Raw genomic sequence first — 51867 nt, 5'->3', positions numbered from 1 at the left:
GGTAGGTCTCAGCCGGATCCGCCTCGGCCGCTCCGGACGTGCGTACCGAGAGCCCGGCCGCCGGGGGCGGTCCGCGTCCCGGTGCCGAGCGGACCGAGGTGAGGGACCCGGCGTCCGGCCCGGCCGACCGGGACGGTGCGCGGGCTGATCACGGCCCGGCGTCCGACCGGCCCTCCCCGGCGCAGCACCGCGCGGCGCATGACGGGGACCGGACGCCGTCGCAGGCCCACGACGGCGTCGGCGGCCCCGACGATCCGCCCTCTCCCGCCCCCCACACGGGCGACGGTGGACCCGACACGGTCGTCCACACCGGCGCCGCCGGACGTGACGAGCCGTACGTGTTCCACGGCGACGACCCGGCCCGCGCCCAGCGGTGGGGGGAGGAGCAGCAGCGGCTGGTCGACGCGCACCGGGGCCGGTTCGAGGAGGAGCAGGACCGGTTCCGGCAGCAGCAGGAGGCCGACCGCCGGGTCGAGGAGGCGTTCGCCGGGCGGCTGGCGGATCCCGACCCCGTCTTCCGGGGGCCCGACGACATCGACGCGATCCGCCTGCGGATCACCGAGGCCGAACACCTGAGTGCGGTCGAGGAGCGCACGGCGCTCACGCAGGACGCCGGCGGCGGCACGGCGCGCAGCGAGCCCGGTGCCGGAGCGGAAGGCCCCGGACGGGGCGAGGTCACGCCGGAACTCGTGGAGCAGGTCCGCCACGAGTGGCTGCAGGAGGTGAAGTCCCGGTTCGACGAGCGCTGGCAGGAGTCCTACGCCGAGTACCGGCGGGGTGAGATCTCCCGCTCGGAGTTCGCCGAGAGGTTCGACCGGCTCTCCGCGGGCCTGCACGACGAGATCGAACTGTCCGCGGCCGCCCATGTGGCCCGGCGGTCGGCGCTGGAGGTGTTCGACCGCGAGTCCGGTCCGGGGCGGCATGTGCTGTCGCCGGAGGATCTGCTGCGGGTCCGTGAGGAGTTCGCCGCCGCCGCCGTCGGCGAGGTGCACCGCGCGGCCGAGGGCCTGTGGCAGGACGGCGAGCGCGTCGACGGCTTCGACTGGTCACACCTGTACCGCGCTTACGACAGCGGGTTGCGGGACCTGACCCAGGGCCTGCGCACGCGGCTGGAACTGGCGGCCGCGGCCGCCGACATGTTCGACGGCTTCGGCTTCCCGGACAGGAGTGCGGACGCGGGCACGGACGCGCCGTGGCTGGCCGGGACCCGTGCGGACTTCCACAGCGAGTTCGAGGCGGCGACCCGGACGCTGCCCGGTGGGGACGGCACGCCGACCCGCCTGATGGACCACGACCAGTGGCTGGCCCAGCGCCGCTCGCTGGAGGGCCCGTTGGAGGCGTTCCGTGACCGGTGGGAGGCACGGCTGCGGGCGCGGGCCGTCGAGGAGCAGCTGAAGGCGGACACCGGGCGCCAGGTGGAGGCCCTGCGTGCGCAGTGGCAGCGGTCCACCCGGCACGACCTGGCAGATGCGGCCGCGGTCGACACCGAGGCGGTGATCGCCTCGCACCGCGCCGATCTGGCGGCCGAGGGGGAGAGGTTCCTGGCGGGACGGCAGCCGGGGACGCTGACCCGTGCGCAGTGGGAGGACCACGCCGCCCGGCTGCGGACCGCGCAGGAGGGACTGGCCGGTGAGCTGCCGGCGCGACTGGAGTACCAGGTCGGGCTGGACCGTGCCCGGGCCGAGGCCGACCTGCTGTTCGACCGGCTCCAAGCGGAGGGGCCCGGCGCCCAGCGGGCCCGCGAAGGGCTCCGGGAGGACGTCACCCGGATCTTCGAAGGCCTCGCGGGCCGGACGGAGGACGGTGACTGGGGGCTGGACCGGGTCGCGGCGGGCCAGGACCGCTTCTTCCGCGAACACCTGCCGGTGCTGGAGCAGTCCCTGCCGGACCGGCTGCGGTTCGAGTGGGGCATGGAAGGCGCGCTGCGCGACGGCGGCGTGGCCTTCCACCGGCTGTCCGGGCCCCGGCTGGACGAGCTGACCGAGCGGCCGGAGCGCTCCTACACGGTCACCGAGGAGACCTTCGACCGGCTGGCGGACGACTTCCGAGGTGACTGGGCCGGCCGCTACCACGACATCTACGGCCCCTCCGACCGGGACCTGCGCGGCTGGCTGGAGAGGGAGAAGGAGCGCGGCGACGCGTTCGGCAGCACCGTGCGCGCGGAGTGGGAGGCCGACAGGGCCGAACTCCAGGCGCCGCGGGACGCCGCCACGCGCGAGCGCGCGCGGGCGCGGAGCGAGCAGTGGCGGCAGCAGGTGGCCGCCAACTTCCACGGCATGCTGGGCAAGGGCGCGGTCCTGGAGAACCTGACCCGCGACGTGCAGATCCCCCAGGGCGAGATCCGTTCGGCGGGGGTGTCAGGCGACTACCAGCGGGAGCTGTCGAACCTGCGGTCCTGGTTCTCCCAGGAGTGGGACGCCGCCGCCCGCACCCCCTCACCGGACGGCGAGACGGCGGTGCGCGCCGCGCTGACGGACGAGGCACGACAGCGCTGGCAGGAGCTGAGCGAGCGGACCCGGGCGCAGGACGAGGCGGTCCGGGCCTGGCAGCGAGACCCGCGGTGGACGCTCGACCTGGCCCGGATGGAGGTCACCCGGGCCGGCCACGAGCCCTTCGAGTCCGCGCTTTCGGACGGCGCGGTCCGGGCGGCCGGGGACGGCACGGGCGGCGGACAGCTCCAGGTCCAGCAGCTCATCGCCCGCGAGGAGACGCAGGCCCCGACCACCGCGTCCGCCACTCCCCGGCCGGCGGTCCCGCGCACCGAGGGACTCCCGAACCGGCCGTCCGCTCTCGAGGGCCTGACCGGGCTGCGGGAGAGCGCGCAAGCGCGGGACCGGGCGTACGGGGAGTTCGAGGCCCGGCTGGCCGAGTTCCCCGAACTGCGCGATGAGCAGGCGATGGGACGGGTCGCCGCCACGCGTGAGGCGTTCGCCGATGCCTGGACCGGGGACCGTACCGCCACGGGTCCCGGTGCACTGACCGCCGCACGCAGCACGGCCCTGGCGGACCTGACCGCGAACCTGACGTCCGTCCGCGAGCGGCTGGCCGCCGGGGCGCAGGCGGCGGAGGTCTTCCGCCGGGACGTCGTCTCGACGCTCGCGGGTACCCGGGACGGCGCGGTGTTCGCCGCCTCGCCGCAGGCGGCCGCGCTGGCGGAGGAGTTCGAGCGGACGGCCGCCGAGGACCCGTCGGTCGCCCCGGCCGCCCTGGCGCAGGAGTTCGGGCAGCGGTACGCCGAGGCGCACGCCGCGTGGACCGCCGAGCAGCAGTCCCGCACCGCCTTCGACGCCGCCCTCGCCGGCCGCGGGGACGGGCGTGCCGACCTGAGCGACGGCCCGGCACAGTGGACCGGCCCGGCCCGCCGCTGGTACGCCGGACAACTGGCCCTGCTGCGGCAGGGTTACGTCACCGACCGCGCTGAGGCCCTGACCGTCGCGGACGGCACCGAGCGCCAGGAGCGGCTGCGGCGGCTGGACGAGGACATGCGTGAGGCCGCGCGGTTCCACCAGCGGCGGGCCCTGTCGGCGGTGGCCGCCAACTCCCGACTCGCCGAGCACACCGCCCGGTTCACGGCCGAGAGGGCCTGGGACCACGACCTGACGGCCTGGTACGAGGAACGGCGGCGGGCACTCGCCGCGCCCCTGACCGACCGGCTCGACCTGGCCGCCCCGCAGGCCCGCGACCGGGCCCTGGCCCGGTACGACGCCCAGGCCGCCGCGCTGCACGCGGTCGCCGAGACCCGCCACCGGGCCCGCCAGGACCTCGCCCGGCTGCTCGATGACTCCGTCCAGGACACGGTGACGCTGTCGCACGCCGCCACCGCCGACTGGGCCAGGCGCCGCATCGCCGAGCTGCGCGACGCCCACCTGGACACCACCCGGGCGGCCGGGGACACCGCCCTGCCGGCGGAACTCCTCGCCCCGCACCCGCAGCCCGCCGCCCAGGACGACTGGCGGGTCCCGGCCTGGGAGGAAGCCCAACGGGAACTGCACCGCCGCTACGCCGACCTGCTGGCGCAGGACCGCGCCGAGGACGCCGCGGCCGCCGCCGACGGCGAAGGACAGGCCGCCGCCGCGGCGCAGGAGCAGCAGCCGGACGCCTTCGACGAGGCGTTCCGCCAGTGGGCTCGGGAGCAGGCGCCCACGCTGTCCGAGGAGCGGCTCGCCACCGTCAGGGAGCGGGTCCGGGAGAGCACCGGGCGCTTCACCGAGGTCACCTCCCCCCTGACGCAGGACGGCCGGCTGCGGAACTCCTTCGCGCTGGAGGCGGCCCGCGAGGTGGCGCGCGTGCTCGGCGACGAGGCGTTCGACCGCGCCTTCCGGCAGTGGGGCACACGGCTGTCCGACGCCTGGCGCAACCGGCTGACCGAGGCCGCACCGGCGCCGTTCGAACTGGTGCTGGACCTGGCCGAGGCGGTGCACGAGCGGGCCGCCGCGGACTTCCGGGACCGCTGGGAGGCGGCGCTCGACACCCTCCTCGTCTCCGGCACCGACCTGCGCACCGGCATGAACGACGTGCTGCGGCAGTCGGAGCGGCAGCTGCGCGCACTCGTCGCCGGCCTCGACGGCACCTTCGACCGGCACGCCCTGCTCCACGGCCAGCTCGCCCGCCTGGACGCGGTGTTCGAGGACGTGGCCGGCTCCTTCCACGACCGGCTCGACCCCAGGGGCCGCGACCTGCTGGCGGCCCTGGACGCCGAGAACACCGAGGTGTCCGAACCCGGCCGGGCCCGGGTGCTCGACGACGCCCGCCGCATCCTGCGGGAGGCGTTCGAGGAGGTCTTCCCCACCACGGCCTCCGTGGCCGGGCTGACCACCGGTGCCGCCCTCCCGCAGGCGTGGCAGGACCGGGTGCGCGACCTGCTGGCCGCGCTGCCGGGCCGACTGGCCCTCCAGGCGGCCCGCGAGACGGAGATCCTGCGCTCCCAGCGGGACGTCGAGGCCGCCGTCGACTCCTGGGCCGAACAGGGGCCCGGCGCGGGCCGCACCTTCCTCGACCGCTTCCCGGTCTCCTTCGGCCAGGTGCGTCCGATGCTGCGCCGCACCCTGGACGTCTCAGTGGCCGCCGCCGTCGACGACCGCTTCGAGGAGGTCTTCGGACTCGACGCCGTCCCCGCCGGCCCGTACGACGTCCAGGACCGGCTGGAGCGCTGGCGCACCGGATACGGCGAGCTGACCGCCGACGGGCGGCTGCACACCTGGCTCACCGTCCGGCACGCCCGGGACACCGTGACCGCCACCTCCGGGCGCCTGTTCGAGGAACAGCTCGACCGCTGGCGCGCGGCCCACGGCCACCGGTCGCTCTCCGAGGCCGACACCGCCCGCGCCCGGGCCGGACTGGACGAACGGCTGCTCGCGGCCTTCGACGCCCTGTTCACCGGCCGCGTCTCCACGCCGGACGAGCTGTCCGGCGCCACCCGGCAGTGGGACACCGTGCTCGCCGAGGCTGCCCGCACCCTGCCCGCCCACCTCACCTTCGAGTCCTTCACCGACGCCGCCCTGTACGACGCCGCCCGCTCCTTCCACACCCTGCGCCCGGACGACGGGACTGCCCGCGGGCGGTGGGTGGAACTCGCCGAGGACTTCCGTACCGACTTCCTGGCCGCGTACGAACTGCTGTGGGCGCCCGAGGCCCTTTCCACGTCCTGGGCCGACCACGAGGCTGCGTACACCGACGCCTTCACCGCGGGCCTGGACGCCGCTTCCCTGACGGCCACCCGGCCCGACAAGGGCAAGGGCCGGGCCGCCGGTGAGAGGCCCGCCGAGGCGTTGCCGCCGGAGCTGCGCGGACTGGACACCGGGCGGCTCGCCGCGTTGATCGCCAGGGCCGGCCAGCTGCTGCCGTCGAGGCCGGAGATCGGGCGGCGGCCCGAGAACGAGGAGACGCGGGAAGCACACCGCCGCCGCGTGCTCGACGTCGCCGCCGTCCTGCACACCCGCGACGAGGACGCGGCGCGGCACCGGGCCGCGGAACTGGGCGCGGACCCGGCAGCCACGGGCATCCGTGCCGGCGCACCCACAGGCTCCCGGCACGGCCGCGCCGGGCAGGCGCAGGAAGCCGGACCCTCGTCGTCCTCCCGGGGAGAGCCGCGACAGCAGTCGGACGACGGACCCGGCGCGGTCGAGGAGGACCGGCCGGCCGGAGCAGCGCGCTCGGTGAGGCGTTACCTCACCTTCGAGCAGCAGTTGCAGGAGGCGCGTCAGTTCTACCTCCAGCACCAGCACCTCGAAGTCCATACCAAGGACGGCGACAAGACCATTGCCCTTGGTACCTACATCAACTATCTGCGCGCCAAGGACTTCGCGACCTTCGACCAGGAGAAGGTCGACGCGTGGAACTCGATCGGAATGCGCTGGGGCACCCCGACGGCCCTGCGGGCTGCCGAGGCGTATCTGGCGGGCCGTGGGATCACGGGACAGCAGCTTGACGCGCCGCCGCCCGGGGCGGACGTACGCGCGGTACGGGTGGAGGGATGGCCGGCCACCTTCGACCTGGAACACTGGGGCCGCGTACTGCCCCTCTTCTACAACATCTACGAAAGGGACCGTGAAAAGATCCGCGCGGTGCTCGGGCCGGTCTGGGCCGCGAGTGTCCTGTCCGGAGAGGCCGCGCCCGCCGAGGGCTGGGGACAGGTGTGGGGCCGTTCGGTGCCCTCCGGAGCATCGACCACCACCGCCCCGGACTCCTTGACGACCAGCGAACGGTCCACTCTTTTCCGGCGAGTGGGGGCGCTTGGGGGGAATCGCCCGTATCCCCTGGTGTTCAGGCATGTGAACGAGATCGCTCGCCGGTGGCTGGGAAGGCGCCTGAGCATCGAGTTGCTCACTCGACTGAGCGGCGAGTACGCCCAGGAGGGGGTGTCCCGCCCCGCTGAAGGGGCGGCACCGCCGTTCGTCTTCGTGGACGGCGCGGGCGCAGCGCTCCCCTCGAGCCCTCGGGCGACCGCCTCAGGCACGGGCACCTCGGAAGGCCGGACGGAACGCGACCAGCTGTCCGACGCGGTCGGTCAGCCCACGGCCGGTGCCGACCGGTCCGCGGCGGACAGGAGACAGGATGCGGATGCGCAGCATCTGACGACAGCCCTCCCTCAGGCCGGGGCCGACGCCGACACCGAGGAGCGGTCCCGGGCCGAAGCCGACGAGATGGAGGAGCTGTTCGGTCCCAGCCCCGAGCCGGAGAGCGAAGCGCTCACGCCGGGAGCCCCGGGAGCGCCCATCGACGTGGACGCGCGCGAGTGGTCCGCCGGAATGGAGGAGCAGCAGGCGTGGCGGTCAAGGCTGTGGCAGTCCGGACCGCAGCCCCAGCCCTTTGTCCGCCCCTACTGGCCGGAGTACCCGACGCGGGATGAGCGGGACTCGCTCTTCGCGGACCTGCGCCGATCGCAGCCGACGACGTTCGGAACCGTCGCCGACCGGGTGTTCGACATGTCGGGTGTGCACCTCGGTGAAGCACAGATGGCAAGGCTGCACTGGGAGTATCACTGGGTGGCGCTTCCTCCCGCCCCCGCGGCTCCCGCCGAGACGGGGCAGAACCGGAAGTCCGTGGTCATATCGGGGAACGCGGAAGAGCACTGGGACGCCGCCCGGCGGCACTACGAGGCACATCAGCACCTGGAAGTGAGCAGGACAGCGGACCCGACGCTGGCCTTCTACGTGGATGGGCTGCGTCGCCGGCCGGGGATCACGGGCCTGTCCCAGGACGTCGTGAACGCGTGGGAGTCGGTCGGCATGCGGTGGTCGACCCGCCACGTGCTCGACGCCGTCAGGGCCTACCTGGGGGGCCGGGTGCCCAGCGCGCCGCTGCCCGACACGGAGATCCAGGCGGTCCCGGTGCCCGGACGACAGGTCACTGTGAACGTCGCCCACTGGATCAGCACACTGGCGCATGTCAAGTCCAACGTCCTGACGCACAGGGACAGGCAGGAGATGGCCGAGGTGTTCGGCGCCGTATGGGCCGAACACATCCTGCGCAAGACGCCGAGGCTGAGGCCGAGTACGAGCACGAGGCAGAGGCAGAGAGGGCGGGGGGTCGCCGCCGCGCCCGGTTCCTCGCGCACGGCCGGACAGCAGGCGGAGACCAGCGCGGATGCCGGCCGTGCCGAAGCCTCGTCGAGTGGCGCCGCTGGGGTGCGGGATGCGCTTGCCGGGTTGCCACCGAGGCAGTCACCAGGGCAAGCGGAGGAGTCGACGCAGCAGGGCCGGCCACCGCAACAGCCGCAGCCGGGGCCGTCCCAGGTGACGTCCCCTGGCGAGGTGACGTCTCCGGGCGTGGGCGAGGAAGTCGGAGTGGCCCCGGACGAGGACTTCACGTGGCTGGACGAGCCGTTGCGGGATGACGCCCTCGGCCTGACCGGCGAGGGTGCTCTCGGGCTGGAACCGCCGGGCGACGTCACGATGTCCGAGGCGCTCGGCGAAGCCGGGCTGCCCGATGACCTCCTTGCGCAGGCGCTGGGCGACTGGGACGCGGAGTACGGCTTCACGTACACGGAGCCGGACCTCTTCGGTCTCGAGCATGCGGGCGCAATGGACTGGGAGGCCGAACTGGCGGCGCTCGCCCAGTTCACGGCACCCGAACAGCAGCAGACCGCACTGCTCGGCGAGTCGTGGTGGTCGTCTTCCCCGAGCGGGCCGGACGCGTGGCAGTCCGCGGACCAGATCCCGTGGGACGACCCGCTGTGGGGCTTGGACGCCTCGTTCCCCGGTCTCCAGGACGGCGTGAACCAGGAAGGAACGGACGCCGGACCCTCCGTCCTGCCGCAAGCCGGGTGGCACCCGCAGGACTCGGGGTACAGCTACGACATACCCGGGGTGGCGACGGGCGACTCCGGGAGCTGGAACCCGTCTGAGCCGCTCGACGCCATGCAGCTCCGGCTGCGCGGGGAGTTCGGCGAGGACATCTTCGACGCCCTCGTGATCCAGGCGTCCGCCATCCTCCAGCCCGCCACGCTGATGGGGGGACACCCGTACGGCGACTTGCTGAGGGAGGCACAGCAGCGAGGGCTGCTGCTGATCGCGGAGACCCTCGGCCGGACGAACGACTTCGCCACGGCCATGGTGCTGGCCGACGAACTGGCGGCGCAGACGCCCGGGATCCGGATGGAGCCGCTGGACGCCGGTGCCTTCGGCGGGGCGCCTATGGAGCGGGAAGCCGACCCGTCGGCCCGCGAACTGCGGCGCCGTCTCGCCCTCGGCTTCGATGTCCGCCGGGGGCCGGGCCTGAACGGTGACCGGGACGCGGACGCGGTGGGGAGGATCCTCGGGCCGGACGTCTACGGGCAGCGGCAGGCCCCCCCGGCCCCCGCATTGCTGCACGGCTATGACTTCTCCCAGCTCAAGGCGGCCCAGCGCGCGGCGTTCTTCGCCGCCGTGGACCTGACCCGCCCGGCCCCGCGCGCCGAGGACGTGCGGCCCTCCGCGCTGCCGCGCCGGGCCGACTCCGTGGTCGAGTCGGCCCGGCGGTCGATGAGCCGCGCCACGCTCCCCGGCCTGCCGAAGGCCACCAGGATCGCCAAGCTCGTCCACGGCATCTGGCTCGGCGGACCGTTGCGGGACGAGGGTGCCACGGGCGGCTTCCGTGCGAACGTCGCCGCACTGGCCGCCGCGCAGCCCGACTTCACCGTCATCCTGTGGACCGACGTGCCGCGCGCCGACTTCGAGGCCGCCCGCGCCGCGGCGAAGCGGTCCGCGGACGCCTTGGACGCGGACCCCCGCCTCGGCGACGTGCTCGACATGCTGCACTGGGCCGCCGCCGCGCGGGTCGCCCTGGTCAACGTGGACGAGATCTTCTCCGCGGCCGCCCCCATGGAACTGGAGGGCATCTACAAGGCGGAGACCTCCCGGGGGACCGGCGCGGCGTACGCGGCCGCCAGCGACATCCTGCGCGTGGAGATCCTGGCCCGGTTCGGCGGTGTGTACAACGACCTGGACAACGTGGTCTCCGGCGACCTGGCCGGAGAGGTCCGGCGGGTCGCCGACTCCCCGCACGGCCTCGGCATCGTGCGGCACGGAGGCCGCCCGTCGAACGCGGCCCTGATCGCACCCGCCGGGCAGGCCTTCCTGGACCCCTACCGGGATGTTGTGCGCGGCAACTACACGCGGACCGCGGCCGAGAACGTGCTGCGTGCCATGCTGTTGCAGAACGAGGACGAGGCCCCGGACGACCGGTCCGCGCGGCGCCCGCTCGCCCCCGACGTGCTGAACCACACCCGGCAGACGGTGCGGGACGAGGTGCTGATGCGCACCGGTCCCAGCCCGACGGTCTGGCAGACGCTGGCCCGCCGCGTCGGGCTTCCGGACAGACTGGACGGGCTGGTCACCCTCTCGTCCGAGGTCTTCGCCCTCGAGTCCGCCCAGTCCTGGCTTCCGCCGCAGCCCGTGGCGGGCGGGACGGCCGTGACCGCGGTCACCGGGCCGCACGGCACGCCGGACGAACTCCAGGCCGCCCGCGGTGCGGTGGTCACCCTGATCCAGGGCCTGTACCGCCAGCCCGGCAACCTCAACCTGGCCCAGGTGGCGCCGGTGGTCCGCGCCCAGACCCGTCCCGACGCCCTGTGGGACGCGGTCGTCGGCCTCATCGCGGCCTCCCCGGAACTGCGCGAGCGGGTACGGTCGGTCACCTTCAGCATGCTGGGCGGAAACCCGCTCCAGCCGGTCGACACCGTCGTCCTGCCCGAGTGGTCGAGGAAGCTGGTGCTCACCCTGCCGGGCGCGCCCCGGGACGGTCTCGGCAGCCATGTGCTGCCCGCCAGGCTCCTCGATCCCGCCGAGGCCGGCCGTGACCTGCCCGAGGCCGTCGCGGAGGGACGAAGGAACCGTCCGGGGACGCTGGGCGGCGCGCCGACGCGTCAGGGGCGCGGGACGCGGCCCGACACCTCATCAGGGGCGGGACCGTCGAGCCGGCGGCCGACCGACGCCGGTGCGTCGACCGGCTCCCAGCAGGTTCCGAGTGGGCGGGGGCGGCTGTCCGACGTCGCCGAGTGGATACACGAGAACGGGGCCGGAGTTCCACTGACGGGCCGTCTGACGGCCCCCGACCCGTTCCCGACGTGGCTCGACCAGGCCGGACCGGTCCCCGACCTGGACGGCCGGCTGGCGTCGTTGGGGGCGGACGCCATCGCCGAGCAAACCGTGCCGTTGCCGCAGGCGCCGGCGACGGACCCCGGTGCGCACGTCCCGTCCGAGACGGTGGCGCAGGACGGCACCGCGGCCGAGACCGTCGAGGACATGGAACGGCGTCTCCGCCGCGAGTTCGGCGACGAACGCTTCCGGCACTTGTCGATCGCAGCGTCCGGGATGCTGGCCCCGGCCCTGCTGGTGGGCGAGGATCTCGTGACCGAGCGGATGAGAAACGCTCAGCGCCGGGCGTTGTTGCGGATCGTGGAGACGTACGGCCGGACGAGCAGCTACCCGTGGGCTGTGGCCCTGGCCGACGAACTGGCCCTGGAGACCCCGGGTATCAGGGCCTCCGTGCAGGCGGCCATGGGCGCGGCCCCGCCGGCCGCGGCCGGCGGGGCGCGCGCCGCCCAGCTTCCTGCGCGCACCCGCCGGCTGCTCGCGGACGTGGCCGGCCAGGTGTTGGAGGGCCGCGATGTCCCGGCGAACGCTCACGAGGTCCTGACCGGCCACCTGACGCGTGCGGCCACACGCTCCTGGCACGAGGACTGGCCGGCCGCGGACCTCGCCCGCATGATGCTCGAGGACAGGCTCTGGACGACGCCCGAGCACGCCCAGCTGGTGGATGCCCTGACGCACCCCGACCACCTGCACGTCGTCCGGGCGATCGTGGAGAACCCGCACCTGGGGCTGTTGGTCCGGGTGCGGCCGCAGCATCTGGGCGTCCTGTCCGCAAGCCCCAGGCTGCTGGCGGGGCTGGGAGGAATGTCCGCCGCGGAGCTCGACAGGTACGTCCGCACCCCGCGGTTCCTGGACGACCTGCTCGCGCCGTCCGAGGACGGTCACCGCGAGCTGCTCGAGGAGATCGAGGGCCGGCTGCCGGGCGACTTCCCGCTCCTGTACACCCCCGGGCTGCCGACCGTGCTCGGGGGCAAGGTCGCCCACACCATCGCGCTCACCGTGAAGGGACCGGCGGCGTCGGCCGTCGTCTCCGTCCCGGAACTCGCCGAGGCGCTGCGGGACGGGTCCGTCGACAGCGCACGGGCGTTCGCCCAGGAGTGGACACTGTCCCGTGTCCTCCACTTCAACACGTTGTCCAGCGTCCCCTTCCCGGTCGACTACACGGCCGTCCTGGGCAACCGCAAACTGCGGGCCGCCCTGCAACTCCACGCCGACCAGACGCCGCTCCTGGTCAGGGCGCCGAGGCTGCTGTCGGCGGTCACCTCGGACCTCGGCCTGCTCGAGACCCTCGGCCGCTCCCCGCGGCTCATCGACGTCCTCACGGACATCCCCTCGTTCGCCGACCGTCTCGCGGCGGACGTGCGGCTGCTCACGGAAGCCGTGCGGAACCCGGCCGTCGCCACCCGTCTCTCCCACGACCCGGCCCACTTCGACACCGTGCCGGACACCGCCCTGCTCGACGCCCTGCGGGAGGCCGTACCGCCCGAGCACACCGCCCCCACGGCAGCCGCCGGTGACGGGCCGCTGGCGAGACTGCGCGCGGGACTTCCCGGCCTGGACGCCGTCCTGGCGGCCGAACCGGAGCTCTCGGCCGTCCTGCAACACGACGGCGACCTCGTGCGGGTGCTGCTCGCCCACCCCGGCCTGCTGTCGGAGCCGCACGAGTACCGCCGGCTGCTGGGCCCGTCCGCGGGGAAACTGCGTCCGCTCGTCCGTGAGGGCTCACCGCTGCTCGCGCCGCACGTGCTGAGGGCGGCGCTGCGGTGGCAGACCCTGAACGTCTGGTTCGCCCGGCCCCCGCTCCTCGCGGAGGCGAGACCGACCGACGCACGCCGGCTGTTCGGGGCGGCCGCCATGGCAGACCCCCGCGTCGGGGAGGTGGCGTTCACCAACCCCGCTCTGAGCATCCTCCTCGAAGATCCGACCATCCCGCCCCTCGTGAACCAGCTCGTCCCCTTCTGGGAGATCCGGCGCACCGACGAACGGATCTTCTCGAACCTCTGGACTCCGGGCCTGAGGGATTCGCTGCGCCGCCCCGGGGACCGGCAGCGCCTGCTGGACGTGCTGTTCCAGGACGACGGTGCCCTCGTCCGAATGGCGGCCAAGGACCGCCTGGTCCTGGATGCCGTCGACGCGGAGGCCGTGGAGAATCTGCACGCCCATCCGGCCGTGGTGGCGGAACTCGCCTCCCGGCCCGACGTCCGGCTCGGCGGCCGACACTGGAAGCGGCTCTTCCACACTCCCGAGCTGCTCGCGGGGCTGGCCGGCGACCGTACCCTGCTCCGTCTGCTGGCGTCGGCGCCGGAGGCACTCCGGGAGGCGATCTCCCGCCCCGGCCTCGTCGCGGTGCTGAACGACCCGGACTTCCAGACCGAGGTGGCCCGCATCGCCGAGCTGCGGAAGGCCACCCGCGGGAAGAAGAAGAGCAGGACCTGGGCGAACAGGCTGCAGACCGCCGTCGCCGCGTACGGCGGCGACGCCGTGCTGTCGGCCGAGGGCCTGCCCCTGAGCCCGGCCGACTCCTTCTGGGGCGGCCTGTGGCACCGCCCGCAGGACCAGGCCGCGGACGCCCTCCGGGAGGCCGGATCACGCGCCGGGGCACCGGCGGACCTCGCCAGGCTCCTGGACATCGACGGCAGGGTTCGCGGCAACGCGCCTCTGCTGGCCGCGGCCCGGCGCAGCCCCGCCCTCGGATCGCGCCTCTTCCTGGACCCGGAACTCGCCGAGACCCTTCAGGCGCGGCCCAGGCTCCTGGAGCACGTCGAGCACGCCACGGCCTCCCTTCTGCCGGCCCTTGCGACGACCCCGGCTCTCACCAGGGCCCTGCGGACCGACGACTACCTCTACCGGTACGTCACGACCGTGCCGGAGGGCGGCACCGTCCTGGCATCGTTCCCGGAGTTCGCCCGGAACCTGACGCGCAGTCCGGAGCTGGTCCGCCTCTACTCGCTGCACCAGGAGCGGTTCGGCCATGCCCACACACAGCCGAAGCTCAGCTACCTGATGATCCGGTCGCGAGTGGTGGCAGGGGTGCTCGCGGACGGCGGACCGGTCGCCGACCTGCTGCTGACCAGCGCCGCTCTGCAGGACGCGCTGCTCGCCGCCGGTCCGGAGGAGGGCGCGGACACCACGATCGGCGCCGCGCTGAGCAGCCTCCCCGCGGCCTCGGCCACCGCGGGGAGCCCGGTGATCGTGCGGCTGCTGCGCGAGTTGCCCCATGTCGCCGCGGCGATCGGCGCCCACCCCGAGACGTTCACCAGCACAGAGTCCTTCGTGCGGTTCCTCACCCATGGGGGACTGATGAAGGCTCTCGCACGGCATCCGGGCCAGGCGGACCTGGTGCTGCGGTCGCCGGAACTGCTCGAGACGGCCATCCGCAACCCCGGGCTGGTGCCGGCCTCCGCGTCCGACGCCGGCCTGGCACCGCTGCTGGAGCGCCGTCCGCTGGGCGAGGTGCTGCACCGTCTCCTGCGTGAGCAGCCGGACCTGGCGGACGCGCTCACGGCGGCTGCGGACGGTGACGGCCACGCGTTGCGCACGGCGCTGGGCGCGGTACGCGGTCTGGCCGAGGGCATGGCGGACGACCCGCGGATCGGGCGGGACCTGCGGGGGGCCCCGTGGCTGGCCGCGGCGCTGCTGCGCAGCCACCGCCTGGCCGAGCACGCCGTCTCCGACAGCCCGCTGTGGCGGGCGGCGCGGGCCGCGAAACCCTTCGCCGACGCCCTGACGCCCCACGTGCTGCGCCGGGTGGCCCACCGCGAGGCGCTGCTGAACCGGTTCGCCGAGCGGCCCGCGGACCTGACGGGGATCGCGCCCCGGGAACTTCGCCGGCTGCTGGCCGACAGCGGCCTGACGCGGTTCCTGGAGGACGACGCGGCGTTCGCCGACCGGTTCCTCGCCACCCCCGCGTGGCGTGACCTCGCACTCCGTGTGCCGGGCTTCGCCGGCGAACTGCGCCGGCTCGCCCGCGACGGCGCAGCCTTCCGAGAGCTGGTCGGGGATCCCACCGGGGAACGCCTTCCGGCCGCCCTGGCCCCCGACGCCGCCGTCCGGGACACCGCTCACCCGCAGGACGGACCCGCCCGGCGCACCGCCGCGCAGGCCCCCGCCACCGAGCGCGCGACCGGGACGGCGGAGCCCGGCCCCGCCTCGGTGTGGGGCGAGGCGCTGGCCTCCGTCCCCGAGGCGGCGGAACTGCTGCTGAGCCCGGCGGCCGCCGAGCCGGCGGGTGAGCTCGGCCGCCATCCCGAGCTGCTGCCCCTGCTGCTGGGCGCGCCCGCGGTACTGGAGAACCTGGCCCGGGATCCCGCCGCCTGGCGGGACTACGTCTTCGACGGTTTCCTGGACTCGGCCGGGGACCGGCCCGGGGACTTCGAGACCGATTTCCACGCTTGGCTGGACCGGCTGGGCGCCGTCGTGGAGGGCGACCTCCACGGCCGGGTCCGCGACCTGGCGCGCACGGTGTGGGACCGGGCGCGCGCACGCCGGGAGGCACTGCGGGAGCAGGAGTCCGCGCGCACCGCGGAACGGCTGGCCGCGTTCCGTCCGCATCTGCCCGACACCTGGGAGTACAGCGGCCGGGTCGTGTACGCCCGGCATGTCCGCCAGGAGCGGCTGTCGCCCGCGCAACTGGAGGTCCTGCGCAGGGTCGCCGCCGCCGAACTGCGGCCGCGGGAGGCCGAGGTACGGGCCCACCAGGCGCTGCACGTCCACTTGGACGGCGGCGGCGGTGGCGCGTCGTTCACGCACGTCCTCGCCGAGGACGGCCGGGTGGACACGCTGGTGTACGCCATCAGCCCGGTGCGGCAGGGCAACAGGTACCTGTGGGACGGGCACGGCACCAACTACGTCGACGGTCCGCTGGACGTCGGCGCGGTGCGCAACGAGCCCGCCATGGCGGCGTCCCGGGAGCGGGTGAGCCGGCAGGCGGAGAGTCCCGCGACGGGCACGGCCGGGGAACGCGCCACGGAGAGCAGGGGCAGGGACAAGGGCAAGGCCAGAGGCACCACGGCCGCCCCGGCGTCCGGGACAGCCGACGAGCGGTCCGCGCGGCCGGCCGACCCCGGACTGGCCCGGCTCGCGGACGCGCTGTCCGCGTACCACGCGGCCCTGGCCGGACAGGACGCCGCGCGGGAGGTGCGCGACAAGCGGGCCCGGTCCCGGGGGCAGTCGAAGGAGCTGGGCGCCCTCAAGGCCGCCCGGGACGCGCTGCGGCGGCTGGGACTGGATCCCGAGGCGCGTGGTGACTTCGGCACCGCGGTGGAACTGGGCACGAGGCTGGGCGTCCCCACCGAGGCCGCCACACGGCTGCTGAGCAGGGCGAGCGCCTACCTGCGTGCCCCGATGGCGATGTCAGAGGCGGCACGGGAGCAGTACTACGAGCAGCTGGCCGAGGTCGCCGAAGTCCTGCACGGCGAGGGCGAGGCGGCGGCCGAGAGCGTGGCGAGGAGATTCGGCGGACCGGGCACGCGCCCCTTCCCGCCGGGTGCCGGCAGGACCGCCCCGACCGCGGAGACGACCGAGGCGGATCCGGCGGGGCAGGCCGGACCGAGTACCGCCCGGGCCGTGCCCGTCATCGTCCCCGCGGACGACACGGCGCCGCTCCGGCTGGACTCGGGGTTCCTCGGCTCGCGCCCCGAGGAACCCCGGAGCCTGGACGCCGTCATGGACGCAATCCTCGGCGGCCGGCCCGCGGACCCGCGGCCCGGGCAGCCGCAGGCGGCGCCCGCCCCGGAGCCGGAAGCACGGCCCGCCGTCGAGACCGCAGCCGGACCGGCCCCGCGGTCGGCGGAGTCGAGCGAGCGGGTCCGCGCCTACGGCCGGTCCTTCGACGGTGTCCAGGGCACCACCCACCTCGGCCCGGCCCGCGCGGCCGAGGACACCGGGCAGCCGGTACCGGAACCGGTGGACACCGTACGAGCGCAGGGGCCGCGTTCGGGAGCGACGGAGCAGGAGGAGCAGCCCGTGCGGGCGCCCGAAGCGACGCGGGCGGAGGACGCGGACCGCAGCCGGGGCGAGGACGCGGCCGAGGAGACGGCGCGGGAAGCGGAACCGGAGTCGGCGGCCGGGCTCGCGCGGACCGGCGCGTCGACGCGAGCACCCGGCACATCCCGGCCGGCGACGCCCGCTCAGGACCAGGAGCCGGCCCGGACACCGCAGACCCCGTCCGGCCGGTCCGGTCCCCGGCTTCCCTCGCCGCTGGACCTGGAACGGCGGTCCGAGGAGGAGGCACCGGCACCGGCCGGGGACCGCTGGATCCGGCTGGCCGGCGACGAACCCGGCGCGGCGGAGGGTGCGAAGGCGACCAGTGGCAAGTCCAAGCGGCGCAAGGGGCGGCAGGCTGGTGCCGAGCAGACCGCGCAGCAGAGCACGGCGGCCGCCTCCGCCGGGGAGACCTCCACCGCCGACCGTGCCACCGCGCCCGCACCGCTCACGGCGGAAGGCCGCAGGCGGCTGGAGGCGGCCGCCAGGGAGACCTCCGTACCCGATCACATCAGGCCCCTGCTGAGGTCGCGGCTGATCGCCGCGGCGCAGCGGTCGGGGTGGCACGAGGCGTGGCCGGTGCGTGCGATGGCCCGGCTGATCGCCGAGGACGACATGTGGGGCAGGGAAGAGCACTTCGCGGCCGTGACCCGGATGCTCCAGCCCGACGCCGTCCACCTGGTCGAACAGGCCGCGGACCACCCGTCGTTGACGCCGTTCCTCTTCGCGCACCCGGAGCTGCCGGAGGTGCTGGCGGTCTCGCCTGCCCTGCTCGACGAGCTGCGGACACTGCCGGACAGGCATCCGGTCAGCGCGGCGGATCTGGTCGACACGCCCGAATACCTCGACGCACTGCTGGCCAAGGCTCCGTCGGGCCGCAGGGAACTGGTCGAGGCGATCGAGAGCGGGGCCTCCTGGGTCGGCCCTCTCTTCCTGTATCCCGGGCTGGCCCACCATCTGAACGGGCAGCTGGATCTGCTGCGCGTCGTGCTCGAGTCGAAGCACAAGACGCTCGCCGCGGTCCTCGACGCGATCCCGGAGGCCGCTGAGGCGCTGCTCCGGATGGAACGCCCGGCCCAGCAGGCCATGTCCCTGTCGGAAGACGTGGCGCTGCTCGTCGGGCTCGCGGCGACCGTGCAGACGTCCTCCGCCGTCCGGATCGACTACCGCAGGGTCTTCTCCCACCGGGAGCTGCGCGCCGCCCTGCGCACCCACGCCGACCAGGCGTACGCCCTGTTCCAGGTGCCCGGGCTGCTCGACCTGGCGATGACCGACCCCTCGGTACTGGACACACTGGCCGCCGCCACGGAGCTCGTCGACGTACTGCCGGACGTCCCCGGATCCGGTGCCCGGATCGCCCGGTCGAGGGAACTGGTCGCCGCCGCGGCCGGCAACCCGGCGGTCGCGGAACTGCTCTCGTACGACCCGGGCGCGTTCGACGACGTGCCGGACGACCGGCTCGCCGCGGCGCTGCGGGCGGCGCGTCTCCCGGGGCCGGCGACGCGGACCCTGCCCGAGGAACCGCACACCTCAGCCCTGGACCGGTTGCGGGCGGCCGACGCGGCTCTGGACGCCGCGCTCACCCGGCCGGGGCCCGACGCGGCGGAGGAACCGCTGGAGGCGCTGGCGGCGGTCCTCGAGCGCCACCCGGGACTGCTGTCCCGTCCGCACCAGTACCGCAGGCTGCTGCTGCCGGAGAACGCCCCCGTCAGGGAGCGGCTGCTCAGGGACGACGGCGTCCTGCTCCTCCCTGGCGTGCTCCGGGCGGTCCTGCGCCACCCCGCGCTGCGGCGGGAGGTGAACGGGGACGACGGCGACGCCGTTCTGGCCCGGCTCCGGGAGGCCGCCGACGAGCAACCCTGGCTGCCGGACGTGCTGCACACCAATCCCGCCCTGGCCGAGTACGTGGCGACCGCCTCCAACGTGGTCGTCCTGGCCCGTGCCCTGTCGGGGCTCGAGTCCGGGCTGGCCACCGACGACCGCTTCATCGGCTTCCTCATGAGGGCGGTCGGGGCCCTTGGGCTCCTGCACCGGTTGAGCGGTACCGAGGGCCTTGGCCCCGCGTTGCTGGACGCGGACGGCGCGCTCCTCACGTTCCTGGGCAGGAATCCCGGAGCCATGGCCGCCCTCGGGCCCGGCCGGCTGGAGAACCTGCGCGACCACGGGGCCCTGGTGCGGGTACTCGCCGCACGGTTCGGCACGGCCGTCTCCGTCAACCACTGGGAGCGCCTGTTCGACGCACCCGAGCTGCTCGCCCTGCTGGCGCGTCCCGGTCACGCGGCGGTGGTCGACCTGCTGCTCGCCGCTCCCGAGGCGTTCGCCGAAGCCATCGCGCGTCCCGGCTTCGCCGAGGCGTTGGCGAGCGGAGATCTCGAAGCCGGTTTCGCCCGGGTGGCGGAGGCCCGCAAGGCGGGACGGAAGAGGAAGAGCCGGGCCTGGGTCACCGAGCTGCTGGCCCTCGTCCGCGGCACCGGCGACCCGGTGCTGTCACCCGAGGGGATCGAGTACCAGACCGGGGACACGTGGCTCGCACACAAGTTCGCCCTGTCCGAGGAAGAGGCGGCCGGCGAACTGGAGAGGTGGGCCGAGACGGTCGGCGCGGCGCCCGAGGTGCGCGCACATGTACTGCGGATCAACTCGGCCGTACGGACCGACCAGCGTCTGTTCGCCCTGGCACGTGAACGGGACGCGGTCGCCGTCGCTTTCCACCGCAACCGCGAACTGTTCGACACGCTCCAGGCGCGCCCCGCGCTGACCGGGTTGCTCGCGGACCCCTCCGAGAACGTTCTGCCGCTGGTCTACAGCGACCCGGAACTCACCCGGGCCCTGCGCACCAACGACTACCTGTACCGGCTCTTCCTCATCAACCCCGACACGCGCACCTGGCTCCTCAACACGCCGGAGGCCGTCACCCATTACGTGAACAACCCCCAGCTCAGCCGCCTCATCCTGTTCGCGCAGGAGCTGTACTTCCAGCTGCTCGGCGAGAGAGACCACTGGCTCGTCAGGCTGAGCGAGGACTTCACGCGCGTCATCGCCGACAGGGGACCGATCAGCGCCGCACTGCTGGCCGACAGCGCGCTGCGAGCCGAGCTGTCGGAACAACTGCGCCGGGAGAGGGGACCGGCGGTCGTACGCGCCGCGGTCAGCAGCCTGCCGCTCGTGCGGGCGCTGGCGCAGCGGTCCGAACTGCTGCCGGTGATACGCAGCGTGCCCGGGCTGGCCGAGGCCCTCGCCGAGCACGCCGATCTGTTCACCGACGCGGAGGACTACCTGAAGCTGCTCGGCGCCGAACCGCTGCGGCGCGCCCTCTCGGCCCACACCGAGCAGCTACCGGTGGTACTGGCGGACGCCGAGCTGGCGAGGACCGCGGTGGCCGCTCCGGGGGTGGTGGCCGCCCTGGCCGCGGACGAGGGGGTGGTGCAGCTCCTCGCGCGGCGCCCCGCCGTGCACGGACTCCTGCGCCGGCAGCCGGAGGTTGCCGGGGACCTCGCGCGCGACGGGCACCGGCTGCGGCTGGCGCTCACGGCGGTACGCGGTCTGGCGGAGGCGATGACCGACCAGCCGCGGATCGCGGTGGAGCTGCGCCAGGCACCGTGGCTGGTGGACGCGCTGCTGCGCGGCCACGGCCTGCTGGAGCCGGCGCGCGCGGACGGACCGCTGTGGCGCGCGGCGCGCTCCGGGCAGGCGTTCGCCGAGGCGCTCACGCCTCAGGTGACGCGCAGGCTGGCCGGCCGCGAGGCCCTGCTGGCGGTGCTGGCCGACCGGGCGTCCGCCCTGCCGATGCCCGCGGCGGACCTGCGGCGGCTGTTGTCGAACGCGGACCTCACCCACTTCCTGAACGAGTACCCCTCGTTCGCCGGGCGCTTCCTGGACACGGAACAGTGGTACGGGCAGGCGCTGCGGACGGCCGACTTCACCACCGCGCTGCGCACGCTGGCCCGCGACGCGGGGCGCTTCCGCGAGCTGACCGGACACACCTCGCCCGGGCCGCTCCTGGACGCGGTGTCCCCACTCGCCACCCCCGCACCGGCACCGGTCGCTCAGGGACACACGGCCACGGACGCCCGCCGTGACCGTCCGGCGCGTCCCGGCCCCGCCGCCCGGCAGCAGGCGGCGAGGCCCGCACCCGTGTCGGTCTGGGCGCAGGCGCTCGGCTCGGTGCCCGAAGCCGCGGAGCTGCTGCTCGCTGCCGAGGGCCGCGAGCCGGCCACGGCCCTGAGCGGCAATCCCGAGCTGCTGCCGCTGCTGCTGGCCGCGCCGACCGTCGTCGAGGACCTCGCGAGGCGGCCGTCCCTGTGGCCCGAGTACGCGTTCGGCACCTTCCTGCGCTCCGGTGAGGCCGGGCTGAACCACTTCGAGACGGACTTCCAGGCCTGGCTGGACCGGTCGGGGCTGGTGCTGGAAGGCGGCTTCCACGACCGGGTCGCCGGGGTGGCGCGGGCCACGTGGGCACGAGCGCGCGCGGAGCGCGAGACGCGGCAGGCGGAGGAGAACGCCCGGGTCGCGGGCCGGCTGGCCGCGTTCGCCGCCCACCGTCCCGACACCTGGGAGCACAGCGGACGGCTCGCGTACGCCGGTCACGTACGACCGCACCAGCTGACCGAGGAGCAGCTGCGGGTGTTGCGGCGGGTGGCCGACGGCGAGCTGCGGCCCCGTGAGACCCAGGTGGGGGCCAACCGGGCCCTGCACGTGCACCTGGACGGCGGCAGCGGCGGTGCCTCGTTCGCGTACGTGCTGGCGCCCGACGGCCAGGTGGACGTGCTGGTGTACGCGGTCAGCTCGGCGCGCCAGGGCAACCGGTACAAGTGGGAGGGGCACAGCAGCCAGTACGTCGATGGTCCGCTGGACATCGACGCGGTGCGCAACGATCCGGTGCTGGCCGCCTCGGTGACCCTGGTGCGCGAGGCCGCACAACGGGCCGAGGAGGCGGCACCGCGGGCCACCACCGGGCAGAGCAAGGGCAAGGGCAAGGCCAAGGTCAAGGAGCAGCAGCCGACTCCTGCCGCACGGGCCGCGCAGCCCGCGTTCGCGGTGGACCCGGCGCTGACCCGGCTGACCGAGGCGCTGGTGAGCTACCACACCGCGCTGGCCGAGGAGAACTCCGTCCAGCGGGCCGACAACGTCCGCGCCCTGCCCCGGACCCGGGCCCGGCTGGAGGAGACCCGGCGGGCACTGCGTGACCTGGGCCTCGACCCCGACGCCCATGGCCAGGGGGCCGTGGTGACCCTGAGCCCGGCCGGTCCGGCCACCCCCTGGTCGGACCGGGAGGCCGACGAACCGGCGTCCCCGATGCCGTACGAGGGCGGCTCCACCTCGTCGCTGTACGCAGACGGCGAGCGGCGGCCGGCCCTGGACGCCCGGCCGCTGTACGACACCGCCGGCAACATCGCCGGTCTGGACCTGGCCGGCGGCGCCCGCACGGACGGCGGCAGCGGGGCGCTTGCGCTGACCCCGCTGGACGGCTTCGTCCTGCGGTTCGACTACGACCCCGGCGTGCCCCCCGCCGCCCCCACCGTCGTGGGCTACGAGGACGGCGAGCCGGTACGGCTGTCGCTCGGCGCCTTCGCCGAACTCGCCGCCCACAACCGCGTCGGCGACCGCCCGCTGTGGCTGGTGACCGACGACGGGGCCAGGTACGGGCTCGACCTCGCCAGGGCGGTGGCGGACCGGGCCGGCGTCACGGTGTGGACGCACAGCGGCCGGGTCGACCTGGTCGGCAACGCCTTCGGGGTGCTGGAGGTCCGTACCGTCCGGGACGCGGACGGCAACGAACCCGAGGGCCACTGGATGCGGGTCGACCCTGAGGAGGCGTCACCGTCCGGCGCCGCACCGGAGGACGGCGCGGGCACGTCCGACTACGTCCGGTCCGTGACCGGGGAGCGGTTCCACTTCCGCCAACTGGTGATGACGCCGTTCGCCGACCGGACCACCGGCCGTGTCATCGGGCACATGTCGCTCAGCGCGCAGGAGCGGGCCGGGATCGAGCGCGTGTTCCGTGCTCTCCCCGGCACCGCGTCCTTCCGCGTGGGGCGGGGCCCGGGCCCTGACACGGGCCTCACCGGTGTCAACCCGTGGGGGAACGGAGCGCCGAGGTACTACCTGGTCGCCCATGGACCGCTGGGCTCGGCCACCGTCCGGCTGCACACGCGCGACGGGCGCTCGGTGGAGTTCACCGGCGAACAGACGGGTGCCCTGCTGCGCCGCCGGGCCAGCTTCGAGGCGTTCCGGCGTGGTGCGGCGCACCGACAGGACAGCGCCGTGGTGACCGCCATCTGTTACGCGGGACGCCCGGGTTCGCTCAACGAGACGCCGTATATCCGCGACCTGGCGAACAGGCTGGGGATGGCGGTGACCGGGCCGACCGGAACACTCGGCGTCGGGACGGGCACGGTGTACGTCGAGCCTTTCGGGAACCGGGCGGGCTGGCTCACCGCGCTGCCCGGCGTGGCGGGCACGATGGTCCGGGGCGACGAGGCCGTCGACGTTCCCGACGGGGCGGACACGGAATCCGGCCCGGGTACGGACGTCGGGGTGGCGGTGCGGCTGGCCGCCACCCCCGGTACCCCGGAGGCGGAACGGATGGCACGCGCCGTGCTGGAGCCGCGCCCGGAGGCCGTGCCCAGCATGGACGCACTGCTGTCCACCGTCGGCACCGCGCCGGACACGGCCGCACCACCGGCACCGCTCGCGGAGGCGGCCGCCACCACCGCACCGGCATCCGCCGCCGCGCCATCCGCCGAAACCCCCGGCCGGGCCCGCGACCGCCGCGACGCGGACCTGCTCTTCGCGCCGCCCGCGCACGCCGTGTCCCCGGACTTCCGGCACGGCGTCGGCACCGGGACGTTCGGGTTCGCCGACGACCGGCTGCCGGCCGCGATCCGCGACGGCGTCCTGGCGCTGCTGCCGGAGCGGTCGCGGGAGCGGGCCGGCACCGCCCTGGCGGAGTACTTCGACACCGCCGACGTGGACAGCACCCTGCGCCAGGCGGTCGCCGACCGGATCTCCCTGGTCCTCCCGCTGGACGGTGGCTCGGTCGCCGTCACCGTACGGCTGCGGCTGGGCGACTGGACGCAGCTGACCGACCCGCGCGGGGAACCGCTCGCGGAGGGCGCCGTCGCGGCCCGGAGCGAGAACCGCGAACGGCGCACCCCCCAGATACAGGACTGGCGGGAGACGGCGTCGGCCCACCGCGCGGTCAACCACGGTCTCGACGCGGCGGTCACCCTGCCGTTCTCGCAGGCGCTGGCGCTCATCCCGCCGGTGGCCCAGGCGGGCGCCGCGCTGCGCGCGCTGATCACCGGGTCGGGCCGGACGACCGACTTCACGGTCACCTCCAGGCTCGGCAGCACGCGCATCGTGAATCCGTCGTCGGACCGGGCCGTGGAGTTCCGCCACGACGTGGGCGTCGACCTCGTGGTCCAGGAAGCCGGCCAGGCCCCGCGGCAGTGGCAGACGGTCGTCGAGCAGGCGCTGACGAGTCGTCATTCTCGGCATTACTTGCGAGAGTTGCCGCGTCCGGAGGGTGTGCGGCACGCCACATCCGGCCAGTGGCAGGAGTGGTCCGGCGCGGCGGAGGCCGGCACCGCCGCCCTGCGTCGCGCGCTGGACACCGCCCGGGACGGCCGTGCCCTGACGGCCGACGCGCACCACCACTGGGGCCGCCCGGCCGGCCGGGCGTCCCGCCCCGCCGTCGTCGGCGAACCGGTCGTGCTTCCTCCGATGTCATGGGTGGAATCAGTCACCGGAGCGGCGGACTACCGTGCCGCGGTGTTCGCCGCGGTGGACCCCTCCCTCGCCGACCCGTTCTCCCCGGCCTTCGAGCAGTTGGACGCCTTCGCCCGGGTGCGCACCCTGACGGCCGGTCTGCAGCAGGCCGCCGCCGGCGGGTACCGGTCGGCGCCGGTGTTCCCCGCCACCGACGGGGCCGACGCCGTACGCGTGCGCGCCTCCTTCCACAACCCGAGGGCGGTCGACGGCCTCGACGAGCTGACCCGGGTGGACGACGAGGACGTCCGTACCGTGACCGTGGGCGCGCCGTCCACTCAGCGGGACGGCGCCTCCGCCGGGGTGTCCGACGCCCTCTCACTGGCGTTGACCGCCTCCGGGATCCCGCTGCCGCTGCCCTCACTGTCGTACGCGCGGTCCGTGAGCTTCTCCCTCCCCGGGCGGCAGGCGGGCAGTGTGGAACTGCACAGGCTGAGGTACACCGACGAGCCCACCACCGTCGTCGAGTTCGACGTCCGGGTGGAGACGCGCGGGCTCGGCGGACGCAGCGGCCCCGAGACGTGGCTCACCGCACGGGTGCGGATGCCCGCCGCCGACGCCGGCCGGATGGGCCTGCGCCCCTCGGACGCGGCAGCGCCGCCCGCGGGCCGCGCTGCCGCCGACCCGGACCGTGCGGCCAGGACCGCTCCGGGCCGTGTCCTGCGCCTGCCCGCGACGTTCGGCGAGTGGCTGCCGCCCACCAGCCGCGTCGAGCGCCTGCACGTGGCGGACGCCGAACGGGTGCGGCTGCGCACCCTGGAACTGGTCCACGGCCACTTCCCGGGCTTCCTGACCTCCCGCGACGCCTGGGGGCACGGGCCCGTGCCCGAGGCGGCCGGACCCCTGCCACCACGGACGGGGGCGGCGCCGCCGGTACACCAGGTCCGCAACCAACTGGCCCTGGACGAGGCCCTGAGCCCGACCGGCCTGACCCGCCGTCTGCACCTGATGGCCGGCCAGGGCCACACCCTGGTGCTGACCCGGCCCGGCCCAAGGGCCCCGTCGGAACGGATCAGGGTCACCGTCCGCGCCACCCTGAACCCGGACGACTTCACCTACGTGCGCTCCCGGCGCGGACAGTCGGACGTCTCCTACGGGTCGTTCTTCGACCTGACCAGCTCGGCGACCCGGAACTGGAAGCTCGCCGCGGCCGTCGAACTGCCGCTCACCGGCCTGCTTCCGGACACCGGCGAGCCCGCCGAGGTCTCGGGCGGCGGCTTCACTCCCGGGATCAGCTGGAGCGGCTCCGTCGAGGAGGGCGGCGGGTTCGTCGCGGGCGGCGCCTTCGGCGGCGGCTCGCTGTGGCTGTCCGAGTTCAGCGGACCCGTCCGCTTCCACGTCACCGTCGAGCCGCTCACCGGACCGGGGCAGCCGGCTCCCGACCCGGTGACCGCCGGGCCGCTGGCCGTCGAAGCCGGCCTGCTCGCCGCCGAGGACCTGGTGATGGAGGAGGACGGCACCGGCACTCTCGTCCGCACGCTCGACCTCGAGAGCAGGCTCGACGACGGCGCGAGGGCCTACCGCGCACCGAGGCGGGCCGGGGACCGCACGGCGGCCACCTGGACACCCGAGGACGGACGCCTGCCGCAGGACACCCTGCACCTGGTGCGCACCGACCACCTGCTGCCGCACATCACCGGACTGCTGCGCCAGATCGGCGTGCCCGGGCTGGATCACCTGGACGAGGCCGCGCTGCACACCGCCGTGACCGGACTGGCGTCCCGGGTGCGGGACTTCACCGGTGCGCCGTACCCGCTGTGGACCCAGCCGGTCGGCCGGAGCACCTTCGGCCTCCCGCAGTGGGCGGAGGTCTCGGTGGAGGCCACGGCCGGCCCGCTGACCACGATCGGTGAGAGCGGGCACGCCTACCGCTACGACCACACCCTGGGCACCGCCCAGGTCCGGCACACGCGGACCGACGACACCGTGTCCCTGTACGCGGGCATCAACACGTCCGTCACCCTCACCCCCGACACACAGGGGGATCCCGTCGAGGCGCACCTGCCGGACCTCAACCGGTCCGGCCCGGAGTTCCGCCACGGCCACCGCGCCGATGCCTTCGCGAACCGTGTGGCGAGCGGACGGAGCGACCGCGTCGACGTCACGACCGGCCCGCACGTCTGGGCCGACGCGCCGGTCACGTTCCGTGTCACGGTGCGCCGCTGGTCGGGCCAGCCGGCCGGTCTCCTCGGCCGCCTCGACCCCCGGCGCACCTCCGGGCAGGAGACCACCGGCGATCCGGTGACGGCACCCGGGCTGGCGCTGATGCAGCGCGAGGCGGCGCGGGCACGGGGCCTCGTGCCCGCCCCGCCGACGGCGGCCCCGGCCTCGGACACCACAGCGCCGGCCGCGCCCGCACCGGCCGGGGCGACGGCGACGGCCGGGGCGACGGCGACGGCCGGGGCGCCCGCACCGGCTCCCACGGCCGCGCTGGCACCCGCCAACGTGCTGCGCGGCGACGGCTTCGACCACGCCGCACTGCTGGAGGTCCCCGACCTGCGGCCGTTCGTGCGCGACCTGATACCGGGGCTGCGCCGGCTGCTCTCCAAGGACCACGCCGACGCGGTCGAGGCCGAACTGTGGAAGGTGGCGGCCCACCAGGGCACCAAGGCCCTGCTGGAGACCATGCTGGTGGGCCTGCCGATCCTGGTGCCCCACCGCGACGAGCTCCGGACGACGACGGCCCGGATCACCCTGACGGCCCGGCTCACCAACCCGCGGGCGCTGGGCCGGGAACCCGGAGAGCACGTCCTGGAGGGCAGGAACCTGCGCGCCGTCGAACGCGCGAGCACCCCTGCCCGCGGCGGGAGCGGCGGCACCGGTTCCGTACGCGCCCAGGACCTGGCGGTGGTCGACTCGGACGCGCCGCAGCCGGCCGCGTCGGGCCTCGTCCCCACGGTCACCCATGTCCTGGCCCCGGGCGGACAGGAGAGGACCGGCCTGCAGGCGGGCACCGCGCTCGTGCACACGACCCGCCCCTGGACGACCGCGTTCGACGTCGAGGTCACCGCAGAGCTGGACACCCACTGGTCCCTGAGCGCGGCCAGGCCGGTTGTCGGCATGGGCCTGCCGCTGATCGGGCGCCACGAGCACCACCGGCTCGGCACCCGGATGCTCCCCGGCTCGCTGCGCCTCGGCCACCAGGAGGAACTCACCCAGCCCGACCCGCGCCCGGCCCCGCGCCCGCCGGCCCTGGTGGAGCGCGCCCCGGCGGAGTACGCACGCCAGGGGCCGCAGCCGGCTCCGGAACTGCTCCACGAGGCGTTCACCGGCACCGTCGGCGGCCTGGCGGCCCTGCGGGCGGCGGCCGAGAGCCTCTTCGCCCGCCACGATCCGCGCACCGGTGCCTCACCGGCCGCCCACTCCTGGCAGGGCGGCCTGTTCCTGCTGCGGTCGAAGATCGCGGCCATCTTCAGCCCGCCCTACATGAGCCAGTGGTTCCTCGAACTCGCCGCGCAGCACACCCTGTCCGAGCCCGTGACCCTGCCGGGCCTGGGCAACGACCTGCGCGGACAACTGGAGATCACCGCCGACATCCGCGGACTGCGCGAGGCGGCACCGCGCCACGACACGGCCGGTCCGCTGTCCGGCACGGGCGTCCAGGACCTCACACGCTCCATCAGGGGAACGTCGGGCACCCTCGGTACGGGCACCCGTGTCGGCAGCTCCTTCCGCGGGTCCGCCGCCCTCGGCGCGGGACCGCTCCGGCAGGGGGACCGCCGGTTCTCCCGGGTGGAGGCGACCGCGGTCACCTGGCACCTCGTGCACCGGCCGGTGACGGGCGAGCCGCGGGCGGTCAAGGTGACCGTCACCGACGAGGCGGCCGTCTTCTACGTGCCCACCGAGAAGCTGGACGCGCTGCTAGCCCTGACCACGGACCCGGCCCGGCCGCGGTCCGCGGTGGACAAGGGCAAGGCACGGCAGGAAGCGACGGACCAGGAACCGGCGGACCGGCAACCGGCCGCCCTCGTCCCCCTCACTCCCGAGGAGGAGGCATCCGCCTGGCAGGAGTACGCCGACGCGGCCCTCGAAGCCTCCCGCGCAGAGTCGGCCCTGGACGCCCTGGCAGGCCACACCAGCGCGGGCCCGCCCCCGGCCGCCGTCGAACGGGTGACCGCCGCCCGTCGGCGGCTCGCGGAGGCGGTGGCGGCCACCGAGGCCCTGCAGCGCGAGTCCGTGCTGGAGCCGCCCACCGAGGAGGAACTGCGGGCCCGCCCCCGGATGCTCGGCGGCAGCCCGTTGGACGGCTTCCACGAGCCGGTGGACGAGCACGTCTCCCACCGGATCGTCTCCGACGCGGGGACCGTCGTCGGGCGCGCCTACTTCAGCGCGGCCGAGTGGGCGGACCGCTCGCGCATCTGGGCGCACTACGACCCGGCCACGACCGATGTCTTCATGCGACAGCAGCGGTTGTACGACGCGTTCGTCCAGCAGCCCACGCCGTGGCCGGGGGCCGGTCACTACTTCCTGTCGTCGCACGGCAGCGAGGCCTACCTCACCGTCGAGGACGCGGCGGGCCGGCCACGGCCGCTCTTCGGTCCCGAGGTGGCCGCCCTGCTGCGGCGGCGGCCCAGCCTGCGCGAGCTGAGGGCACAGCACCCGGGCGCGGGCGTGGTGCTGGTCGCCTGTGTGACGGGCGCCCACGACGACGGTCTCGCCCAGCAGGTGGCCGATCACCTCGGCACGACCGTGTACGCACCCAGCGGAGACGTGGACCTCAGCGGACTCGCCGAGCACGGTGCGCCCCGGCCCTACGTGACCGTCGCCCACGGCTCGGCCCCGGGCGACTACCGCACGTTCCGGCCCCGGGCCGCCGTGGCCGCCACCGTGGTGTTCGCGGAGGGCTCCAGCGAGCTTCCCGTCGACCAGGTGCCGGTCGTCGAGGCGCTGGCCGCCCGTGTCGCGCCGGACGCCGTACCGGGATTGTCGGAGCCGGAGCTGCGGCCGGTGGTCACCGTGACCGGCTACGCGGCGGGAACGGATGGCGACACACTGGGGCTGGACACCGGCCGCCGCCGTGCCGAGGCGGTCGCCGCGCTGCTGCGCGCGTCCCTCGCCCGGCACGTCGCCGCGTTCGGGCACGAGAGCACGGGAACGAGGGAGCCGGTCGTGGTCATCGCCGTCTCCCGCGGCCGGGATCTGCCTGACGACGACGTGGCCACCGCCCGGGACCGGGGCGCCCTGCTGCGCCGTGCCACGGTCACCGTGCACGTTCCGCGGACGCCGCAGCACGAGGAGGTCCTCGACGACGAGGACCTGGGCGAGATGTCCTTCGGGGCGCCCGGCGGCGCCGACACCGACGGTTCCGACGAGGACTTCTCCGGCGGGACACCGCGCGGCTTCAGCCCCCTCGCCCACAAGCCCGCAGAGCCCGCCCCTCTCCGGGCCGGAGCGTCTTCCGCCCCGCCCGTCGAGGTCGCCGAAGCGGTCCTGCCGCGCCCCGAACACCCCTGGTACGTGGACCACGGCCCGCTCGGACACGCCTCCGTGAGCGACACCGGCACCTTCGACGACACGGGCGCCCGCGCCTGGGCCCGCGACGTCGCCGCCGCACTGCCGGACCGGGACCTGGCCGGTGACGTCGAGAACGCGCTGCACGCCATGCTGGCCACCACCGACCGGTACGCCTGGGACGACCTGCTGGCCCACGGTGTGACGCTGGCCTCCCACGGCCGGCTGGTGTGGCTGCGTCCGCTCCTGACGGACCTGAGCCCCGCCGACGACAGGACGGCCGCCGTACGCGAGTACACCGTCCGGTTCGCGACGACCGCCGGGAGCGCCGAACGCACCCGGGAGCGCACGCTGGGCGCGGACTCGGCGCTGCTGCTCGGCCTCAGCACCGCCTCCGCGGTGGCCTCGTCGATGATCCTGGGCGTGCCGCAGCTGCGGGCCGAGTCCGCCGCCGAGCGCTCGGTCACCCAGCGGCGCAACGTCATCTCGGGACGGACCCTGTTCGTCGCCGCGAACCGGCCGTTCCTCGCCGGGCTGCGCGTCGAGGTCTTCGTCGACGGCGTCCGGCACCGGCCGGACGCCGTCTTCGCCCGCGGTCTGCGGGTGGAGTTCCCGAGCGAGTACGCCAAGGCCGACGCGCCGCGCCCGTCCATGGCCGAGCCCGCCGCGGCCCTGCCGCCGGGTGAGGTCCGGCCGGGCGCCGACCGGATCGTGCTCAACGCCGTCGACATGGGCCCGCTGGTGGCGGCGCTGCACCGCCGGCTGATCGACGCCGGTCTGAACGCCGCCTCCGCCGAGCGGTTCATGACCCACGCGAGGGACCTGCTGAACGAGCGGACCGCTCGCACGCGCAGCCGGTGGTGGCTGACCAACGGCGACATCTCCGGCGAGATCCAGGTGCCGGGCACCGCCGTACGACGGTCGCTGCGCGCCCGGCTCAGGGTGCGGGCCGAGATCGCCGGCCTGGAGTACGCCGGCACCACCGAAGGCGTCCAGACCCGCGAGGACCTCGGGGGCGGCGCGGCACGCGGCCTCGGCCGGTCCGGCAGCGGTTCGGCGGGTATCTCCCTCGGCTACAACGCGTACGGCTTCTCGATGCCGGTCACCGACGGCGCCGTCGGCCCGGCGGCCAGGGGCCTGCTGCCGCTGTTCGGCGTCGGGTTCGACCGCGGCACGGGCAGCGCTCTGTCGGTGACCTCGCAGACCCTGAGCCACACCGTCCTCAACTTCCGCGAGGCACAGGCCAGGTACCGGACCAGGCTGCGGATCACGGTCACGGTCGAGTCCTCCACCCACCCGCGTATCGGTGCCGTGTCCGAGGTGACCGAGGCCGAGCTCGGGGTGCCGTGGCGCGACGGGCGGGGCGCGGCCGACTTCGAGCGGCGCGTCCTCGGCGTCGTACACACCCCGGGGCTCGACCCCGACGCGTCCGCGGCCCCGACCGGCCCGGTGGAGACCTCCGCCCCCGTCCGGGAACTGCTGCGGCTGTCCGGCAGCGCGCCGGTCCGGTCGATGGCACCCCCGGCACCGGAGGCTGCCGCCCAACCGGAACCGGAGGCGGCCGAGGAGCGCGGCTCCGGGCCCGCCGAGCCGTTGGCGCTGGCCGCGCGGCGGGGTCTCGGGTTCGCCATGGCCCTGGACCTCGCGGGCGCGGAGGTCGTTCAGGAGCAGTTGAGCTGGGCCCTGAAGCAGATGGTCCCGCCCTCCGTGCGCCGCTTGACCGACTGGACGGCGGTGGAGGCCCAGCTGGGCCTCCACTTCGGCAGGCCCGCGCTGGAGGGCAGACTGCCGCTGGAGGAGACCGTGCACGTGCTGACCGTGGGCGGCGAACGCTACCGCGCGTCGGTCAAGGCGCTGCTGCGCAACCACCGGCCCGGTGGCAGCTATGAGATGACGCTCAACGCGCGTGCCGCCCGCACCGAGACGGTCACGGGCCGGCGGGGCACCGAGTGGAGTGCCGTGGGCGGCGCGGGCGGTGGCGTGCTGGTGCCGGTCGGCGGCTCGACCCGGCTGCGGATCGGCGGCATGACCGCCCGCGGCGGTCTCGAACGGTCCCGGCAGGAGCAGTTCACGGCCGCCAACACCGTCTACCGCCGTACCGAGACCGACGGCCCGGTCGACGAGCACGTCTACGACGCGGTCTACGAACTGTCGCTGCGCCCGGAGGGCCCCGGCCGGCGCGGCCGGGGCGAGCGCTGGTGGATCGAGCGGCCCTACCTCACCGCGACGATCGCGGTGCCCCGGCAGAACGTGCCCGCCGTGCCGCGCGAGCCGGTGCCGGTGAGCGAGGTGGGCCGGACCACCTATCTGCGCGCCTGGCCCGCCGACACCCGGGACGAGGTCGACTTCGCGCGGGGCGGCACCGGTGGCGTGTACCCCGCCTTCCTCGTCGTGCCGGAACTGACCCGTCTGGCGGCCTCCGGCTACGCCCGGCTGGCCGGACTGCCCGGCCGGTGGGCGGCCGAGCCCGCCAACTGGCCCCAGGAACTGACGGAACTGACCGGCTCCGCGGCGCTCGCCGCGCGTCTCGGTGCCCTGACCGGCCCGGACGGGTACGGTGTCGTGCTGCCCAAGCGGGACGGCTGGCGCTACGAGGCACGGCTGAGGCTGCGCGCGTTCGCGGCGCTCGACCTGGGCGAGACCGCCGGTGACACGGAGATCGAGCAGTACTCGCAGGCGACCGACCGGTACGCCCGGGCACGGAAGACGGGCTGGCACGCGGGCCTGAGCGCCAACCTGGGACCGCAGGTCGGCTTCGGCGCTCTCGCGAGCGGCGGCTCCCAGCACGAGGGCACGGCGGTACTGGCCCGGCAGGAGGGGGAGGAGGGCTCCTCCCCCGAAGGCTCCTCCCACGGCGGCCACCACCAGGGCGGGGCCGGGGTGCGGGCCGTCGCACTGGTCCAGACCGGGGCCCAGTGGGGGTGGGGACGCGGCCGGGACCGGCTGCGGGGCATGGTGGAGATCAGCCGTGCCACCTACGGGGAGGCCACGCACGTCATCGAGACGGCCCCGGTCTTCGAGGTGACGGTGGCGCGTGCCAAGGGCGACAGGCGCGAGGAGTTCGTCCGCTATCTGCGCGTCGAGCACGGGCTGGAGATGCTGGTGCCCGAGCACCGCGTGCCGGACCTGCTCCCGCCCCGCACCGCGACGCCGACTCCGCTCGCCGCCTCCGGGGCGGCAGAGGACGGCACGCGAGCCCTCCGGGACGACGCGGCCGAGGCGGGGCCTTCGCACGCCGTCCAGACGGCCGGTCCGTCCACGGCGGGCCCGTCCAGGGCTGGCCCCGCCACGGCCGTCTCCGCCGAGGCCGCCCCGTTCGCCGGCGGCCCCGCCATCCTCGCCCGCACCCACCTCCTCGGCCGCCCGCTGCCCGGCGCCGCCCACGTGGAGCGGCTGCGCGCCGACGACGTGCTGGGGACGATCGTGGAGCGGCTCGATGCACGCGGCGCGCTCGGCAGGAACGGGTCGGCCCGCGAGCACCTGCTGCGCGCGCTGAGCGCCACGTTCTCCTCCGACGCGCTCCAGACCCAGTACACGGCCCTGACCGGCACCGGCGTCGCACGCTGGTTCCCGGTCAGCGGTCCCTTCGCCAGTACCCGGTACGTGTGGGTCATGGTGACCGCCGACCTGGCCGCCCCGCACGCCCACCGGGCCCGGCCGAAGGTCAAGCTCACGCTGCGCTCCGAAGGGGTCGACGAGGAGAAGACCGGCCGGGAGCGCTCCTTCCGAGCCGGGGCCGGCCTCAGCGTCCGCACCCGTATCGGCAACCACGACGGCCACGGCGGCACCGAGCTGGAGGCGTCCTACGGGATGGGCCGGGAGCGGTCGCACGAGACCGCCCGGCAGACCGTCGACATCGCACGGGCAAACACCCGCGAGGGTTCGGAGGAGTTCGAGCACCGGCTCACCTTCCGGATCAGGATGGGCGCGACGACCGAGCCGCCCGCCGCGCTGGCGGTGCCCGCCCAGGCTGTGCGGGACGCGGCCCGGCACGTGGCGGCGCTGGTGCGCGGCCGCCGCGCGGCCCGCCGCGACGACCCGGTGCGTCTGTGGACCTGGCAGGACGACGGCCTCGGCGACCGGCCGCCGGTCACCGGTGACGTACGCCTGCTCGTCCCCACGCACCTGACCGCGCCCGCCGAACAGCCGGTACCGCCGGTCGTCGCACCGGTGCGGCCGGAGGGAACACCGGTCTGGACGGACCCGGTCCCGGACCGGTCCGCGGCCCTGCCCGAGGCACTGACCGACTACCTGCACCCGTGGGACGTACCGGCCGCGCACGCCGCGCAGCGGTGGGTCAAGGCCGCGGCGCACACCGCGCGGCGCGCCCCCGACCTGACCCGCGAGAACGCCTGGGAGGTGCCGGGACTCGACCCCCTCACCACCGCCGGCCTCAGCTACGACCACCACACCTCGACCACGATGCTGCGGGCCAACATCGCCCGGCTGCTGCGGCACCGCTACCAGGTCCCGGTCGGCGGGCGCACCGTCACGGTCGGCTTCGAGCTGACCGCCGCCGAGGTGGTCGGCCCGGTCGAGGGCGTGCAGTTCAAGGCCCGCCGGTACCAGCAGGACCACACCAGCCCCAAGAGCGAGCGGAGCAGCTCCCGCGGCGGGGTGCTCTCCGTGGGTCCCGAGGCGGGCGGCACCGTGGACGGCACCCGCGTCTTCGACCGGACCACCTTCGACGTGTACGGCGTGCGCACCGGCGACAAGGAGGGCTTCGAGGCGGGGGAGACCCGGGAGACGAACCGGGAGGCCACCCGCCGGTACCGCCACTACCGGTTCGACGTCACCGTGGTCGCCCAGCTGGACGGCGGCGCCCGCCGCGCCCTGAGCGTCGACGTACCCGGCGGCCTGTACGCGATGCTGCCCCTGGACGACGACGGCCGGCTGGCCGGCGGCCTGGAGGAGAGCCTGCCGCACCTGTTCCCCGCACCCGGGAGGACTGCCGGTCCCGGGGGACCCGAGGAGCCCGCCAGGCCCACCGTGCCCGCCGGGCCCGAGCGGCTCGCCGAGCCGCTCGGCGAGCCGCTCGACGTGCACCCGGCCGCCCGGACGATCGGCGTCCCGCGCGCCGAACTCCCGTACGTGCCGGAAGTCGTCCGTGCGCTGCGCACCGCCCTCGAACACGCGGGCCAGAGCGTGCCGGAGAGCGTATGGGACCTGCTGCCGCAGCGGTTGCTGAGCAACTACCGCTATCTCGTGCCGGGGGAGGGCGAGTTCGCGAACACGGGCCTGCTCGTCCCGCTGGGCGGCGCCGAGGCGCTGATCACGCTCGACCCGCAGGACCCGCGGACGGTCCGCCTCCCGGCCGGGTCGTACGACCGCCCCTCGGCGCTGGGGACCGTCCCCGAGGAGCCGGAGCCCGGCGAGGCCGCGGCCGAGAGCGCCCCCGGCGCGCCGGCCGGGCCGCTGGACCTGGTGCCCGGACGCGACACCGCACCCGAGCGGTTCCACGCCAACCAGGCGATCAACGCCTCCTACCTGACCGGCGCCCACGTACAGAGTCACTCGGGCCCGACGAGCGCGACCCGCGCGGCGCTCTCGATGTCGTACGGCATCGGCCTCAGCCCCGGCGTGCTGGAGGTCGCCAGGGTCGGCGCGGGGATCTCCGGCACCGCCAACGCCTCCGCCCGGTCCACCAACTGGGTGGGTGACGCGGAGGGCGGCCACGTCGAACTGGCCAACGCCGGCTCCATTCTCGCCGCCTACCGGCCCGTCTGGACGGTACGTCTGCGCACCGACGCGCTGCGCCGCTGGGCGGACATCCCCCCGGTGCGGATCCGTACCGCAGGCGACCGCCGGCTGCTGCTGTACGTGCCGGAGCACTACCTCGGTCAGGCTCCGCAGCAGGTCACAGCGGCCGGCACCGGAGAGCGGGAACACCGGCTGCCCGCCGTGCACTACGCGTCCGGTCTGACCGGCCTGCCCACGCTGTTCGACCGGATCGTCGCCGCCGCGCACGAACAGGGACTGGAGCTTCCGGTGGGCAGCGTGCCCCGGGAGGAACTGCTCCAGAAGCTGTGGAACCTCGACTCGCACCTGGATTCCGCGGTCGGCAACGCGCACGGTTACGCCTTCACCCTGCACGACCGGCACGGCAGGCCGGCCGCGGGCATCCAGGTGCACACGGTGCGGTCCTCGCGCGGCACCCGGGTCGGCACCACCACCGACAAGGCACCCATCGAGAACGTCAGGACCGCGATCGACGGCACGGGCGGCGGCCACACCGTCGGCCAGTCCACCACGCTCACTCTGCCGTCGGCCGAACTCGACCTGCTGCCGCTGCCGTTCAAGAATCCCGGCGTGGGCCTGGGCGTCAGCGCCTCGCTGGCGATGACGTGGTCCAACTCCGACGGCATCAGCGCCGGCCGCACCGGCCTGTGGGTCGTGGTGCCGCGCTTCACCGGGCACACGGCCGCCTACCGGGTGGAGTTCGCCCACAGCGCCGTGGTGGCGGTGCGCGGCGCACGGCCGGTCAGGACGCCGGCCGTGCCCGGCCAGGCCCTGGTGCGGATGCCGGAACCCGACGCGTTCCGGTACGGCTTCCCGGTGGACGAGGAGGCGTTGTCGGCGGACGGCGCGGACACGGAGACACGGACCGCGGGCCCCGTGAACCAAGCGCCGCCGACGGCCGACGGGGTGGTCACACGCGGCCGCCCGACCGAGGAGGCCGCCGGAGCCGTCCCCGCGCCGCCGCGGACCGTGCCGTACCAGCCCGACGGGATCCGAGGGACCGTCCGCCACGCCGATCGCCCCGTGGCCCTTCCTCCGCACGTCGCCGAGGGGCGCGGTGTGGGCATGGGCATCGTCGAGATCGACGAGGACACGGTGCGCGCGCTGCGCGACGGGCTCACCCGGGAACTCCTCCGGCTCGGCTTCCTGCCCGGGGACGAGGCGGCGCCCCTGGCCGCCGACCGCTGGTGGACGCACGCCGGCGAGCTGGACAGCCGACTGGAGAACCTGGAGAAGCTGGACAAGTGGGTCTCCCGCCGCGGACTGGAGTCGCACTACGACCAACTGCACCAGTCCGGCCTGGTCTTCACCCTCTACCGGCGTCGCGGCACCCTCGGGATCGACTTCGACCTGGATGCCGTGAAGATCACCCTCAGGGCGGCTCCCTCGCCGGACCGGGCGCCGGAATACCTCGGTTCGACCGACGAGATGGCCGTGGTCAACCTCGGCATGGGTATGGACACCGCCGGCCAGTCCAGCGGCGGCGGCAGGTCGGTCGGGCTCAGCTTCCGGTTCAAGGGCCTCACCCAGCAGCTGAAGGGCGCCGTCACCGGATTCGACGTACGGCGCTCGGTGGGCGCGACCGACAGCGTCTCCTTCCTCAACAACCGCCCCGAGCTGCTGGAGTACCCCGGGACCGTAGACAAGCACGCCCTGTACGTCGACCTCACCGCCACCCTGGAACTCCAGCACAGCGGCCTGCGGGGCCGGATCCGGCCGGGAGCACGCGACCCGGAGCCGATCACGCTGCCCGGGCAGCGGGCCGTGGCTCATCTGCTGCCGCTCGGCGCCCTGGAACACCCCGGCAGGACGTCGATGCGGCACACGCCGGCCTCCGTGCTCGACCGCGCCGTGGTCTACCACGTAGACGCCACCGGCCTGCGGGAGGCGGCCGTGTCCGTGCTCGGCGAACTGACCGGCCCGCAAGGCCAGGCCGACCAGGAACTGACCTCCTTCACCAGCACCATCCAGGTGCGGTCCCACCTCAAGGAGATCCTGAACGGGCGCTACACCACCGACCAGTTCTTCGACACCGGCTTCCGCAACACCTTCGGCGCGGTCGACGTGCGGGGCCGCATGGGGCTGTCCGCGTTCGCCGGGGCCACCAAGGACAAGTTCGTCCTGGGCGTCATCCGCCTTTGGATGACCCAGACCACCGGTACCGACACCTCGTCCATCGGCCTGTCGTGGACCCAGGCGGGCGTCACCGTCGGCGGACCGGCGGGCGACGGTGTCGCCCTGCAGGGCGAGGTCGGCGCCTCCCGCACCTGGCAGTGGAACACCTCCTCCAGCCAGGGACGCACCGGCGCCAAGGAACTGATCCAGCTCGACTTCAACCGCGCGTACGCCTACCGCACCCAGGTGGACCTGGAGGTCTCCGGCCGGCTGGAGAAGACCGCGAAGCTGCTCCCGGGCACCTACCGGTCGGACCGTCAGGACGTCACCGGACGCACCGCCCTGTACCTGCTGTCCGAGCCGGAGGCGCTGGATCAGTACGCGAAGGATGTCCTGCCGGTCTCCGACGAGCAGCTCGCCGACGTCATGAACCGCTGGCACGACGGAGAGGTGCGGTTGAGCGGCAACACGGTCGCGGGCGTGCTGTCGCGCTGGATGCTGGACGCCCCCGAGCCGGGGCAGCGGCCGCTGACGCGTGACGCGCAGGAGACCGCGGACGTCCTCGGCACGCTCAGGGCGTCCCGCGCCGAACTGGCGGACCTGCTGGCCCGCCTGCACGACAGCGGAGCGCTGCCGGTGCTGGACGAGCGGATCAGGACCGCGTTCAACCGCCGCTTCGGGCGGAACCTCGGGACACCGGCCGATCCCTTCCCCCAGGTCGGGTTCCCCGAGTACCTGACCCGCCGGGACCGCGGCGGCCGGCTCCTCGGCCACAGCGGCGTCCACTCCCTCGCCTACGAGGGCGAGCGGTCGACGTACGACATCGTGCGCGAGCAGGTGGACCGGGTGGCGCCCGGCCTGCTGGCCGCCCACCCCGACCTGTGGACGGGCGACGGGCGCCGGATCGGCCGCTTGCAAGGTGCCGTGAACGTCCTGCAGTCACTGCTGGCCGAGGGCCGCGACTCGGCGATGCTGGAAGACCTGCTCTCCCCGCACGGCCACACCTTCTACCTGGTCAACCCCATCGGCTGGCTGCTGTCCGACATCGTCGAGATCAACCTGACCGGCACACTCGACTCCGGCCCCGAGGTGTACGACTTCCGGCCCGAGACCGGCCTGGAGAACTACGGGCACGGCTACGAGAGCACCTCCGCCACCACCTCCCGGGACGCCTCCACCGCCCTTACCGCCGGCCGGCTCGGCGTCGGTGTGGCGCCCACCTCCACCAATGCCGGCGTCAGCCTCGGTGCGGGCACCCACCGCGGCGTCACCCGGGCCGAGACGGCGACCACGGAAGAGACCGCCTACGCCTGGAACGGCACCTACCTGGCCCGCTTCGCCCACACCCTCACCGTGCGGGTCCGCCGCCTGGACATGGCCGGCCGCCCGCTCAACAACTGGCTCGCCGGCCTGTACCGCGGCCTCGACACCGCCCGGTCCACCACCGGCACGACCAGCGTCCCCGGGGTGCTCGACCTCCAGGTGCCGCGCGGCCTGGCGGAGTTCCGTCCGGTGTACGGGCCGCGGGCCGAGCGCGACCCGCGCCCACTGCCGCCGCTGCCCGGCGACGCGTACATCACCGGAGTCCTGCTCGACGACGCGCTGCCCGCCGCGCTGAAGCTGATGACCAGGCTGTTCGGCTCCGACGCCGACGGCGCGACGGTCCGCACCAGCCTCACCGTCCGGCAGCTGATGAGCCGCGGCCACCTGACCAACCACCTGCTGAGGGCGTCGGCCGGCGGCCGCCACCTGCTCACCGACACGCTGTTCGTGCCGGGCCACTCCTCCAAGCGGGCCCGGCTCCATCTCGAGGGCGACCTGTTCGACCTCGAGGTGCTCGGCCCGGTCCACGGCACCGGAACCGGCCGCTACACCAAGCACCAGAGCGGCACCACGGTCAGCGCCAGCAACGACCGCTGGCGCCCTTCCGCGAGCGCGGGCACCTCCGGCTCGGGCGTCATGCACCAGCACGACCCGGCCAAGACCCAGGACGGTCACGCCTACCCGCCGTACACCGGATCGGCCGGCACGTCGGCATCCTGGAGCACCGGCAGCGGCCTGGCGGTCGCGGGCACCGAGAACTACCGGCGCGAGCAGCACATCAAACAGCAGGGCCCGGTCCACCTGGTGCGGCTGCGCGGCCGCTACCGGCTGATCGCCGAGCGGTACGACCGCAACCTGATCGGACCGTCCGTCTCCGAGCGCGGCACGCTGTACAGCGACCCGTTCACCGGCGACGTGTACGCGGAGCTGTTCCAGGCCGAGGTCGACGAACTGCTGGCCCGGCTGAGGGAAGCTCCCGTCCCGCCGGCCCTCGACGCCGCGCGCTGGGCAGCTCTGGACGGCGCCCACCCGTTCGACCTCGGCGCGCTCATGGAGGACGCCGCGGACGAGCCCGGCATGGCCGCGGCCCGCCTGCACCAGACCGTGGCCCGCCGCGTCCGGGCGGCGTCCGCCGGACCGCTCGACGCGGTGGTGCTGCGCTTGGACCGCGCCGCACTGGAGCCCCGGACCCGCCGGGCCGCCCTGCGCTGGGCGGCGGACACCCTCCGCGCGGACCTGGCCGCCGCCCGGCAGGCCGGCCTCGACATCGCGGAGCCGGAGGCCCTGTCCCGGTACGAGCGCGCGCTGGACGGCGACCGGGCGGTGCCGGCGCGCACCGACGGCGGCGACTTCGTCGACGCCGTCGTCGAAGAGGTCAACCGGGTCCGCGGGGCGCTCACCCCCCAGGGCCAGGTCTCTTCCGCGCCGCCCCGCTGGCCGCTGCTGCTGGCCTTCACCGCCCTGTCCGTGGACCACCTGGCCCGCGACGTCGCCCACGAACTCGACCTGCCGGTCCGGATCGACGTCACCGGAGCCGGCGGCCGGGTCGTCAGCCGCTGGGCGGACCCCTCCGGCCGCGTCCACCCGTTCCACCCGTCCGCCCCGGACGCCCCCGGCACGGCCGGGCTGACCGCCGAGCAGGCCGAAGCCGCCGGGCTGCTCACCCCGGCGTCCCGCCGGGCTGTCGACGCGCTGGGCCTCACCGAGGCGGAACTGGGCGCGCTCCACCGGTCGTCCTGGCGGCCGGGGCAGACCCTCGACGAGCCGGTCCGCGCCGAGGCCGTGGCCCGCCTGGAGCCGATCCACCCCGATCTGCCCGGCCTGTTCCACCGCCTGTGGGAGGCGCCCGAGCGGCTCGCCACGGAGCCCACGGACGAAGCGGCCCGCGACACCCGGCAGGCCCTGGACGCGGTACGGAACCTGGCCCGTGACGTCGAGGGCGGCGCCGGCGAACGGCTCGGCGGGATCGTCGCGCGCACCGAAGCCTCCGCCGCACCGCACCCGGGCGCCGCCCCGACACCCCGGCACGCCCAAGACGAGCCGGCTGCCGGGCAGGCCGTGGCGACCGGTGCGGACAGTGCGCCCGATACGGGCACGGTGACCGCTGCGGACACGGTGACAGCTGTGGACAGGGCGCCCGATACGGGCACCTTGACAGCTGCGGACACGGTGACCACCAGGGACACGGCGGCCGATGCCGATGCCGATGCCGTCCGGCAGGAGGTGCCCTCCGACATCGACCGGATCCGCGCCCGGTTCGAGCAGGCGGTCGGCGCGTACCACCACGCGAGCCCGGAGGCGCGGGCCGCCACTCGCGCGGCCGTCAGCCGGCTGCGCGACGTGCTGCGCGGGGCCTACCCCGAGCACGGTGAGGAGGCCCTGGCCGCCTCCTTCTTCACCACGGACCCGACCGGGGCGGGCCAGGTGGGCCCGGCGGAGGCAGGCGCCTCCCACCGGGACCGGCTCGAGGAACTGCTGGCCGGCGGCAGCGTGCGCGAGCTGATGACCGCGTTCTTCAACGCGGTGGGACGCAAGGCGCTGTTCGAGAAGGACGACACCGTTCCCAGCCTGACCGCCGTACTGAAGTCCGTGCTGGCCCCGCCGACCGCCGAGGACAGCGGACCGGTGTCGCGCGCGGGCCTGGCCGAGGCGGTCCGGCTCGGCCTGGACGGGCCGGCGCTGGAGGCGTACGCGGCCTTCCTGCACGGCGGCCCCAGGGCCGAGCTGGCGCGGCGCACCGCCGAGGACCCGGCGACGGCCTCGCAGGCGCACCTGTTCAGCGCCGAGGACCCCTTCGCGCTCGGCAGCCTGGCCGCCTACCGGGCCGACGGAGAATCGGCGAAGGACCCCTTCGAGGTGGTCCACAGCCAGGCGGCGCGGGTGGTCCGGCCGGATGAGCTGCGCGTGACCGACGACCGGAGGAAGACGTCCCGCGACTACACCTACCTCGGCGTTCCACTGAGCGAGAGGGAGCGGACCTTCCTCGCCCGTCATGAACGTCCCGTGTCGCTGGTCGGGTTCGACGTGGAGGAGGTTCCGCTCGACTCCCTGGACTTCGACCCGCAGTCCGGTGAGCCCGACCTCACCGGCGTCCTGGGCAGGCCCGAGGTGCTGACCGTGGAGGTGCGGCGCCGGTCCCTTCCCACCACCGAGGTGGGGGAGGAGCACGACGTCCCGCAGGCTGTCCGCCCCGCCGGCCCGGTGGAGCGCGTCCTGGCCGTGGTCCGCGCTCCGAAGACCCGGGCGGCCTCGCGGGCCGACGGCCTCACCCTGGACGAGCAGGGACCGGAACTCCCCCTGAGCTGGGTGGATGGGGCCGCCTTGTTCGACCTGGACGAGGATTCCCCCTGGTACCGGCACTGGCACGGCGAACGCGGCATGCCGCTCGTCGCGGGGCTCTCCGGCAGCGCCCTGCGCATGCTGCGGGCCCACCAGTGGCTGAACGTGCCGGGTGACACCGGCACCGGCTTCCGCCGCGCGCTGCTCGGCTGGATGCTGCCCGGCCAGGACCACTCGCTGTTCGAGATCATGCGGGGCGCCTACCTGGCGGACGCCGTCGGCGCCGAGGAGGAGCGGGCGCTCGACGGCGACGTCCGGCACCTCTACACCCTGCCCGGTCTCGTGCCGGCACATCTGCAGCCGCCCCCCGGCACCCAGTCGGTGACGGGGGACCCGGACGTGTCCCCGGCCGTGGACTACTCCGTCGTCCACCCGGACGACATCGACCTCGTCGTGGAGAGCGAGCCGAACGAGATCCTTTGGCGGTTCTCCAACACGGAGCCGGAGGACGTGTTCACCCAGGGGTTCGCGGCGGACGAGCCCGGGACCGTGGTCTCGCTGGATGAGTGGACGGTCTTCAACCCGCCCTCCTCGTACGTGTCGACGACACGCGATCCCGAGCTGTGGTTCCGGGAGAAGCGGTACCGGTATGAGATCCGGGCGGACGCCAACGACGACCCGACCGGAGTGGACGTCAACGCCACTCTGGAAGTCCAGGGCCTGGCGCCGGAACACGAGGGTGAGGAAGAGGTCGCCTTCACCCTCGGCATCCGCCCGCAGGCGGTCATCTTCGTCTACGACGGTGCGCTGGACCGCACCGGCACCTGGGACCCGCGGATGGGGCAGGTCGTGTGGACCTGGGGTGTGGTCAGCGAGGTCGTCCCGCCGCCTCGGCTGACGGTCGTCAATCCCGACCCGGACAGCTCCTCGGACGACGGCGCCGTGGAGCCCGCCGCCGGGCGCGACACGGACTCCGCGCCCGCCGTGGACTACTCCATGGTCCACCCGGACGACCGCGACCATGTCGTGGAGAGCGGAGCCGAGGAACTCCTGTGGCGCTTCTCCGACCGGCGACCCGAGGAGGTGTTCAGGCAGGGCTTCGATGCGGACGCCCCGTGGGCCCTCGTCTCGCTGCCGCAGTGGACGGGGATGAATCCCGCGGCTCCCTACGTGTCCACGACCCGCAATCCCGCCCTGTGGTTCGACGGGAAGCGCTACCGGTACGAGATCGTCGCGTCCGCCAACCCCGACCCGACCGGGGTGGACGTCCTCGCCACGCTGGACAGGCGGGGCCTGCACTCCGACCAGCCCGAGGAACAGGAGGTGGCGTTCACCGGAAGCATCAGTCCGGACGCCGTGGCGATCGTCTACGACCGCGATCTCAACCGGTCCGGCATGTGGGACGGTGCGCGGGTCGTCTGGGTGCCCGGGGAGTACACGCAGGCCGCCGAGGAGTCGCCCGCGAGGCCGGCGACCGCGGACGCGCCCCCCGCGGTCGACTACGCCGAGGTCCGTCCGGCCGACCGCGCCCACGACGTGGAGAGCCGGCCCGACGAGACCGTCTGGCGCTTCACGGACAAGCGGCCGGAGGTGGTGTTCGCCACCGGCTTCCGCGCCGACGACCCCGAGGCCGTCGTGCGGCTGCGGCACTGGGTCGAGGACAACCCGGTGGCCGCCCACGTCTCCACCACCCGGGACCGCACCATCCGGTACATGGGCAGGCGGTTCCGCTACGAGATCCGGCCGGAGGCCGGCCACGACCCGGCCGCGGTGGACGTCAACGCCACCCTGGCCAGGACGGAAGGCATCCCCGAGTACCGGGAGGAGGAGCAGGAGGTCGCCTTCACCGGCGCCGTCGACCCGCGGGCGGTGGTCAGGGTCTTCGACTTCTTCTACCACCAGACCGGAACCTGGGACGCCCAGACCGGGCAAGTGGTGTGGACGCGGGGGGACACCGCCGCCGCGACGGCCGTCCCGCGGTCCGCCGACATCGCTCCGGCACTGACCGCGGACACGACCTGGGCGGCCGAGGCGGTGTCCGCCGGTACCGGCGGCAGCGGCCGGGCATCCTTCGGGCCGGTGCTGGGCCGGGGCGAGGTCCGCAGTGAGCGGTGGCTGCCCTTCCGTTCCCGGACGGGCCGGGACGGCCGGGAGGAACCGGGAGCCTTCCACTTCACGACCCCCCGGGCAGGCGAACGGCCCGTGGTGAGCAGGCCCGGGCCCGCCGGGTCGGGCGAGCGGACGGACGTCGGGTACGACTGGGTCTGGTACGGCGGTGACACTGCGGGCGGCCAGGTGCTGGCGCTGACACGACGCGTGTACCTGGCCGGGGGCGACGGGGTGGGCGAGCGGGAGTTGGCCGGACTGCGGCAGGGCCTGAGGCGAACCCTGGAACAGTTGGTCAACGCCCCGGCCTACCGTCTGCCCGCACTCCAGCCGGACCAGGTGAGCGGACCCGCGCGTCCGGGACCCCGGCTGCGCGTCGAGGTGGAGTTCACGGCCGCACCTGAGACCGCGCACACCGTCGTCACCGTCCGGAGCGGGGTGCCCGGGAAGCGGGCCATGGTGCAGGGGACGTGGTTCACGGGGGTGCATCCCGCGGCCTACGTGCACGAGATCGTCCACGGCCTCGGCGTCCTCGACGACGCCGCCGATCCGAGGGTGCTGCTCACCCCCGGCGGGCGCGCGGAGCAGGACGTGCCCGAGGGCCGGTCGAGCCTGATGGGTAAGGTCCGCAACGTCTTCACGTCCAGGCTGGTCCTCACGCCGGATCACCTGCGGCAGATCGCGGAGACGTTCGCGCCGTACGCGCATCGCGGGGAAGGCCCCGCCGCGGTGGACAGACGGCCGGACGGCCGTGCGGCCGACGAGGAGAACCCGGCGGTGCGCCCGGTGCCGTCCGCCGGCTCGGCGGAGGGCCGGGAGGCAGACGCGGCGGCCGCGGTCGACTACACCAAGGTCCATCCCGACGACGAGCACCACATCGTGGAGAGCCACCCCTACGAGATCCTGTGGCGCTTCTCGGACACGGCACCCGAAACGGTCTTCACCACCGGGTTCCGGGCGGAGGACCCAGGCGGCCTCGTGCGGCTGGAACGCTATGTCAACTGGAACCCGAAGAACGCCCAGTACGTGTCCACGACCCGCGATCCGGCACTGCAGTTCAAGGGGCGCCGCTACCGCTACGAGATCATCTCCTCGCTCAACGACGACCGGACCGGGGTGGACGTCGCCCCGTCCCTGAAGGCGATGGGGCAGCGCCACGACTTCCCCCGCGAGCAGGAGGTCGCGTTCACCGGCAGGATCGGTCCGGGCGCGATCGTCCTGGTCTACGACTATCAGGAGCGGCGCACCGGAAGCTGGAACGCCCGCACCCGGCAGGTGGTCTGGACTGCCGGGGAGGGCTTCTCGGCGCTGATCGCCTCGGGTGAGGTACGTACCAGCAGGTGGGCGCCGCAGGGCGAGCTCGAGGTCGGGTTCGGATGGGTCTGGTACCGCAGGGGACACGCCGACGGGGACGTGCTGAGGCTGACGCGGCGGCTGCATCTGCGGTCGGACGGGGCGATGGAGGAGGAGTACCTGGAGGTACTCCGTTCGCTGATCTCGGAGAAACTGGAAGAATTGGTCAACGCCCCGGAGCACCGGCTGCCCGAGGAATGGCCCGTCCAGGCCGGGGCGGAGGCGCAAGGACCCCTCCTCCGCGTGGACGTCGAGTTCACCGACACGGCGCAGAGGGCGCACGGCTCGGTCACGGTGCGCCCCGAGGCGGAGCCCTCGACCACCGAGATCGTGGGCGAGATGCTGCGCGGTCTCGGGGTGTTCGGGGGCAGCTGGAACGGGACCGGGGCCCTGACGGAGGAACACCTCAGGCAGATCACGCAGACCCTGGCGCCGTACGTGCACCACGAGCTCGGCTCCGCGGCCGGCGGGTCGGGCTCGGACGCGGAACCGGCGGTGGACTACGCGGTGGTGCGCCCCGACGACCACGGTGACGTGGGGGGAAGCGGGGCGGGCGGGACGGTGCTGCGGTTCTCCGTTCCCGGGACGGCGTCCGGCATCCCGGGCGTGCCGGGGGCCCGGGACAGGGAGCCCGAGGACCCCGCTGCCGCGCCTCCGCGGCCGAATCGGTCCGCCCGCCGGGGGCCGAGCACGGGAACCGGGCGCCGCGACCGCCGGCGGGGGAACGCTCCACGACCCGAAGGAGACCGATGACGACCGGACCGGTGACGGCCGGTGCGGCCACCCCGGCGGCGCCCGACGAGGATGCCCCGGGCGCCGCCCCGGGGAGCGGGGATCCGCGGGACGTCCCCGAGATCCCCCCGGATCTCCGGGCGGCCGCCAAGCGGGCGACCACTGGCTGGGCATGGTGGACCCCGCCTGGTCCGGTGACGGGACGCCGCTGTCCTGGGCGGTGCGGGGAAGTGGCGGTCGGACGCGGCCGGCGAGATCGTGCAATGGCGGGGGAACGAGGAGTGCCGGCCCTCGCCGTCGGCACGCGGCTGGCCGCCGACCGACGAGATCGACGAGGCGGTCCAGCTCGCGGTCACCGGCTGCGGGCCGGCCGGGGAGGCGACGTGGCTGGCGGCGGGCGCCGGGGTGGCCGTACGGGGCGGCCCCGAGGACGACGTACGGCTGCAGGGGCCGGGTGGCTGTCCGAAGGGGCAAAGTGGCCACCGGGAGGACGGGAATTCCTGGGCGGTCGGATAATTTTCTGACGGCCCGACTGATTCCCGTCAGATACGGGCGAGTATTTCTAATGCCTTGTTTCTCGCCGTATTCATGACCAATTCGGCATGCGCCACTCGGTATTCGGCATTCGTCGATCCGTCATGCCGGAAGAAGCGGAGAACATCATGCAGTTCACGTCCAAGGCCGGTAAGGCCGCCCTCGCCCTCGGTGCGGTGTCCTGCCTCACGACCGGGGCCGTCGCGGCCACGGCCGCCCCGGCCGCGGCCGCCACCGCCCACACCTTCAAGGTGTGCGCGCAGGGCAACTACACCGCCTACGGCGAGCTCCCCCAGCAGGGCGGCATCGCCACCGTGCTCGTCGCGCCCGGCAAGTGCGCGACGCTCTCCCTCGCCTCGGGCACCACCTACGCGAAGGTACGGGGCGTCTACAACACCGACCCCAGCAAGAGCTTCTACGTCGGCACCGCCCACTTCACCGCGTCCAAGGGCTACAAGGGTGCCGCCAAGGGGACCACCAAGAACCCCACCCTCGTGAACCTCGGCTGACCCGACCGTCCGCCGCCTTCGGCGGACGCGCACGAGTGCACGGCACGTCTCCCCCCGTCCGGGCACTCGTGCGTCCCCCGACACCCCCTTGAGGATCAAGATGACCACGGCCGGCCCCGTCGACCTCGCCGCGCTGGGCGAGGAGTTCGTCCGCGACCCCTTCCCGGTCTACGCGGCACTGCGCGAACGCGGTCCGGTGCACCGGGTGCGGGTGCCCGAGGGCTACGAGGCGTGGCTCGTCGTCGGGTACGACGCGGCACGGGCCGCGCTCGCCGACCCCCGGCTCGCCAAGTCCTGGGAGCGGGCCTCGCCGACGCTCTCCCTGGTACGGCCGGCCTCCGGACCGAACATGCTCAACTCCGACCCGCCGGACCACGGACGCCTGCGCCGCCTGGTCGTGCGCGAGTTCACCCCGCGCCGCGTCGAGCGACTCGCCCCGCGCATAGAGGAGATCACCGACACGCTGCTCGACGCGATGCTGGCCCGCCCCGACGGACGCGCCGACCTCGTCGAGGCCCTGTCGTTCCCGCTGTCCATGGCGGTCATCTGCGAACTCCTCGGCGTACCCGAGCTGGACCGCGCCGCGTTCCGGACCTGGAGCACCGACGTGTTCTCGCACCCCGACCCGGCGGCCCGGAAGGCGGCGAGCCGGGAGATGGGCGACTACCTGAACCGGCTGCTGGACGACAGGCGCCGCACGCCGGGCGAGGACCTGATGAGCGCCCTGATCCGCGCCACCGACGAGGGCGGAGACCGGCTGAGCCCCGGCGAACTGACCGGCACCGCCTGGCTGCTGCTGGTCGCGGGCCACGAGACCACCGCCAACCTGATCTCCGCCGGTGTGCTCGCGCTGCTCACCCACCCCGAGCAACTCGCCGCCCTGCGCGCGGACATGACACTGCTCGACGGAGCGGTGGAGGAGATGCTGCGCTACGACGGACCGGTGGAGGCGGCGACCTTCCGCTTCGCCACCGAATCCGTCGACATCGCCGGCACCGTGATCCCCGGCGACGGCGAACCGGTCCTCGTGGTCATCGCCGACGCCGACCGCGACCCGGCGCGCTTCCCCGGCCCCGACCGCTTCGACATCCGCCGCCCCCCGCGCGGCCACCTCGCCTTCGGCCACGGCATCCACCACTGCCTCGGCTCCCCGCTCGCCCGCACGGAGGCGCGCATCGCCGTCCGGGCCCTGCTGCGGCGCTGCCCCGGCCTCGCGCTCGACGTCCACCCGGCGGCCGTCACCTGGCGCCGCGGCATGCTCGTGCGCGGCCCGCGCCGGCTGCCGGTGCGGTGGATGTGACCGGCCTCCGTGGCCGAATCATGCGGGACGTTTTCGATGCGCTTTCGTGGCGAGGCCGTAGCGCTCCTTTTCCGCCGCAGCCCTCGAAAATGCGAACACCCTCGGAGGCTCCAGGCTTTTCCACGCCGTGTATATGCAGTGAACATGCGGAGCCATTGGCGGACCACGGCACGGAGTACCATCCGGACGCGTCCACGCTCTTCCGGCTCCGGGAACCCGACGAGAGCTGAGCCCGAGCCGCGCCTGCGACGCGGACCTCCTGCCCGAACGTGCACGGTCTGTGCCCGCGCGCCGGGCGGGGACCGCGAAGACGGACCGGTAGGCCGTACGTTGTGCACTCGACCGCCGTCCACGGGTGCACCCGGCCATCGCACCTGCTCACGGCAGGCGGACCGCGCTCTCGGGGAGAAGCAGGCGCATGAGCGGCAACCAGACGGCGACCCAGTCCGGCCCCCGGCTCGAAACGGCCCGGACGCCCCCCTCCGCAACCACCCTCGCCGAAGCGCGCCGCCCACCCGGACCGGCGGCAGGAGTGACGGCGGGCCGCTCCGCGGCATCCTCCCGCCGGGAGCCGGCCAGTGCCTTCACGGCCCACCGCGCGGGCGAGGCGTGGCTGCTCGCCCCGGCCGGTTCCGCCGACCCGCGCGCCCTCTCCTTCACGGCCGGCCTCGCCCGGGACCCCGTGTGCACGGTCCTGGTGGCCGACCTGCCCGACGGAGCGGACCAGAACACGCTCGAACAACTCGCCCGGGCGGTTCCACCGGGGGAGGGCGACCTGCGGCTGCTGTTCGGCCGGCCGCCCCGCCCCGGCGCCGTGCGCGCCGCCCGGCAACTCGCCGACCGGCTGGGCAGAACGGTGACCGTGGCCTCGGGCATCCTGTCGCCCACGCCTGGCGGCGGCCTGTTCATCGGCCCGGACGGCGGAACGGGATGGGTGCGCTGCGCGCCCGGCGCGCCGGACGAGCCGGACTCCCGGCGCTTCCCGAAGCCCTCCTGGGAGTCCGCCCTCCCCGACGTGCCCCACCTCCTGGGCACGACCATGGCGGAACCCCTCCCCGCCGGCCTCTGGCTGCGCCCCGCGCAGGAGAGCACCGGCCTCCAGGAGCACCGCGCGCGGCTCTCCGGCGAGCTGCGGGTCTCCGCCGAACTGCTCACGGTGGTGGTCGGGGCGCCCGGCGAGGCGGAGCCGCCGCTCGCGGACGTCGTCCGCCTCTGGAACGTCCTCCCCGAGCGTCTGCGGCCGGACGTGCGGTTCGTCTGCTACGGCGCCGCCCGCCTGAGCGGCGGACGGCACTTCGGCGACGTCCTCGCTCAGGTGGTGGGCGAACCCGTGCGGCTCTACAACGGCCTGCCGCGGGGCACGGGCCCTTCCGACGACGTACTGCGGAGAGGTCCCGACGGTTCACCGGGCCGCCCGGTGCGGGCCCGCGAGTTCGTCCACCTCCCGCCGGCCGGCACCACCGGGCCCGTGCCGGTCCCGTACGCCGCGGCGCACGGCTGGCCGCTCGACGACCTCCCGGAGACCGCCCCCGGAACCCACCTCCTGGCGGACGGCACGGTCGTCGAGGTGGTGCCCAGCGGACTGTGGGTGCGCCCGCCGCAGGACCCCCCGTACGCCGCCGAGGTACGGGCAGCCGAACCCGACTCCGGTCACGAGCGGATCCTGTGCGACGCCACTCGCGAGGAGGAACTGCCCCGGCTCAGAAAGCTCGCGACCGACCTGATGAGCTCCTTCCCGCCCGAACTGCGCGCAGTGGTACGCCTCGGGGTCTGCCGCCCCACCATGCCTCCCGGCGGCTGGACGGCCGAGGAGCCCGGCCCGCGCGCGGGGGCGTCCTCCCCGCCCACCCCGGCCGGTGACGGCACCCGCCGGGAGCCGGGTGGCGGGGCACACCCGCACACCGCCTCCGGCAGGGAGCACGAGGGACTGCTGTCCGTGGCGGCCGAGATCCTGCGCAGGCATCCCGACCTCACCCCCGGCAGCCGCGACCCGGACACCGTCGCCGCCCTCGCGGCCGTGCTGCGCCGCCTCGCGGGCGGCGCGGAACCGGACGGCGAACTCCTGCGCGGGGGACTGCACCTGCTCCCGGCCCACCGCGGGTCCACCGGTCTGCGGGCCATCCTCGACGAGCCGATGCGGCGGTGGTACGCCGGGCAGTCGCTGATCGTCGACCCGGACGTGTGCGAGGCGTCGGCCCTCGGCCCCGGCGACGCACCCGGCAACACCGACTTCCTCATCTGGTCGGTGAACGGCCGCCGTACGGACCTCCTCGACCCGCTGTGCCCGGACCGCGTGCTGTTCCCGCCCGGCTCCCGGTTCCGGTTGCTCACGGCCCGGCCCGCCGTCCCGGACGTCGTCATGATGCGCGACCTCGGCCCCGACGAGACACCGGCTGAACCGGACCCGGACCTGGACCGGGCGGCGGTGCGGGAACTGACCCAGGCATGGCACAACTGGCTTGGCGACGCGAGAACTTGACGCTCCGGACAGCACCTCCCGGGGGTTCGGGGTGGGCGAAGAGGCGGAGTGTGTGGCTCGGGGGGCAGAGGGGTGGGTGGATCGCTGCGGTGGGTGGGTGTTTGACCAATGATCGGGTGGGCGTGG

The 51867-nt window shown here is 74.7% G+C and carries 5 protein-coding genes; all 5 read left to right on the top strand.

Going from position 1 to position 51867, the window contains the following annotated elements; genetic code table 11:
• The first annotated feature begins 38 nt into the window (after positions 1-38).
• The 5 genes from ABZX30_RS25155 (at position 39) to ABZX30_RS25135 (ending at position 51741) form a co-directional block, all read left to right on the top strand.
• Positions 39-46940 (top strand): hypothetical protein, encoded by a 46902-nt coding sequence (locus ABZX30_RS25155; protein ID WP_355937200.1) that lies wholly within the window; start codon positions 39-41, stop codon positions 46938-46940.
• Positions 46941-47177: 237 nt separating this feature from the next.
• A complete protein-coding gene (locus ABZX30_RS25150) occupies positions 47178-47435 on the top strand; it encodes a hypothetical protein (RefSeq protein WP_355937197.1) in 258 nt (85 codons plus the stop codon).
• A 146-nt stretch (positions 47436-47581) separates the two neighbouring features.
• On the top strand, positions 47582-47962 hold the full coding sequence (locus ABZX30_RS25145) for a hypothetical protein (RefSeq protein WP_355937195.1): 381 nt from the start codon (positions 47582-47584) through the stop codon (positions 47960-47962).
• A gap of 100 nt (positions 47963-48062) precedes the next feature.
• Positions 48063-49262, top strand: a complete 1200-nt coding sequence (locus ABZX30_RS25140; protein WP_355937193.1) for a cytochrome P450 — start codon at positions 48063-48065, stop codon at positions 49260-49262.
• Between the two features lie 418 nt (positions 49263-49680).
• Positions 49681-51741, top strand: coding sequence for a hypothetical protein (locus ABZX30_RS25135; protein ID WP_355937190.1), 2061 nt, complete (start codon positions 49681-49683; stop codon positions 51739-51741).
• Positions 51742-51867: the final 126 nt, after the last annotated feature.

The sequence above is a fragment of the Streptomyces sp. NPDC004542 genome (genome assembly GCF_040610035.1).
Taxonomy (GTDB): Bacteria; Actinomycetota; Actinomycetes; order Streptomycetales; family Streptomycetaceae; genus Streptomyces.
The sequence above is the reverse complement of the archived record's forward strand: the minus strand, read 5'-3'. Positions and strand labels throughout refer to the sequence as shown.

Bases quoted from the DNA above. Each gene is read 5' to 3' on its own strand.
- ABZX30_RS25145 (WP_355937195.1), top strand. From the start codon at position 47,582: ATGCAGTTCACGTCCAAGGCCGGTAAGGCCGCCCTCGCCCTCGGTGCG.
- ABZX30_RS25140 (WP_355937193.1), top strand. From the start codon at position 48,063: ATGACCACGGCCGGCCCCGTCGACCTCGCCGCGCTGGGCGAGGAGTTC.
- ABZX30_RS25135 (WP_355937190.1), top strand. From the start codon at position 49,681: ATGAGCGGCAACCAGACGGCGACCCAGTCCGGCCCCCGGCTCGAAACG.